Genomic DNA, 57,671 nt, shown 5'->3' with positions numbered 1-57,671 from the left:
GTTAGTGAGTCTTCTGAATCTCGTGTTCTTTCATTTTCCATTTTTTGGCTTTGTATTAAACAACGCTGATTATAAAAGTTTTATCGGCATTGTTCTTATTATTAGCTTGATAATTGCGGTATTGCTTGTCAATGCTTTTGTTTTCTATCTGATGCTTTTTCTTTCCCGTTATCTTGGAAAATTTTTACTGGTACTATCCTTTCTTATCAGTGCGGCTGCAGTCTACTTTATCAATACTTACCATGTCATCATAGATGAAAACGTAGTTGGTAGTGTATTCAATACCACTTATGAAGAGACCAGCGTTTTTCTCTCTTTTACACTGATATTGTATATCTTCCTGCTCGGGGTCATCCCCTCCATTTACATCATTAGAACGAAAATAAAAAAAGATACATGGAAGCATTTTTTAGTCACTTCTTCGCTTACCTTATTGTTTATCGGTTTGCTGGTCATTGCCAACGCGAACAGTTTGCCCTGGTTCCACAAAAATTATAAGCAATTACAAGGTCTTATGGCGCCATGGTCTTATACCATAAGTACATGCCAATTTTACAGTCACAAGCACCGAAGCGATAAAAAAGAAATCCTATTGCCGGATGCTACTATAAAAGACGATGAAAAAGCGGTTGTAGTCCTGGTGATAGGTGAATCTGCAAGAAAGCAGAATTTCTCCCTGTATGGTTACGGAAAAAACACCAATCCGTTGCTGTCGCAAGTACCGAATCTGTCCCATTTTCCCGCGACTTCCTGTAATACTTATACCACTGCAACCCTGAAATGTATTTTAAGGCATGACGATACCGATGATTTATATGAAATCTTACCTAATTACTTGTACAGGAACAATGTGGAAGTTGTTTGGAGAACCACCAATACTGGAGAACCACCCATTCATATTGAAAAGTATCAGACCCGGAATTCTCTAATGAAATATTGCAAAGGAGGGGGATGCAATTACGATGAAATTCTTTTGACCGGATTAAAAGAGCAGATATTGGCGAGTAAAAGGAATAAAGTATTGATCATATTACACACCAGTATTAGTCATGGCCCTATCTATAGTAAGAAGTATCCGCCCCGGTTTGAAATATTTAAACCTGTCTGCAATAGAGTAGAACCGGCAGAGTGTTCCAGGGAAGAACTGTTCAATGCGTATGACAACACGATTGTATATACTGATTATATCCTGTACAATATAATTGAAGATTTGAAACAGTTAAGTGAGTATAAAAGTGCGATGATTTATATTTCCGACCACGGCGAATCGTTAGGTGAAAAGGATATTTATATGCATGGGTTACCGATGAGCATTGCGCCCAAGGAGCAATATGAAATTCCGTTCATCGTTTGGGTGTCCGAGGGCTCAAAAGAACTCAAAACCGATGAGATATTGTGTCAGAACTATGTGTTTCATAGTGTCTTGAATTTCTTACATATTGAAAGCCCTGTCTATAATGAGAAGATGAATATCTTTAAATAAGGGAGGTATCACTCTTTCATCCTTACTTATTTTATTTCCATCCAAAAAGTTGGGGACCTAATGCCGGATTGAGCGTGATCTGCTGAATGGGTATGGGTCGATAATAGAACTGGGGCTCTACAAAAATTCCCATATCTTTTGCCGCAACAATATTTCCCGAAGTACTATTTGCGAGATATACCGTTGCATTACTGTCATCAATACCTCCCGTTCTATAATAAACGAGTTTCACGCCTTTGCTGTTTACCTCCTTATCTGCATCTGCTGGAATAGATTGAGATGAGGGAATCAGATATGCATCTTCCACCCCATCGCCATTTAAATCGAACTTGCCAAGCGAAGGGAAATATAATCCTTCCGGCACTTTTTCCAGTACTTTTCCGGCATGCCACCGCATGAGGTCGTCAAAGCGGAATCCCTCAAAAGCCAGTTCAACACGTCGTTCTCTCCTTATTTCGTGCAAAAGGGCGGAGATATTTCCGAATTTTGCAGCCGATAAAGGATCAACCGTAGGATTCATATTAAAATCCGGCATCGCAACTCTTCTGCGGAGCAGATTGAGTGAGATCTCAACATCCGACTGTGTAAATTCGTTCAGTTCGGCTTTTGCCTCGGCGTAATTCAGAAGCACTTCGGCATAGCGTAGCACGGGATAATCCAGATCGTTATAGACATCCGCTTCTCTATTGTTTGCAAATCCTTTTATCAAGTGGTATCCTGTGAAATTTTTATTGAACTGCTGCACATAGATACCTGCACCGGAAACGTAAGTAGCAGTTTGGACAAGTTCCCATCCGGGATAAGCATATGTTTGGCTGAGTCGTGGATCTCTGTTCTTAAATTCTTCCACAAACTGCCGGGTTTGATAACCTTGTTGCGCGGAATAAAAGGTGGCATCGTTCATTAGATAGTTTTGCACAAGGTCTTTGGCCGGAGATGGTTCGTAATTCCCGAAGTTCCACTCGCTGGTTCCGGCTTTCACTTCCTTCGGATCGTAGAATGTGGCCAAAATAATTTCGGGATTCGAACTTAAATCACCACTTCTGAACAGGGACAGATAATCTTTGTCTGGATTGCCGGTGGAGTAGATTGAGAACTGGCCATTGTCCATCACACGCTTTGCCGCATCGCGTGCCATTTGTAGATAGATGTTGGCGGATGATGCGAGATTCAATTCCGGGTGATATTTGCGATAAGTCCCTTCGTACAAGGCATCGCGAGAAAAGAAAGCGAGGACACCCCATTTATCGATGGCACCCGAAGGTTGACCGGTTTTCACATTTTCAGCAGCAAATTGATAATCTTCGAAAATTTTCCCGATTACGAAATCACGCGAATCGCATCCCTTGAAAAGCGCTTCCTGATCATTTGTTTCTATGACTTTATCGTACCATGGCACATCGGAATATCTTTTTACCTTGTCCATATAGAATCGGGCACGGAAGAATCGGGCAATACCCTCGTAATGTGCTTTCACGTCAGGCGATACTTGTGCTCTTTCCACGTTTGCCAGAAAAAGATTGATATCCCTCAACCTTCCCCAGCTCCACCCCGAGGTAATGGTTGTGGAGCTGGGATTATTGGCTGTCATTATGTTTTTTATTTCCACGCTACCTGACGTTGTGGCCTGGTTGTCCGTACCTCCATCGGCAGCATACATTCCATGTCCGGAGAAATTGTATAATCCGTAAATATACATTTTAAGGTCTTCTTCGGTATTGAAGAAACGTTCTACTCCAATTTCTGTTTTTGGCTGCCGATCCATAAAATCGTCATTACATGTACTAAGTAACAGGATGATACTGAATAGATATATTATTTTTTTCATTTTGATTTCTTTTTTAAAATGTGACATTTACTCCGAAAATATACTGGCGGTTAAACGGGTATGCATAGCCATTTTGTGTGTCTTCCGTAATAGCTTCTGGATCGAAATACTTGCGTACTTCGCTCCACTCGAACAAGTTATCAGCGCTTACAAAAAACCGCACCCTATTCAGATTAATACGATCGGTGACTGTTTGTGGGAGCGTGTAGCCCAATGTGATATTTTTAATTCTTAAATAAGCACCGTTTAATAAGTGTCCGGTCTGTGGGATTGCCATCCCCATTGATTGGTCGATACGTGTACCTAGGTTTCTGTCGGCCAGCCATGATTGAAGAATCGGGAACCGGGCGTTCAGATTTTGATGGGCGAGGCCGGCGGCGATATAAGCCTTCGAGTGTTTGGCCATATCTACATCACTATCCGTTTGGGGACGATAATAATCGAAAATATGAGTTTGTCCGCCGGCGTATGGCTGCTGATAGAAACTCCAGTAAAGGTAGTGCAGCGGATAATAGTCTTTTTTTCCGATTCCTTGGAGGAAGACCAAAAAATCGATGTTATTCCAGTCTCCGATTATATTAATTCCGTATCTGTATCTCGGACTGTTATTCCCGATGATTGACAAGTCTTTGGGATCATCTACAGTAAGGCCTTTTGTGATCCTTCCGTCGCTGTTCAGATCTTTATACTTTGGCCAACCCGCAATAATGTCTAATGCACCCCATGGGATAATTTCCGATTGGTCGAGTTTGGCGATCTCTTCTTTGTTGGTGAAAAGTCCGTCGCTTTGCAGTCCCCATATCTCGCCTAATTCCTGTCCGACATAATATTGTGTCAGCAAATTAGTGGGATTATCGAATTTTGTAATCCATGAGCGTGTGTCGGAGAGTAATAAACGGGTTGTTAGATTGAATGGCTTGTCTGCCACCAGAAAGCTATTATTGTAGGAAAGCGTGATTTCCCATCCGCTGGTTTTCATATCCGCCGCATTTTCCCGAGGGGCAGAAGCTCCCAGCACTCCCGGCAACTCTTTTCCTGGAACAAGCATCCCTTTGGTATCGCGACGGTAGAGATCGGCGACAAGTGAGAGTCTGTTATTCAAAAAACCAAGATCAATACCGATATTCTGCGTAGTCACTGTTTCCCAGGTGTAGTTGGCAGAAACAAGTGGGGGAGAGGATACCGTGAGTTGGCGTTGACCGTCGATCAGATAACCGCCCAACCCCGAACTCATCGATGGGATGTAACCGTAGGCGCTTACCAACTGGTTACCCAAAGAGCCATAGGATGCTCTCAATTTGAAATTGGCGACTTTTTCGTGGAGTGGCTCAAAAAACGGTTCGGAGTCAATTCTCCATGCAAGTGAGACTGAAGGGAAAAAGCCGAACCGTTTTTCTTTTGGAAATCTTGACGTACCATCATAGCGGCCGTTAAATTCGACGATGTATTTACTGTCGTAGATGTAATTCAACCGATAAAACAGCCCTCTGATAGCCCAATCCGTATAACTCTCGTCTACGTTCATTTGCCCGGTCGACAGGCCGATGGAGGGCAATTGCGTGGAGATCAAACCCTCTCTCTCGGCCAATATCTGGTTATACTTGCTGTATTCCTGATTGAATCCCAGGATTGTCGTAAACTGATGTTTGTTCTTCAACCAGTTCAATGTCCCGAAAACATCCACCACACTGTAAAAATCAGTGGAAAAGGTCCTGTATGCACTGCTATTGCCTTCTTCACGTACGTCTTGCGGCCCATAACCGATTTGATATTTGGTCTCGTTGTAACTATAATCCTCGCTTCCTTTTACGAACGAGTAGTTAGCGTTTACTTTCAGTAAATTATTGAGGAAGCTGAACTCCCCGCCAAATGTGTTTTGTAAACGATCGTAAGTACGATTATCCTTACCTCCGTTCTTCAATTGGGCCATCAACCGACCCGCAGCATTGTTTGCCCATGTTCCGTCGGGGTTGAGATCGTGATCCTGCGGAGCCAGATTGTAGAAGATCGACATATCGGAGTTCCAGAAATATCCCGGTTTTATTCTCTCTGTGGATACATAGGATGTGTTATTGGATAGTGTGAACCAGTCGGTTATATTGTAACTACCTTTTATCCGCATGTTATATCTTGTATGGGAATCATTATCAACGATCTTTGATAGGATCCCATTCTCCTGGTCGAATCCGCCAGATAGATAGAACGTCGTTTTCTCGGTTTTGCCAGAAACGGATACCTGATGCGAATTTGAAAATGTCATTTTATCGATGAAATATTTCGTCCAATCTTTGTTACCCATATATTCCCATTGAGTCTGGTCTAAGGGATTTAAGCGTACCGGGTCGATAGAGGGATCATCCGATTTTTGTCGTGCCCATTCCAATCTCTCGTCGCTTGCCACGTGTCCTCCGCTCCAGGGTGTATTCAGTACGGCTATATTTTTTGTTTTCAGATAAATATATGGATCTGATGATTTTTCCGGGAGTATGGATGGACGTTTGCCAGTGAAACTATTGTTGTAATCGATCTGAATCTTATCGGACCGGCCACTTTTCGTCGTAATCAGAATTACTCCAAAAGCTGCTCTGGCACCGTAGATGGCTGCCGACGCCGCATCTTTCAATACGGATATGCTTTGGATATCTTCCGGTAAGATCCGATTCAATTCGTTTGCATCCGAAGCAATGCCGTCGATAAGTATAAGCGGGCTACCTCCATTGATGGAGGTTAATCCGCGAACATTTATTCTGGCTGCCTGTCCCGGCTCACCGCTGGTAAAATCGATATTAAGGTTCGGTATCATTCCTTGTAAACCTTGCGAAATATTGGTGATGGGTTTTGCTTCCAGTTCTTTTATCCCAATTTGATCCACGGCTCCCGATAGATTTACTTTTCGTTGTGTTCCATATCCAACTACTACAACTTCACTTAATACTTCAAAATCTTCCTTCAGAATAATATCGAATGGAATTTCTCCATTCCACTCTACTTCCTGCGATGAAAAACCGATGTAGGAAAAGACAATTATTGCACCCTGCGGAACCTGTACGGTATAGTTACCGTCCAAATCCGTCATGGTACCCTTTGTTGTGCCCTTTTGCACCACGTTTACACCGATGAGCGTCGTTCCGCTCTCATCTTTCACTGTACCTTTAACCATGTTATTCTGTGCCGTAAGCGTATTGGCAAAGAAAAACCAACCAAGTCCGGTCAGCAAAAGCATGAGAAGTTTAATCTTTTTTCTTTTCATAATAATTGTAACTGATGATAACCTTAAAAAAATCGCTGCAAAGGACTTCATTTTATATTACAAAGCAGTTACTCTTTTATGAAGAAAAAATTAATTAACAGATATCAATGATATGAAATTCTGAAAATTCAACGAATTCAAATGAAAAAAATTGGATCTTATGGTTTTTTCTAAAATGTCTTTGAACCGCAGTCTTAATAATGAATTTCTTCAGATACAAGAAATTATATCTCAAACTCCGATTTTTCCGGTAATATAGTCTCAAATGCTTTTTCGATCTCCTGCATCACTTGTGTATAGTTTCTGATATGGGCGTTGTCATTGAGGCAGATTAGCTTGTATGTCTGATCGTAGATCGATTTTATGGCTTCGTTCGATTGGAGTATGAGGGGGAACATTTTCGTATTTTTATAGGTGTTGTATGGGTTGAAATTTGAACGGCATATCTGCCATGTGCGGAACAACTCCTGGGTGTATTCATTGGGACTGCGGAATCGGTTGATGGATACCGCGGTGAACTTGTCCCCGGCATAATTCCATACTTCCTCGAAAGTCGATTTCAAATAAGGCTGGGCGTTGTGAGGCGTGACAAGTGTGATGAATTCCCCGTAAGGTTTTAGTAATCGTGTAAGTCTCGACTTTTTGCCATATGAAGGATGAAACCATTTATCGTGATCACGTTTCAGTACTTCTCGCTTGTCAAACTTCTGGCTGATAATCTTTATGTTATTCTTCAAACATTTTGTCCATAGTCCCGTACCGAAATTATGCCGGAAAGCGGCAATATCATTCGGCAATCCGTCAGTGAAAAAGCGATCCTTTTCAGTATGATTCGTAATGAAAGAGTCGTCGTTGAAATAGACAAAATGATCTGCCAAGTTGGGGATCTTGTGCAGATAGATCTCTATCAGAGAAGAGTTGAATACGGGTAAGAACTCGTTTGGAATGTAGTCGCTGTGACTGACCAATGCCAATTTTGGATGATTGGCATCCAACCATGCCGGTTTTTGGCCACAAGTAACGAAATGTATTTTCCTGACCCACGGTGCAAATTTTTCTACTCCTCTGAACCAATACTTCAAAAAGCCATAATCGCGGAAACGGGCTTCTGAGACTTCATTTCTCGTGTTGTCAATTTTGCCCGAATATTTTACAAAATCGACTTTCCATTTAGGGTCGTCCATATCGACCCAAGTGATCACAAAATCAATATCTATTGCTAAAGTTGTAAAGCGTCTGAAAACTAATTGGTTTTATTAAATTGTAATACTAATAGACAGGGCATGCCCTGTCTATTAGTATGGTCAAATTTCTGTATTCTAAAGTCTTACTTACTTTTAGAAATCAGGTTCCCGTCAGCATCAAAAATGTAATCGGAACCATCAATTTCGGCTTCGTAAGTTTTTACGTCGTTTGAATCGGTTATCTTGGTGATTTCCTTGATTTTCTTGCCGGGGAAAGTCTGTGTTATATAATCCAACGCTGCCTGAGGAAAATCGGCGGTGGTAATTTCTTCTTCAATCTCTTTCAGCATACCCTCCGCAGAAAAAGTTACGCTTGTTTGTTTGCCGTTATTTTTGAATCCGGCTTCCCATGAACCATCTTTTTCATGATCCCAATCGATTTTTTTGATGGCAGGATACATCTTGCCCATTGCCGATAGAACCGGCTGCGGGACATTTTTGCTCTCATTACAGCTTGTAAAGGCAAGGAATGCCACCAATCCTAGAATACTTAAGAATGTTGTTTTCATCATTAATCTGTTTTTAAGTTGACATAAATCAGTATATTATTAATACTTATCATAGTTTTGAACTAAACGGGATTGGAGTTGAGAATTATGTTACAACTGGTCGATAATCTGCAGCATAATACTTTTCCAATAGTTGGGTTGATAGCTATACCCGCTTTTGCCAAATCTGACTATAATCACATTGTGTGCCGGATATAGATATATAAATTGACCATACAATCCGACAGAAAAGAAACTGCCATACTTTACAGGACCGATCCCCATATTATAACCATAGGTCATTTTGCCACCATTTTTGATGGATGGTGTTGTGGCTTCGTGGATAAATTCTTCGGGAATAACTTGTTTCCCGTTCCAGCTGCCCTTGTTAAGTAATAATCTGCCAAATTTGGCAAAATCCATTGTCCTTGCATTCAGGCAGCAGAAAGCTTTTTCGATAGCCAGGGTGTCATTCCGGTCGGTATTCCACGTGGCGGGGGCCGTAGTGCCAATTTGTGTCCATATCTTCTGTTCAAGATACTGGCTGATACTCATTTCGGTTGTGCGTTCAAGAATAAGGGCAAGCAGCATTGTGTTCTCGCTTTGATAATCGTAATGTTGTCCCGGTGGTTCCTTCACGTTCAGATTCAATGAACGTTTACGAAGGTTTTCCGTATAATAGAATTCTGCATTGTCGGACCACGGGTTGAACATTTCTTTTGAGAATTTGATGCCTGATGTATGTTGTAACAGGTTTTGTATGGTAATTGGGCGAATATCGGGTTTGTCAGATAGTTCAGGAAAAAAGTCGGCAATGGATTGGTGGACACTTTTTATTTTTTCTTCATGGATGGCAATGCCTATCAGCATTGTTACGAATGATTTGGCAATCGAAAAACTGGTTACATTGGTCTGGTTGGTAACATCGGGAGCGTAATATTCGTATAGTACCGTATCGTTCCTGATAATGGCAAAGGAGAGGGTTTTATGTAATTTTACAAATTCATCCAGAGGTACTGCGGTAGCATCAATCATTTTATCATCGATAAGCACGTTAATAGCATTTTCAGCCTGATCTTCATTGATGAAGTGAAAGGGTGGCACAATAGAGTCATTATGAATGGTTCTGAAACTGCTTTTTACTGCATCACTTTCCTTGGGAATACCTCTTGATATTGGGCGCATATAGTCTCGAAAAGATGAACAGGAGGTTGCCGACATTGCCAGTATGATAATACTGAAAAAAGTGGGTGAGGATTTCAACACTGTTATAATATTTGACATGGGATGTAATATTATTAAAACGAATATGCCAATCCTATTCCGTAATTATCCATACCGATTGAGGGTACTAAAATCAGATTATTAGAATTGTCTTTTATCCTGAACAGTTTATGGAAAACCGGAAGCAGTAGATATCCGGCTTCGGCGCTTAACATGCCAACGCCCGCCCCGGCAACGACATCACTTAGCCAATGCCTCTTGTTCAAAACCCGCATGACTCCTGTTCCGGTAGCGACTGCATAACCGGCGACTCCTATCCACGGGGAAACATCTTTATACTCCTTATAAAGGATATGCGCTCCGACGAAGGCGGAGGCGGTATGGCCGGAAGGAAAGGCTCTCTTGTTCGACCCGTCCGGACGTTCAACACCGAAAGCCTTTTTCATGTTACCTACTGTTTGGCCCATGATAATATAGGATGTCGCTACTATGAATGTCCTGTCCCTGAAGTTGTGCGCTGCTTTTATTCCTACCAGATCAAGCGTATATAACGGCACAAACTGTGTAAATTGAGTGTAATCGTCAATATGAGTCTTACCAGGAAAATTTTTACTTACTGTTTCATGTACACTATGATCTAATTGTTGTAACGGTTTGCTAATCCTTGTTATGAGTCCGTATGATACCAGAATAGAGGGGATAATGAATTTTGAGTAGGATGCATCTTTCAACCTGGTCACGTTTTTCACGGGTAGCTTTATGCCTGTTGTATCTGCCTCTTGCGCAATAACACCCGGGATGAGAACAATCGTGAGAATAAGAACTGCAAGTGTCCGTTTCATTATTTCCTGAATTAATCTCCTGCAAAAAAAGAGATTGATTTCGCAGAAATTTTGAATTTTCCCGGCAGTTAAAATAATGAGTGGTCAGCGACACCGTGTGCAGTAGAAACGAATCATAATAATGTTTTCGCATATCTCAAATATTCAAAATTTCTACAAAATTGAATGCAATATTTGCATCCTAAAAAAGTATAATGAACACCCATGTTATTCAGAACTATGCAAGACTTAAACCTGGTCTGTTTTTTTTACCTCTCTTTCTGATAATGGCCATTGTTTTCTTTCTGTATAGCAGACATGCCCTGAATGTTGATGAATATATACGGATTCAAGAGGAGAGTTTCTTCTCTATCAACCATTATCTTGGGCAGTATACTTATCTTGAATCCAATCTTACCCAATTCGGGGATGGATTGGTTTTTCTTGCATTGTTAAGTATGCTTGTATTGTATGCCCCCAAATTATGGGAGTCACTGGCATCGAGCATGCTGGTTTCGGTCATTTTTTCTGCTTCATTGAAAAAGATATTTGCAGTACCACGTCCAGCAGCGGTATTGGACAATGATAGTTTTTTCATTATAGGGCGAAGATTGGCAGGGTACAGCAGTTTACCTTCGGGACATGCAATCACCATCTTTTTAGTGCTTACGGTACTACTGTTTGCCTTTATGCCCAGGGGATTGAACTATAAGATATTATGGTCATCCTTCATTGTTATTACGGGACTGATCCTGGCCTCTTCCAGAGTAGGAGTAGGTGCACATTATCCGTTGGATGTCGTTTCCGGAAGTATTATCGGGTATATTTCCGGACTTTTGGGCATTTTCATCAGCCGGAAATATAAAATCTGGGGTTGGTTTGACGATAAAAAATATTATCCGTTTTTTATCGTGTTGTTTCTGGTGGGTTGTGTCATTCTGGTTTTCAAGATAATGAATGCAAATCTGGTCGTATATTATTTGTCATTCATCAGCCTGATTATTTCGCTATATAAAATCATTCAAATATATGTTAGAAGTTTTAAAAAAAGTCCTAAGGAAACTATTCAATAATAACATGCAGGTAGTCCGTTTTGCCTTGTTGATGAGTTTTCTGAATTTTGTATTCTTTCATTACCCATTCTTTAAATTTATCTTTGAAAACGTCGATTATAAGAGTCTTAACGGCATAATTCTTGTTATTAGCCTGATCATTGCGGTGCTGGTCGTAAATGCCTTTGTTTTCTATCTGGTACTTTATCTCTCGCGGATTGTCGGGAAATCCCTCTTGATTCTGTTCTTTATTCTCAATGCTGTTTCAGTGTATTTTATCAATACTTACAGTACCATCATAGATGAAAGCATGATCGGTAATGTGTTCAATACCAATTACGAAGAGGCAAGCGGATTTTTCTCTTTTACACTGATATTGTATGTCATCCTGCTCGGTATCATTCCTGCCATTTATATCATTAAGACGAAAATAGTAAAAGCTCCATTCAAGAAATTCATAGCTACCTCTTCGCTTGCCTTATTGTTTATCATCCTTCTGGTAGCTGCCAATGCGAACAATTTACTCTGGGTCGACAAGAATGCAAAACAACTGGGGGGACTTGTGATGCCGTGGTCTTATACCGTAAACACTTCCCGTTTTTATGTCCATAAATACCGGAGTAATAAGAAAGAAATCATGTTACCGGATGCCACTATAAAAGACAATGAAAAAGCGGTCGTAGTGCTGGTCATCGGTGAATCAGCGAGGATGCAGAATTTCTCACTGTATGGCTACGGGAAAAACACCAACCCGTTCCTTTCGCAAACATCGAATGTGTTCCATTTTCCCGCGACTTCCTACGCTACTTATACCACCGCCACCGTAAAATGTATTTTGGAACACGCCAATACCAATGATCTGTATGAAATCTTACCCAATTACCTGTACAGGAACAATGTTGAGGTTGTCTGGAGAACGACCAATTGGGGAGAACCTCCCGTCCATATTGAAAAGTATCAAACCATGGATTCATTGAGACAGCATTGCGAAGGAGAAGGATGTGATTACGATGAAATTCTCCTGGCGGGACTAAAGGAACAGGTATTGGCGAGCAATAAAAATAAGGTATTGATCATTCTGCACACAAGTACAAGTCATGGCCCTACCTATAGCAAGAAATATCCTCCCCGGTTTGAAGTCTTCAGACCTGTTTGCAATAGTGTTGAACTGGGAGAATGTTTTCCGGAAGAACTGATCAACGCGTATGATAACACGATTGTTTATACCGATTATATTCTGCACAGGATCATTGAAGAATTGGAACAGTTAAGCGAGTATAAAAGCACGATGATGTATGTTTCCGATCATGGGGAGTCGTTGGGGGAAAAGAATTTGTATATGCACGGTGTACCGATGAGTATTGCACCTAAAGAACAATATGAAATTCCGTTCATCGTTTGGGTGTCCGATGGTTCAAAGGAGCTCAAGCCAAATGAAATATTGTCACAACACCACGTATTCCATAGTGTATTGAACTTTTTAAACATTGAAAGTCCAGTTTATAACGAAGAAATGAACATCTTTAAATAATCGACATTCAAATTTTCTACAGAATCGAGTTCCATATTTGCACTCAAAAAAGGAGATGAGCAGATTTTTAATTGTGATTTTAGTAGTATTTGCATCCATTCACTGTGTAGCACAACAATCGGTTGTTTCGGGTCAAATCATCGATGAAAAGAGCAAAGAAATCATTCCATATGCGACAATAGTAGTCTCCAAGAAAAGTACGGGAGATATGGTGACAGGCGCCATGAACGATGAAGAGGGGCGGTTTTCCTTTACCGGATTACCTATCGGTGAATATGACGTACAAGTCTCCTTTGTAGGGTACGAAAGTAAAAAAGTCGGATTGGTGGTTGGAGAGTTGAACAGTGTGTATAACCTGGGAAAGATCGCGCTTGCCCAATCGACCATCATGCTCGATGAAGTGCAGGTAACGGAGGAACGACAATCAATCAGCAAGAGTCTGGACAAAAAAAGTTTTGATTTGGCCGACAATATTTCCCAGTCCGGAGGTTCCCTCCTGGACGCGATGGCCAACCTGCCCGGTATATCTATCGACCAGGAGGGAAAAGTGTTATTGAGGGGTAGTGACAAAGTGGCCGTGTTGATTGACGGGAACCAGTTTGCCATCACCGGTTTCGGGAATCAGAAAGGATTGGATAATATCCCGGCTTCCAATATCGAAAGGATTGAGATCATCAACAATCCTTCGGCCAAACACGATGCTTCAGGAATGGCAGGTGTGATCAATATCATTTATAAGAAGGAACGGCAGACCGGATTTAATGGTGATGTCGGATTAAGCGCAGGTTTGGGTGCATTGACTAAACGCAAGAGAGACCTTCCATCCACTCTCGGGAGCTATAACATAAATCCAAAGGTTATCCCCTCGCTGAACCTTAACTATAAGACATCCAATGTAAATTTATTTTTGCAAACGGAAGTGATGCGCCAGCGGAACTTACCTAACAATGAATTTACCACCCGACACTATACAGATGGTGGGTCTATCCTCTCACAGATACCGGAAAATAGGATGCAAACCCATTATCTTGTAAAAGGAGGTCTCGACTGGCAGATTAACGAACGTAACAGCTTCTTAGTCTCGGGTGTGTATGACTTCGAAAACCATGTGGACAAAGCCGACGTCGGCTTTTTCAATCAAGAGAATATAGAACGCAACCGTAGATGGCAATGGTATGAGCACGAAACTACGGGATTGGCCAATGTCACCGGTGCATTTACTCATCAGTTTGTCAACCCGGGACAGGAATTGAAAGCAACCTTACAATATATCCGTGGCTGGGAGAATGAGAAATACTTCCTGAATGAAACCTCATCCTACCGTGTAGGAGGGGATACCACTCATGTGATTGCAAAGGAGCATGTCATCCAGCTGACGATAGATTATATTCAGCCAACATCCAACGGTCGTATTGAAGCCGGAGCAAAAGGACAGGTACGGCGTCTACCCGTGACGTACGATGTTTATAAAGGAGATAAGTCCGTTATCTATCCCGGGTTGGGTGACTGGTCGGACTGGGGCGAAGATATCACAGCCCTCTATGCGAACTGGGTGATGGAGACTTCGAAAATAGATCTCGAACTTGGGTTGAGGGGTGAATATACCCGTATCTTTTATGATATTTCGCCGGATAACATTTATTATCCCTCCAATGACAAATATGAGTATTGGAAATTGTACCCGAACGTCCGCCTGACATGGAGGATCAATGAGCTGAACCGGCTCTCCGCCTTTTACAATCGCCGTATTGACCGGCCGGGCGAAGCGGAATTGAGGATATTCCCGAAATATGACGATCCCGAATTGCTGAAGGTGGGGAATCCCTACCTGCGTCCCCAATTTACACATAATTTTGAACTGGCTTACAAGTATTTCTGGAAAACCGGTTCTATATTCCTTTCGGCATATTATAAGATTACTCTCGATCCCTATTTCCGGATATATGCGATTGATGAACAGAGTAAGGAGTATGATATCATCAACAAGGTCTATGAGAATACCGGTAAGAACAGGAATATCGGAATGGAATTGATTGCGGAGCAGAAAATCAATGATTCCTGGAAGATGTCCGGAAGTTTCAACTTCTTCCATAATCATATAGCCGCCTACGATGGAATTCTTTATTTTCCCTACGAACGTCCCTTCTCCCTGCCTGAAAATGATGACAACACCTGGTATGCAAAAATGAATCATCAATATAATATCGGAAAAAGTTGCCAGATTCAACTTTCCGGCGTATATTTCGCCCTGATGAATATACCTCAGGGAAGACGTGCAGCCCGAGGAGGCATCGATATGGGGTTCAGGAAGAACTTCCGTGGAGACAAGATTGAATTACTAATCTCGATGAGGGATATCTTCAATACGATGGGAATTAAGGAAACGGTGTATAATACCGGCTTTGAAGCTATTTATGAAAACTTTTATGAGACACAGGTAGTGACGGCTGGAGTGAAGGTGAAGTTTTAGACGAGACGAACTCAAGTAATCGTAATGGAAAAGAGTATGTGGAAATATTATGCTATATTATCGGCCGTATTTGCGGCCCTTACGGCCATTTTTGCCAAGATAGGACTCAAGGATATAGATTCCAATCTGGCTACTGCCATCAGGACTGTGGTGATACTCCTTATCACGTGGGGAATTGTCTATTTCAGCCATACTATTCACGGAATAAAGGAGTTGAGCGGGATGAATTGGCTGTTTCTAATCCTTTCAGGAGCAGCGACAGGCCTTTCATGGTTGTTTTATTTCAAGGCCCTACAGTTGGGTGATGCCTCGAAAGTGGTGCCCATCGACAAGTTGAGTGTAATCTTCGCCATCATGCTGTCTTTCCTGATTTTGAAAGAACCCGTTAGTTGGAAAGTGCTTCTGGGAGGTTTGCTGATTACGGGTGGAGCACTTGTCATCCTGATGGATAAACAGTAATCCTGTTATTTCGATGAAGATACTGGTGATAGAAGATGAACGGGAGCTCTCGCAAAATATCGTGGATTACCTCTCAGCAGATGATTACTTGTGTGAGCAAGCTTATAATTTTGCCGAAGCCGAAGAAAAAATTGCCTTGTATGATTATGATTGCATCCTGCTTGATTTGAATCTACCCGGCGGCGAAGGTCTTGCAATTTTGGAAGAGGTAAAACAGCGAAATGTGGATAGCGGAATTATTATTATTTCGGCAAGGGGAGCACTGGATGATAAAATTACCGGATTGAAAATCGGTGCCGATGATTATCTGGCAAAACCCTTTCCGCTTTCTGAATTGAGTATCAGGATATATGCCCTGATGAGAAGGCGACATTTTTCCAGTAACAATGTACTCCGGACAAATGAGTTGGAGATAGATCTTCTTTTAAAGTCGGTCAAGTCAAAAGGGATACCGGTAATTCTGACAAAATCGGAGTACGACCTGCTGTTATACCTTATCGGAAATAAGAACCGGGTAGTATCGAAGAATGCTATTGCGGAGCATCTTTCCGGTGATATGGCAGATATGCTGGACAATCATAACTTTGTGTATGCTCATATCAAGAACTTGAAATCAAAGTTAGCAGAAGCGGGATGCACCAATTGTATTAAAACCATTTATGCGACAGGATACCAATGGCTCGATTAAAATCACTCACTACTAAAAGCCTTTTCAGGTTTTTCATATTCACGGTAATTATCCTGCTGTGTTGCTTTCCCTTATTGTATATCCTTATGGAAAACAAGTATGCGGAGGATCTGGATGATCTGATAAGATTTCGCTCCAAAGAATTTATAAAACAAAAACTCCCTTCGTTTACTGTCCATGATATTGCGCAATGGAACAAGTACAATGAAGACCTTTATATACTTGCGTTTGACGAAGATCAACCACTGGGAATAGTCCGTCAGGAAGAATATTTTAATCAATCGGAAGGCCATGATATCGACTATCGTATATTGTATTCAGAAATCATAATTGAAGGGAACAAATATATTCTGGCATCGAGGGTACCGATGATTGAACCCGGAGATTTATATAGTATGCTCCTTACCCAATATGGAATATTATTTGCTATATTGCTCATCTCTTTGTCTATTGTTTATATCATTGTTTCCAGGCGGATGTGGAAGCCTTTTTATCATACACTTCAGAAGATGGAACAGTTTAACCTGGCATCGGGAAAAGAGCCCGAATTCGGATCTACCGATGTGAAAGAGTTCGTCAACTTGAATGAACAACTAAGCAAATTAATCCGTGAAAATTTAAAAATATACAGGCAACAGAAAGAATTTGTAGAGAATGCTTCCCATGAATTACAAACGCCATTGTCGGTTTTCCAGTCACAGATCGACATGCTTCTTCAACAGCCGGATTTGACGGAGACAGAGACCAATATCATTCAATCCCTTTATTCCTCTTCATCCCGGATGGCCAGATTGAATAAGAACCTGTTGTTATTGGCTAAAATAGATAACGAACAATTTCAACAGCGGGAAACGGTCGATTTGGCTGCAGTCTTGTTCGAGCAGCTAGCCCCTTTGAAAGAAAGGGCCGATAGTGAAGGTATTGTACTTGTAGTTGAGGAGATAAATCCATTGATAATCAGTGCCAATTTAATTCTTCTGGAGAGCCTTATCAATAACCTGATCGTAAATGCAATCAGGCATAATGTAAAAGATGTAGGAATTATTATAATAATCTTGAAAGACAATGTTCTCTCTGTTTCGAATACAGGGCAATTTGAACCTTTAAATCCGGATAAGATTTTCAGAAGGTTTAGCCGTACTTCAGAAGAGAAGAAAGGGAACGGATTGGGGTTGTCGATAGTACGACAGATTTGTCTGCTTCACCAATGGAAGATAAGATATGAATATAGAGGGAACAAACACTGTTTTAGTGTGGTATTTAGTGATGCCAATTGAAGCTATTTCCCGGTCTCATTCAGGAGACGGGTGTATTTCTTTAGGTATTTTAATATCAGGTACATGAGCCCTGTTAAGAGAGTCAATGCCAAAATCCAGTAATCGAAGTCTGTATCCCTGTCTATCAGTTCTCCCGTTACATTGAAAAAGGTGAAAATCAACAAGATGGCTGCCAGTCCGTTCTTTTCCTTTTTCAAGACTTTTTTCCAACTAAACCGATACTTTGGTTTGATAAATTTTTTGCGATTGAATGAGGGGATAAACGCTGGTGTTTTCTCTGCCCATTCTATGTAGGCAGTTCCAAATTTCTTTCTCAGGAATTGTTCTTCGGCAAACATAATCCTTTCATAATAGACCCAATAGGCAAGAATAAAAGCTATTGCAAACCAGAAATTTCCGGTCGTTAGTATAGCACCAAACCACATGAAAAAGTTTCCGATATAGAGCGGATGGCGTACAAGAGAGTAAATCCCTGTTGTGTTCAGGCTATCCGCTAACTGCCCTTTGGTATTTCTTCCTGATGTGTTTGAGGGTGTATACCCAACCGTATAAATCCTGATGACTAATCCGGACAGGCTTACCAACAGGCAGAGCCTTTCATAATAAATTTCGTAAGGTGTCTCTTCTAAGATGAATGTCTCGTAGAGTTCAGATCTTAAATGCAAAATCGTACCAATCAACAGAATAATTAACGGTAAGTAGCTCCTGTGCTTGAAAAGCCAGTTGCCTTGTCTTTCTAATTCTTCCTGGAGTGCCATGTATATAACTTTTTGTCACGTAATTTTGCGGCTGAATTTTGAAGAAATTCTGAAATAACGGGAAAAAATCAACCGAAACCACCGAGCGATTAGAGTAAACTCTCATTTATAGATTAAAAAAATGGATGTATACCTGGATTATAATGCAACTAGTCCTGTCAACCCGAGTGTTTATCAGGAAATAGTCCCTTATTTGACGATAGAGTACGGCAATCCCTCAAACACCTATGCCCTCGAGTTCATGCAAACGGAAAAATCGCAATCTATACTTGTACTCTTACTTCCGACAACTTAATGGTGAATAAAATTTCAGATGAGATTGCGATTGTAGGAACTGTTGTAGTATCTAATCTGGGAATTGAGCGAATTATCTTAAAAAGAACCTTTCGAATGAGTTGCAATACAACGATCTCCTACGTTCATTGATAAAAAAGTGCTGTTAATTGATTTCTTTACTGTAAAAAAAGCGTTGTTACTATATTTGCGATGAAACTAATTATAAATAATAACGCATTATGAAAAAGAATTTATTGATTATATGCTTGAGTCTTACCGTACTGATGATGTACGCTTGCAGTAAGGATGATTTTGGAGAACTTGATCTGGAAGAAACGGAACAGACTGACCCGGATACTGATACTGATCCCGAGGAAGACCCCGAAATACCTGAGGATCCCGGTAGTACGGACGACGATGATCTCAATCCGAATTCCCAAAGTATTAGTTTTGAAAATGCTGTTTCAATTGCATTCACTTTGAGTGGTGCAACAATCTCCAATCCGTTTGAAAATAAGGGTGTAGTCGTAGAAAACGATAATGGAAATATTGTCATTACTTCTACTGTTTCTGGAACAATACTGAACTATGTGCTTTCAGGGATAATTGCCGACGGATCGGTGAAGATCTATGGCAATGAGAAATTCGGACTGGTATTGAACGGCGTCGGAATAACCAAGCCGGATGGTGCTGCGATAAATATTCAAAGCAAAAAAAAATGTACCGTAACTATTATTGATAAGACCAATAACAGACTTATTGATGGAGCTAAATACACCCTCACCGACGGAGAAGATATGAAAGCAACCTTCTTCAGCGAAGGAGATCTCGAATTCAACGGGAATGGCAACCTTGAGATTAGAGGGAAATATAAACATGGACTTGCGTCGGATGGTGAACTGGCAATCACGGGAGGATCCATCCATATTAAAGAAGCAGCGAGTGATGGGATCCATACCAATGACGCTGTCTCTATTTCAGGAGGTGTCCTGACAATACGTTCCACCAGTGATGGAATAGACAGCGAAAGTAGCAAAGCGCCTATTTCAATTACCGGCGGGGATATAACTATCGTGACGACCGGTGACAAAGGCCATGGTGTCAAGACAAAACAAAATGTAGAGATTGAGTCGACCGGAAAGGTAGATATTACCACTTATGGTGCAGCATCAAAAGGAATTAAACCATCAGGAGATATCTTGATCCGTAAAGGGAATATTGGACTGAATACTGCCGGGCATGCCATTTGGGATACAGACGATAACGATATCTCTTCAGCGGCAGGCATTAAATGCGACGGCAATTTCCTGATGGAAGAGGGAACTCTTACGGTGCTAAGTACAGGTAAGGGTGGCAAAGGGATCAGTGCCGACGGTACGCTGGTCATTAACGGAGGAACTGTATCGGTGACTACCACCGGCGACCAGTATATTTATGATACCAATAACGATACGGCAGCCAAGGGGATAAAAAGCGACGGAAACCTGACGATTAACGGAGGTTCCATCAAAATACGTACTTCCAGGACCGAGGCTGAAGGATTGGAAAGTAAGGCCACTCTTACTATAACCGGGGGAGAAGTGGATATAGAAGCCTACGACGATGGTATCAACGCAACCACCCATATACAAATAGACGGAGGGAATATATATTGCAACAGCACCACCAACGATGCAATTGACTCGAACGGTACACTTACGGTCAGCGGAGGTGTCGTCATTGCAGCAGGAGCTACCCGACCGGAAGCAGGATTTGATTGTGATAACAACCGTTTCTCCATTACCGGCGGTACCCTGATAGGTCTTGGAGGATCGACAAGTAGCCCCACTGCCAATTCCAGTACCCAGCGGTCATTGATCTTTAACGCCTCCACGACTGGTATTCAGGTCATACGCATAGAAGCCACGTCGGGCGGAAAAGAAGTCTTGACTTTCAAGTTACCCAAAACATATTCATCGCAGATGACCATGCTTTTCAGCAGTCCGGCCCTCACGGCAAATACGGGATACACCATCTACACCGGTGGATCTATATTGGGTGGATCTAATTTTCATGGTTTCTATACCGGAGCAACCTATACCAAAGGTACCGCTGCCGGAACATTCACGACCGGATCAGCTGCTGGTGCAGTTAGTACAGTAGGTACCGCTCAAGGTCCTGGAGGAGGATGGCGTCTATAGAGAATTTTGTTAATACTTCACACTCATAAACTGATAATACCGCTATTGTCTTATCTTTGCGTAGCAGCGGTATCTTTGCTCAAACAGAAACACAACAATAGATGGTTAATCGAAAACAATATGTACTCGAAAACCTGATATATGCCTTTATATGGCTTGTCTTGTTTATCATACCTTTGGCTGGTTACAGCTTTGAAGGGAGTATCCATTGGAATGACGTAAAAAGGTATTGGATAGGATTATTTCCTTTTGCATTACTTTTTTTGTTGAATAACTACCTGTTGATCCCTCTATTCCTTTTCCGAAAGAAACATCTGTTGTATATAGGTTTATTGCTCCTATCGGTCTTTTTTCTTTTTATTGCCAGACCATTGATAGCAGACGGTATAAATCCCTACCCACATCCAAAAAAAGAACAGATCTTCAAAAAAAGTAATGAAGATCATCTCTATGAGGAGAGAATAAAGCCATCTCCTTTTAAGGGACCTCCGCCCGGTGATAAGAAAAAAGGTCCGCCATCAATGCAATTTCCCAAGAAATGGGGGCCATACCTGAACGGATTGTTGATGGCGATGCTGGTAGCGGGATTTAATATAGCTATACGTCTTCTCTTTAAGTCCATCAACGATAATAAGCAACTCGATGAGTTGGAGAGACGGAATCTCCGCAATGAACTGAACTATCTGAAAGCACAGATAAACCCTCATTTTTTCATGAATACGCTCAATAACATTCATGCTTTGATCGATATTGATGGGAGAAAAGCAAAACGGGCGGTGGTCGAATTGTCTAAACTGATGCGATATGTGCTGTACGAGGCAGAAAAATCTTTTATTACACTGGAAAAAGAGATAGAATTCATTGAAAATTATATAGGGCTTATGCGGATACGATATACAGACGATGTGGAGATAATGTCTGTGTATCCACCGGAAATGCTTCATGCCCAGATACCTCCTTTGCTGCTGATCACATTAATAGAGAATGCTTTCAAGCATGGAATTAGCATAAGCGGTAAATCACATATCCATTCACGGATGTCGATTGAGAATGGTCATCTTCTTTATTCCGTAGTCAATACATCGTCCACAGAATCCCTCGATTCTGTTCCTGCAAGCGGGATGGGATTGGATAACCTGCGAAAGCGCCTGGAGTTGCTTTTCGGGAAGGATAACTATAATCTGGAAACATATAGCGGCAACGGAGTATTTATAGCAAACCTCGACATACCCATCAAAACATGAAAGTTAGATGTATAGCGATAGATGATGAACCCCTGGCACTCCAGCAATTGTCAAGATATATCCTTGAGACTGATTTTCTCGAGTTGACAGGGTCATTCCGTAATGGGCTGGTTGCGCAGAAGTGGCTTTCAGTGAATAGTACAGATGCCATATTCGTGGATATAGAGATGCCGGGACTTAACGGGTTGGACTTCATCCGGAGTATGAATCGAAAACCGTTGGTCGTATTTACTACCGCCCACTCCGAATATGCGTTGGAGGGCTTCAAAGTAGAAGCGACCGATTATCTTCTTAAACCGATCGATTATCAGGATTTTGTGCGTTCAGCGGAGAGGTTGTACAGACAGTATCTGTTAATGCAGGGGATAAAAGAGGGACAAGGAGGTAAGCACACCATCTTTGTCCGTTCGGAATATAAGACGATGGCTATCGATATTGCAGGGATTTTCTTTATCGAAAGTCAAAGTGAATATGTTCGTATATTTCTGGAAGACAAAAAGCCGATTATGAGCCTTGGTAGCCTAAAATCGTATCAGGAAACATTACCACCCGATCTGTTTTTTCGTGTACATCGATCTTACATTGTGAATATTTCTTTTATAAAATGTATTGAAAGGAAGCAGATAATTCTCCACAACGGGATGAGTTTACCTGTAGGTAAACTATACGAGAAAGAACTCAAAAAATATATCAATGAGAATATTCATAGGAAATAAACTTTAAAAACCTTACTTTTGCAAATCAAAAGCAAGGAGATGTCGCGAAGAAACAGGCAGATAATTAACTGGATCCTATTCTCAGTATTCACATTCTATTATGTGAATGTTTGTTTCTTTACCCATACCCATATCGTCAATGGTACCACCATTGTCCATTCCCACATACACAATAAAGCCCATACACAAACAGAGACACACACCGAGAGTGAGTTAACGCTGATCTCGGCGTTGTCTTCTTTTCATACTCTTTCGGCGAATGTAGGTGTAGTGGGTTTTGCTGTCTTCTTGTTATTGCAGGTCTTCCTACTGCCTCTCCTTGAGGAAAGAGTTATCTCTAATTTAACCACTTCTATCTCCCTACGGGCACCTCCTGCCTTGGTATAATGCATTGTTTTTCTTTCAGGTTGTATTTTCTCTCTATGGTTGTATTGCGACAATTTTATTGTACACCATAAGAGGTTAATATATTTATTATCAGTTAAATATACCACTGACTAACAGGGTGTATTCCATCATTTTATTTCAACATCATTATACCACATGAATAGAATAATCATATTTGCGGGGCTGTGCATGCTGCTGGCTTCGTGCAAACAGAATAACACAGCACAGGAGAGTGCTGAAGTGCAATATAAAGGCGATACCATCGTCGTGAAAGAAGATTCTCCCATTCTGGGGCAAATCGTGATCGAGAAAGTGCAATTGAGGGATTTCTCTGCCGGATTCAGGACAGTCGGAACTATTCGCCCCGTATCGGGTAAATATGCCGAGATCGCGCCTCCTTTTGCCGGACGCATCACAAAATCATTTGTCGAACTGGGAAGAAAGGTGAGTGCCGGTTCGCCGGTTTTCGAACTAAGCTCTTCCGAATTTTTTGAAGCTGTCAAAGTTTATTTTGCCGCCCAGTCGGCTAACGAAGTGGCACAAACCAATTATAATCGCCAGAGGGAATTAGAAGCCAATGGTGTGGCTTCGAAAAAAGAGTTGGAACTGGCGCGGAACGAAGCCAATATTGCCGCCAAGGAATGGGAACAGGCAAAGGCAACCCTACAGATTTTCAATATAGATGCCAGTTCACTGCAAATGGGGCAGGCCCTGAGAGTGGTGTCGCCCATCGCCGGTGAGGTAGTGAGATATGATATCACCATCGGAAGTTATGTAAAGGAGGATGCTGAGCCGCTGGCTGTCATTGCTGACTTGTCGACGGTATGGATTACCGCTTTGGTAAAAGAGAGAAATTTCGGTACCATTAAAAAGGGGGAAAAGGTAGAGGTATTCACCGACGCACATCCCGGGACAGCTATTCCGGGTACGATCTACCATGTAGGTGAGATGCTGGATGTGGAGACCCGATCGCTGGAGGTGATCATTGCTTGTGATAATGCCGACAGGCAATTGAAACCGGGTATGTTCTGCAAGGTGCACTTCCTGAGTTCTCCGGCAAAATCCATTGTCCTGCCTGCCACCGCCATCATGCAGGAGCAGGAGAATGATTATGTGCTAGTCGAGGCTTCGAAAGGCCAATATCTCCGTCGTAAGGTGCAGACCGAAACGGTCAGTATGGATGAGGTACTTGTCTTGAGTGGTATCGAAGAGGGTGAAAATGTGGTAGCCAAGGGTGGAATTTTTCTAAATATGTAGATCGATGGAAAAACTGATGAATACCCTTATTCAACGTCGCTGGTTGATGCTGACGATATTTATTATCCTGTCGGCTATCGGAATCTATGCCTGGCGGCAACTTGCCATTGATGCTTATCCTGACATCGCCGATGTGTCAGTGGGTGTGGCCACCCAGGTGCCGGGATTGGCCGTTACCGAGATAGAACAACAGATCACCATTCCGCTCGAACGGGAACTCAATGGCATTCCCCGTCTGAAGATCATGCGGAGCAAGAACTTTTTCGGACTCTCTAAAATTACGCTTGTCTTTGAAGACGGCACAGACGATTACTGGGCACGGCAAAGGGTACTGGAACGGATCAATGATATCGACCTACCTTTCGATGCGCAGCCGGGGCTCGATCCGCTGACATCACCCACGGGAGAGATTTACCGGTATGTGGTCAAAGGGAACAAGAGCCTGCGTGAATTGACCGAACTCAATCACTGGGTGATTATCCCCCGCCTGAAACAGATCCACGGTATTGCCGACGTGTCCAACTTTGGTGGCATCACAACCCAGTTTCAGATAGAGATTGATCCCAATATGCTGACGAAATACAACCTCTCGCTCAGCGAAGTGACGGAATCAATTGAACGTAATAATTCCAATGCCGGAGGAAGCACCTTCAGTCGTGGCGACCTGAGTTACGTAGTGCGTGGTGTGGGGCTTGTACAGGACTTGCAGGATATGGGTAATATCGTGGTGAAGACTGTCTCCGGAGCGCCTGTCTATTTAAAAGACCTGGGCGAATTGAAGTACGGGAACCTTGAACGGAAAGGGATCATGGGTTATGTCGATAAAGAGATAGACTATGAGGACGGAGTGCAGGGCATGGTGCAACTGCTGCGCTATCAGAATCCTTCGTGGGTGCTGGAAGAGATACAGCAGGCGGTGGATGACCTGAACGAGAATATTCTGCCCAAAGATGTGCAGATCCATACCTTTTATGACCGTACTGAGTTAGTGGACGCCACCCTGCATACCATTTCCCATACCCTTTCGTTCGGGATCTTACTGGTGATAGGGGTATTGATTATTTTCCTGGGAAGTCCCAAAGGAGCATTACTGGCGACCATTACTATCCCCGTTTCGCTGCTGTTCGCTTTTATCCTGATGTGGCTGACCGATATTCCGGCCAACCTGCTTTCTCTGGGAGCCATCGACTTTGGTATTATCGTGGATGGTACCATTGTGATGATGGAGACGATCCTCAAGAAGCGGGAGGATAATCCGGGTGTGGAACTACAGGAGTCGAGCATTGCCAAACGGGCTGCTGAGGTGGCAAAGCCAATCTTGTTTGCAACCCTGATTATCATTGTGGCCTACCTGCCGCTATTCGCCTTCGACCGTGTGGAACGGAAACTCTTCACACCCATGGCATTCACACTTTGTTTTGCCCTGTTGGGTGCCCTTGCCTCGGCAATGATACTGATACCGGGGCTCGCCTTTGCGGTCTACAGAAAGCCACAAAAGGTATATCACAACCGTTGGCTCGAAAAGCTGACAGAAACATACAAGCGGCAGACGACAAAGATTATTGCGGCTCCGAAGAAGCTGATCGCTCCTATCACAGCGGTATTGACAGTAGTGATCGGACTATCCTTTTTTGTGGGAAAAGACTTTATGCCCGCGCTTGATGAAGGGAGTATCTGGATACAGGTGCAACTTCCTCCCGGTATGTCGCTTGAGAAATCTTCCGAGATGGCTACAGACCTCAGGGATAAACTCAAACACTTTGATGAAGTAACTTATGTGATGACCCAGACCGGTCGTGACGACGAAGGAGTATGTCCGTTCTCCTTTTCGCATATCGAAGTGATGATCGGGTTGAAACCCTATAAAACATGGAAAGATGGTCGTAAGAAATCAGACCTGGTCGATGATATGGCTGCGGTGATTGCTACGATGCCGGGCTATAGTGCAGGTTTCTCACAGCCGATTATTGATATGGTGATGGATCAGATCGCAGGGGCTCATAGCGACTTGGCGATCAAGATCTACGGAGAAAACCTGGCCGAAAGCCGCCGTATAGCCGAGCATTTGGTGAAAGTCATCGGTGAGGTGGATGGTGTGGCCGATGTAGGGATTATGGAAGAACCTTTCCTGCCGCAATTACAGATTGTAGCCGATCGTGATAAGATTGCCCAATACGGTTTGAATGTCTCGGATGTGGCTGAATTGATCGAGGTGGCTATTGGCGGAAAAGCCATTTCCCAGGTGTTTATCGGTAGCCGGGTATACGATGTGATCTGCCGTTATAATGAAGCGTCACGCGACACCCCCGAGAATATAGGAGCATTAATGCTTACTTCTGCCTCAGGCGCGAGGGTCCCTCTCTCCGCGGTAGCAGAGGTGAAGACGACAACAGGTCCCAGTATGATTTCCCGTGAGATGAACCAGCGTTTCACTACTGTGCGGATGAACCTGCGCGGCAGGGATCTCACTTCGTTTGTCAAAGAAGCGCGATCGACCATAGAAAGGGAGGTGAAGTATGATCACACCCAATTTCAACTTCACTGGGCAGGACAATTGGAAAACCAGCACCGGGCATTCGGCCGTCTGGCCGTTATCATGCCTATCACATTGGCGGTGATGTTCCTTCTGCTGTTTTTTACTTTCGGAAAGTTCCGCCAGGCCGGTCTGTTGATAGGGATGTTACCGCTGGCAGTTTTTGGGGGGATGTTGGCTTTGGTAGTCCGTGGGATGAGTTTCAATGTATCATCGGCAGTAGGATTTATCGCTCTGTTCGGGGTGTTTATCCAGAACGGTGTGATTATGATCTCCCATATTAATATCCTTCGGAAGAGGGGAGTCGAACTGAAAGAGGCTGTGATATCGGGTGCATCCCACCGGTTACGTCCGGTACTGATGACTGCTACTGTGGCGGTGTTGGGACTATTGCCGGCATCATTATCGACCGGTATCGGTTCCGACGTGCAGCGCCCGTTGGCGACGGTGATTGTATATGGATTGTTATTTGGAACCATCCTGATCCTCTATATTCTGCCGGCGTTCTATTACATGATGGAAAAAGGAAAACCCACTCAAACAACGAACCAATGACAAATAAGATATATTTTCTGAAATTATTCCTGGCAGTCATGTTATGCCTGTTGGCCGTCGTTGCACATGCGCAGGAGAAACCTACAGAGGACAAAAAGGTACTGACATTCACTCAATATCTGGAGAATGTGAAAAACTCCAATATCAGCTATCTGGCTGAAAAATATAATGTAAGTATTGCCGAGGCAGCGGTAAAAGCCGCAAAGGTGTTTCCCGACCCGGAATTGTCCGTTAGCTATGGAAATAACCAGAACTGGGATCTGCAAATGGGATATGGCGTGGATGCTGAGTTGAGTTACACCCTTGAATTGGGTGGTAAGCGGAAAGCCCGTATCCGGTTGGCACAAAGTGAGAAGGAGATGACCGAAGCGTTATTGGAAGATTATTTCCGCAACTTGCGGGCTGACGCGACCATCGCCTACTTCGAAGCATTGAAACAGAAGTCGCTATTGGAAATCCAACAATCCTCCTACCTGCAAATGGCCGGTTTGGCCCGTGCAGACAGTATCCGCTTCAAGTTGGGAGATATCACCGAAGTCGATGCACTGCAGTCCAAATTGGAAGCGGCGACCATGTTGAATGACTTGTATGAGAGTGTGGGAGAATTACACGATGCCTTGGTACAGTTGGCCTTGTTACAAGGAAGTGTGGATGCGGAATTGCCCCTTTCTGTTGTCGGCAATCTGGGTTACTACCAACGAGATTTTGATCTACCTGCATTGATCGTCGAGGCGCAAAACAACCGTGCCGACCTGCAGGCTGCCCTGAAGAGCAATGAAGTCTCACAAAATAACCTGCGACTGGCCAAAGCCAATCGTGCCATTGATCTGGGTATCAGTATAGGGGGTACCTACTCTTCTATTGTCAAGAATGAAATCGCACCGGCACCCGCTTTTAAAGGTGTTATGGCGGGGATCAGCATTCCTTTGAAATTCTCCAATGCCAACAAGGGAGAGTTGCGGGCTGCCCAGTTCGCTGCCCAACAACAGGAAAAGCAGTACGAAGCAGTGCAGCAACAGATCAGAGCTGAGGTAGTGCAAGCGTATCATCAATATATGACTGCCCGTCGCCAAGTGGAACAATTCAATACAGGATTGCTACAAGAAGCGGAGACCATCTTCCAGAAGAAGAAATACAGCTATGAACGGGGAGAAACCAGTATCCTTGAAGTGCTGAATGCGCAGCGAACCCATAACGAGGTGCAAGTAAGTTATAACGAAACCCTTTTCGGATGTGCTGCCGCCTTGGTTGAATTGGAACGAGCCTGCGGGATATGGGATATTGAGATGGATTGATAGAAATCCCATAAACGGTAATCCATTTATTTTTTACATATTATACTGTGAGTTACCTTTCAGTCTTTTATAACGTATTTATCTGAATTTAAGGGAATAATTTCTATATTTGCAGCAACAACAAAGGCAAATGCAATAATCGACATGGTAGTGATAAGCTTTTTCGGAACAGTATAATATCTTCTATAAAATGAATAAGACTTACAATTTTTATTGTGATGAAAGTACCCACATAGAGAATGATCATTTTCCATATATGATTTTATCTTTTGTAAGTACAGCCTATCATCAATTGAAAATACACAATGAAAAGATAAGGGGCATTAAGCGAAAACATTATCTAAAAGGAGAACTGAAATGGAGTAAGATTTCAAAGTCTCAATATGAATGTTATAAAGAAATTGTGGAATATTTTTTTGCAACAGATTTAAAATTCAGAGCTATAATTATTGATAAATCTAAATTGAAACACGGAGAGTTTGATCAGACTCATGGTGATTTTTATGATAAAATGTATTTTCAACTACTAAATAAAAGGTTAACTCCCACAGATACCTTTAATATTTATATCGATATTAAGGATACCTACTCTTATTTAAAAGCAAGGAATCTCAAAAAATACTTGGAAAGAGACTACATGAATGTCAGAACGTTACAGGTAATAAAATCGTATGAAAGTGAACTGATGCAACTCACGGATGTGCTAATGGGTGCTATTAACTATAAATTAAGAGGTTTGAATAAAGTCACGGCAAAGAATAAAATAATAGAGTTAATCGAAAAGAATTGTAATAAGTCGATTACACTACCTACTCCTCCGTATGAACAGAAATTTAATTTGTTTTTTATTGATTTAAAGTAATAATCTATGCCGTTGAATTTATTGAAAAAGTATAATCAACTGTTGGAATTGGCACACTTTAATGAGAGACAACGGGATATATCATTAAGAGGTGTTTTTGATCGGGATATTGCAGATAATCCTCATTTTAAATTTCAGGAAAAAACAATTCGCCCTATAAAAATTGATGGAGAGCCTGCATTGGATACCCTATTCAGTCATTTAACAAGAAGGACGGAGGAAAATGAAGATGGAATAAAGTCAAGGACAATATATGATCCAAAAAGATCTGAAAGATTACATTGGATTTGGCATCTCGTCCAGGAAAAAGAAGCTATTAAAATCTTTAGTTATAAAGATAGGTTTAACGGTCGTGATGTGATAAGGACGTATTTGTTTGATGAAAAAGAAAATTATGTGATTGTTTTAGAGCCATATAGGAGTACTAAAGATTATTATTTATTGTCCGCTTATTATTTGGAAGAGAAATACGGGGGGCCTAAAATTATTGCAAAGAAATATCAGAGAAGATTAGATGAAGTATATTAAAAACGCAAAGTTCGATAAGCTTCTTGGCGTATCGAACTTCGAAACTCAATTCTCCTATATTGGTAGAATGAGCACCGCAAAGATACAACTTTTATCTATAAAATCCAAATTTGATATAAATTATTTTGATATATCAAAGAAAATACCTGAAAACTTATAAACAATCTATTTACAATCCTCCAAACCGGGAGGTATCGACCTCTTTGTGTTCTTTTTCCTTGTAACCTCCAAAGCGGTAAATAAAAGAGAGGATGACGGCTCGTGTGTCACGGAAAGCTTTCAATGTACTTTTCTGCCCTTTGTAGTCGACGGATGCTGCGGGTGTTCTCGTACTAAAAATATCATCAGCCCTCAGTATCAATCGTGCACGTTCTTTTTGGAATGTCCATGTCAATGCCCCGGAGAGATTGCCCGAAGCACCCAGATCGTAGATTCCCTGTATGGCGCCGGGAGTGGAGATGTATCCCGAGATATTCATCTTCAGATTGGGTTTGAAGGCGAGAGTAATATCGTGGTTCATCTGTAATATCCCGACAAGGGCTCTTCTGTCGAAGGGAATATCAAAAAAATCATCGTCTTTCTCGTGCCAATACATTGCGTTGGCAATCACTCTCGATGAAATACGTTTGCCGATTTCGAACGGAATTACCCCCATGAGTCCTATATTTTTGCGATAGGTGTAGTTTTGCTCCATAAATTCCTGTCGGAGTTCATGGGGAGACTGATAGGGTAATTGTACAAAATAATCGGGAATATAATTGAAAAAGGGACGGATCACATATTTCTGCCGGAAGATATAGGTTAGTCCCATATTGTAATTTCTCATTGGTAGCAGATGAGGGTTTCCGTAGGTTACCCCGTAAGCGCTGAAATAGAATATATTGGGATTCAGGCTCCAATAAGAAGGGTAATTTTTATCGGAAGAGATACCAAATTGGAAGATATGTTCTTTCGTTGGACGGTAACTTAAATTTACCGTAGGAAACCACGCTACATCATTCCAGAGTTCTTTTTCAATGCCCTTGGATATCTCTTTGGCATTATAATACTCCGCTGCAATAGATGCCTGTGCTGATAACTTTTCAGTGAAGGTTTTGGAGAAGCCGGCAAAAAAGTTCCAGATATGTTCCTGTTGTTTCGTGTTGAAGGTCGCTTCGTTATATTCAACCCCATCTTTTAGTGCATCAGAGCGGTTCTTTGCTTGCACTCCCGAGTAATTGAAGCCATAATCGATGCTCCACCTGTTTTTGAGTGAATGTGACCGGTTGGCATAAAACATGATGCGATCGATTTGCTGTCGTGACCGATAAGTCAGTCGTTCTGCCAACGCTAAAGAGTTTCGAACGCTATTTTGCAGATAATAGTCAGATTGATCGTTAAAGGAGGTGTAATCCGCGCCGACGTTTAACCCAAAATGGGCCGTGTAGTCGACTTTTATATTGTGGGTAGAGGAAGGTCCATCGAGACCTGTTTTCGTGTCGATCGTCTTTCCGGAAATATCGGTGGATGCTATATGGTCGGACTTCGTATCATGAAAGATACCCGTATAAGCCATATCGAATTTATCCTTGTTGCTTAAAGTATGTTGTAAAGCCAGTCGGGTATTATGATTTGTCCCCTTTCCGCTTCTTCTACTATATTGGGAAATATGGTGTGTTACCCCGTCCAGGATATGTGCTGCAGTGAGCTCTTCCGAATTGAAACTTTTGCCGTTCTTATAGGAATAGGATGCATCTACTGATGTCCGTTTTCCCAGGTAGAGCAGGTTGGTTCTTCCATTGCCAATGGCATAGTGACGTTGGGTATATTCGGCAGTGACTTCTCCTTGCCATGTCTCATCCTCTTTGTTCTCTTCCGAAGTCTGTTTCAGGACTACGTTGATTGCTGCTCCACGCACATTGTACTGCGGTGGAGCACTGTACATCACCTCGATATTTTCCACACGTGAGACCGGAATACCGCGTAAAGTCTCCATTAATTGCTCATAGGGCATGGAGCTTTTTTGTCCGTTCAACAGGATGGTCATTCCATTTGTACCGATGAGCGTTAAGATACCTTGTTGTTCCATTATTCCCGGGATTTCCCGTATAGCCTCATAAGCATTCGTTACCGATTTGTTTTTCAGCAATGAGGGAACGTGATAAATAATTTTCTCCCGGTCTACTTTCATCACCGGATGATCTGCTTCCACTACCAGTTCCTGCAGGAGGGTGATGTCTTTTTCTAGTTTGAAATTGCAAATAAAAGGCTCACGGCTATCGGCAGGGATAAACAAATTAGTATAGGCTGTTTTGTAACCCATAAACGAAATTCGCAAATGGTAATCACCCGGTTTTACACCTGATAATTTGTAGTAACCCTCGTAATCGGTTACGGCACCATACCGAAATTGGACGGTATCCTTCCCGAGGAATAGAACTACGTTGGCATATGGTACCGGTTTATCATTTTCATCGATAACCGTACCGAATATCTCCTGTTCATCCTGTATATATTTTGATTTCGTGATGATGATCAATTCATCCGACGACATGACGAAAGTCAATCCGTTATTTTGTAGCAAGACTTCAAGTACTTCTTTCACTGGTTTGTTTTCGGCTTGAATGGTGGCCCGCAACTCGTCCGACACAATCTCATCGTTATAGAGGATTCTGTAGCCACTCTTTTGTTGTAGTTCAACGAACACATCCTTCACGGATGCATTCGTTGCTGAGATACTGATCGTACCGGTTTGAGCATGCAGCCCGATAGTCAGAAAAAGTAGAGTAATTAAAAGTAGAGTAATCTTTAAAGAGTGCATATTAGTCTGTTGCGTGCGTCCTGTTTTAAGTCTCACTTGCGTTATGAGTAGCCGGAGATATTGTTCCGATTCAACGGATAATCACTTCTTTGTCGTTTATTTCGTAGGTGAACGGATAGGATTGTTTTAGTGCATCGAGCATCTGCTGCAGTGTTTCGCTCTTGATACTCCCCGTGAAACGTTGTTCGGCCAATGCCGCATTTTCTATCCGTATGGTTACCTTATAACGTTCTTCCATCAGTTTGGCCAGATCGGAGAATCGCTGCTTTTGGAATATCAGCGCATCTTTTAACCATCGTGTTTCGGGAATAATCGTATCATTTTCCTGTATCAAATCCTGGACGACGAAATTGCTGTCACTTGAGAGGAAGTATCCGTTGCGCATGATGATTTTCTGGTGGGGCTGCAACAGTATCTCTTTGCTGTTTTTCTTCCGGTTGTCTTTTACTGCTACTGATCCGCGTATCAGCGCTACTTCAATATTGTTTGAGGCGGCATCGACATTGAAAGCAGTTCCTTTTACCGTCACATCTATTTCACGGGCTGTTACGGTGAGAGATACTTCGGGGTGGTATGCTACATCGAAAAAGGCTTTGCCTGTAAGGTTTATTTTCCGCTGTTTCTCACCGAAATGGTCATTATAGGTGATCTTGGAGTGTTTGTTAAGCCATACTTGGGTACCATCGTCAAGCACGGCATAGAGGTTTTCATTGCCTGACTCTATCATTTGGCTATACAGATCCTTTTTGGATGGAGAATAGTAGTAAGCCATCCATCCTAATCCGATCAGGATGGCTATCGTCGCGGCAACTTGGCCCCATACCGGGATCATACGTTTCCTCGGTTTTGATATGCGGGATAACTCTTTCGGATGCCAAACAACGGTGGATGGTGTTCCGGCGATTTTACCCCATACCTCATCCAGTCTGGCATTGATATCTACTTCTGTCAGTGATTCTTTTTCCCGCATAAAGGCATGTATCTCCTCGTATACCTCTTTCACTCGGCTGTCACCCTTCAGCGTCTGTCGTAACTTTTCACGTTCTTTTTCTGATATATTGCCGCCGATCTCTTTGGAAACCAAAGCGGCGAATGTCTTTTTTGTCATTGCTGCTGAGTTTGTCGTTTATTACAAGACACAGCAAAGACGTGAAATACGTAGTGAGAAGAAGGAAATTACCACATTGCCGACATTGTTTTTTTGATTTGTTTTTTGCGGGGAGAATAGCCTAAATAGAGAGTGATTTCTTCTTCGAGCCTTTTCACTGCTTTATAGAGATGTGTCTCGACGGTTCGTTGTGATAGTTGGAGGATTTCAGCGGTCTGCCGGGCAGACAGACCACTTTCTTTTATCATTTTGAAGATCTGTTGCTGTTGGGGCGGTAGATTTTTTACGAGTGCATGGAGTCTTTCCGATAATTCCTGATGCTCCATTTGAGAGAAGGGTGTGTGGTCGGTCGATGGTTGTACAGGCAATGGTTGCTCATCGATTGAGACCACCTTGCCATTACACCTCAGTGCGTTCAGGCAACGGTTTTTCGCGCTCTTGAAAAGATATATCTCCGGTGAGTCAATCCCGGAGATATCTGCGCGGTTCAGCCAGAGCCAGACAAACAGATCGGAAATGATCTCCCCTGCTTTCCCCGTCTCACCCAGGTAGCTTTTCGCAAAACACAAAAGCGGTTCATATTTCAATCGGAACAAACGATTGAAAGCCTCTTTGTCCCCTTCTTTTATGCGGACGAACAATAGTCGTATGTCGGGTTCGGATCGTTGCATACAACGGTTTTAACAAGAAGACACATCCAAAGGCGACAATACGTATTTGCAGGCTTAAAAAAGATGTAGTGGAGGAACTGTGGAAATTTTCCCCGGATGGGGAAATAGTTGCTAAGAGGTTTCTGCCGGTTGGTAATAATAGCCTATCTTTGCTACCGATTCATTGAAAAATAGAATTACGCGCATTGATTTTTTAATCCAACCAAAATCTTAACTATGTTTTTATTTTTTCGTAGTGATTACGCGATTTTAAAAACATAGTTATTCTTTTTATCCCGCTCATTCAACTACCGTTATCCACCCATATTTATCCGGTTCGTCGCCATATTGGATTGCACGTAGTTTATGGTATAGCTTTTCGCAGATCGGACCCGGTTTACCGTCTTTAGACAATTGATAACTCTTGTTTTCACTCAGGTCGTCGATCCGTAGAATGGGGCTGATTACGGCGGCTGTGCCACAGGCCCCTGCTTCCTCGAAAGTGGCTAATTCATCTTCCAAAACCGGGCGACGTTCCACTTTCATTCCCATCTCTTCTGCCAGTTGCATCAGGCTTTTGTTGGTGATGGAAGGCAAAATCGATGTCGATTTTGGCGTGATATAGGTGTTCTCCTTGATTCCGAAGAAGTTGGCAGGTCCACACTCGTCGATATATTTCTTTTCTTTGGCGTCTAAATAAAGTACAGCGGAGTATCCCATTTCATGGGCTTTCTCTCCGGCAACCAGACTGGCGGCATAATTTCCACCCACCTTGTAGATTCCGGTTCCGAGTGGTGCGGCACGGTCGTACTCACGCATAATAACCATGGGAGTCGGTTTGAATCCCTCCTTGAAATAGGGACCTACCGGTGTAACAAAAATAAGGAAAGTATATTCTTTGGCCGGTTTCACGCCTACTTGGGCGCTGGTACCGATCAACAGTGGTCGGATGTATAATGAAGCTCCACTTTCATAGGGAGGTACAAAACGTTCGTTCTTCTTTACGGCCAACAATACCATCTCTTCAAAAAGTTCCACCGGTAGCTCCGCCATCATTATTCCATGGCAGGAGGATTGCAGGCGCAGTGCATTCTCCCTCATCCGGAAAATACGTATTTTCCCGTCTTTCCCACGAAAAGCTTTTAATCCTTCAAAAACTTCCTGTCCGTAGTGCAGGCAGGTAGCTGCCATATGCAGGTTGATTTGTTCCGATGTTTCCAGTTCGGGATCACTCCATCTGCCGTCGCGGTAATAACTGCGTACGTTGTAGTCGGTTTTCATGTAGCCGAATGATAAATTCGACCAGTCGATAGCATCCATTTTTGTAAATATTTATAGTACTTGAGTTAGACTAAATACTCTACAAATATAGGGCTTTATTTTTGTATTTAGGATTCTTTTACAGGAAAAATCATTAATTTCGTGCAGCCAAATGATCGCTCAGATAACTCTAGGACGTATTCAGGATGCGGCACAGATTGTGGATGTTGTGTCCGACTTTGTCACGCTCCGTCGACGGGGAGTGAACTACGTGGGTTTGTGCCCTTTTCATGACGATCGTACCCCCTCCTTCTATGTCTCTCCCTCCAAGAATATCTGTAAGTGTTTTGCCTGTAACGAAGGAGGATCACCTATTCACTTCGTGATGAAGCATGAGCAGCTCTCCTATTACGAAGCGCTGAAGTACCTTGCCAAGAAGTACAATATCGAGGTGGTGGAGAAGGAGTTTACCGATGAGGAGAAGCAGGCGCAGAGTGATCGCGATAGCATGTTCATCCTTAACGAGTATGCCCGCGATTATTTTGTAAAAATATTGCACGCCAATCCTGAAGGGAAAGCGGTTGGACTCAGTTATTTCCGTGAGAGGGGATTCCGGGACGATATCGTGAAGAAGTTCCAACTCGGTTATAGTCTGGAGCAACGTGACGCCTTTTCAGTCGAAGCGCAGAAAGCGGGATACAAGCGGGATTACCTGTTGAAAACGGGATTATCCACCGGTAATGAAGGTCAGGCGCTCTACGATCGTTTCCGGGGAAGGGTGATTTTCCCTGTCCATACACTCTCCGGCAAGGTGGTCGCTTTCGGAGGCCGTATCCTCAAAAAAGTAGAGAATACGGGGAAGTATGTGAATTCCCCCGAAAGCGAAATCTATTCCAAAAGTAAGGAACTCTACGGAATCTATTTTGCCAAAAACGCCATCGTAAAACAGGATAAGTGCTTTCTGGTGGAAGGATATACCGATGTGATCTCGATGCACCAGGCGGGTATCGAGAACGTGGTGGCCTCGTCGGGTACGGCACTCACTTACGGTCAGATCCGTATGATCCACCGCTTCTCCGAAAACATTACCGTACTTTATGATGGTGATGCGGCGGGGATAAAAGCGGCATTGAGGGGGATCGATTTGTTGTTGGAAGATGGAATGAATGTGAAGGTTGTACTGCTCCCCGAAGGGGAAGATCCCGATTCGTTTTCCAGAAAGCAGAATGCAGAAGGCTTTCACCATTATATTGCACAAAACGAGGTCGATTTTATACGGTTTAAAACGCAACTTCTGCTGAAAGAGGTGGGGGATGATCCAGTCAAACGGGCAGGGCTGATATCCAATGTGGTGGAAAGCATTGCGTTGATTCCCAATACAATTACACGATCGGTTTATATTCAGGAGTGTTCACAGCTATTGGATATGCAGGAGCAGATACTGATTTCGGAGATCAATAAGATACGCCGCCGCAATTACGAAAGAAAAAAAGAACAGAAAGAAAAAGAGCCGGTTTCGTTTCCAGACCGCGAATTGGAGCTGATGCCAATACCGGGAGTAGTCCTTACGGAAAGTAAAGCCTCTTTAAAAACTCCTTACGAAAAATATGAAAAGGAGATAGTGCGTTATATAGTCCGCTACGGGAATATGCCTATATATCGGAAATTCGAAAAGCGTAAACGTAAGGAGGGGCGAGAGGTTATCGAAGAGGATGTGTTGGTAGAAGAGGGCCCGGGAGTTATTGAATTTGTGAATGAAGATCTTAACCGGGACAGTATCATCTTTACTATCAGCCTGTACCGGCGGATTTTTGATGAGGCAGCGACCTATATCGAGGATCCCGATTTTGATGCCAGTCGTTACTTTCTCTCACATCCCGATCCCCAAATCAGCAGGCTGGCATCGGAGTTGATAAGCGACCGGTACCAACTGAGTAAAATTCATGCAAAAATATTAGGAGAAGAGCAGGGAGACAAAAACTCCCGCTTGTTGGAGCAAAATCTGCTGAATTCCCTTGTGCCCCGTGCAACTACAGAACTAAAAAACGCTTATATCATGCAACGGATCAAGGAGATAAAAGAGGCGATGAAACAGAGTGACCCGGAAGAATCCCTCTCCCTTATCGCTCAATTGAAAGAGTTACAGGAGATAAAGAAAGTGCTTGCGAAGGAGTTTTTGGGAGAAAGGATAATATTGAAATATTAGGCTTCGCCGATATTCAGTAGTTATTCGCTCGCTTCGCTCACGTTATTCAGTAGTTATTCCCCGCTTTGCGGGATGATTCGGTAGTTATTCATTCACTTCGTTCATGTTATTTTCCGTCTTGCGGGATAAATACAACCGAACAACAACCGAACAACAATTGAATAACAACTGAACAACAATTGAATAACAATCGCATAACAATTGAAATAAATGTATTTAGAAACCAGTGACGTAGTAAAACAATATGCCAGCCATCTGGCGTTGAATAAGGTGAGTATTCAGGTACCCCGTGGCACTGTCTTCGGGTTGTTGGGGCCGAACGGAGCGGGGAAGACTACACTCATCCGTATCATTACCCGTATTACCGCACCCGATAGTGGTGAAGTGATGATCGATGGTCGTTCCTCGAAAGCCGAAGATGTCTACAGGATAGGCTATTTGCCCGAAGAGCGTGGGTTATACAAGAAGATGAAAGTAGGGGAGCAAGCGATGTACCTGGCTCAACTAAGAGGATTATCCAAAAAACAAGCTCATCACGAGTTGATGATATGGTTCAAGCGGTTCGATATTATGGATTGGTATAACCGTAAGGTGGAAGAGTTATCTAAGGGTATGCAACAGAAAGTGCAGTTCATTTCCACGGTGATCCATAATCCTGAACTGCTGATTTTTGATGAACCTTTCAGCGGTTTCGATCCGGTGAATGCAGATATCGTAAAGCGGGAGATGCTCCGGCTCAAGGATGAAGGAAAAACCATTATTCTTTCCACCCATAATATGGAATCGGTAGAAGAGTTGTGTGATAATATAGCCCTTATCCATAAATCGCAGGTGGTATTGCAGGGAAAAGTGTTTGATATCCGTAAACAACATCGTCCTAATATTTTCCGGTTCCGGCTGATGGGTAATGATTTTGACATGGAACACCCTTCCTTTATTCTGTTGTCGAAAGAACCCTACCATGAATTTGTCGATCTGCGCATCCAGAAGCAGGATGATATCAACAGCAATGATTTGGTGAGATTGATCCTCGACAGGTATGAGGTAGTGAGTTATGATGAAGAACTGCCTACCATGAACGATGTATTCATCCGCACCGTAACAAAATAATTTATGCTTCGCCGTTATTCAGTAGTTATTCATTCACTTCGTTCATGTTATTTCCCGTCTTGCGGGATAAATACAACCGGACAACAACCGAATCACAACCGAACAACAACTGAACATCAATCGAGCAACAACCGAATAACAACTGAAAATCAACAGAAAATGAACAGATTAGGTTTAGTAATCCAAAGAGAATATACTACAAGGGTAAGAAAAAAATCATTTATTATTCTTACTCTCCTTATGCCGGTGCTGATGGTGGCTTTGTCATTAGTTCCTCTGTGGCTTTCCACTCTCAATGAGGGAAGCGTGAAGAATGTGGCCGTAATCGATAATACAGGTATCTATGCCCCTTTGTTGAAATCTACCAACGCTTATCAGTTTCAGGTGATAGGCAAATCGGAGCAACAGGAATCGGAATCAAGATTGGGGAAGGATTTATTTGCAATTTTACAGATTACCGGTGACCTGAATGAGGATCCGCGTGCAGTTTCCCTTACATCCCATAAACAGGCGCCGCAGGAATTGCAGTCGATGATCGTGAATACGTTGAGCGAGAAGGTGACACAACAAAAACTGGATGATCTTTCATCGTCCGGTAGTGTGGACACGGAAGCCATCACACAGGTACGATCCATCGTGGAGGATGGGTCAAGGGTCTCCTTGCGTACATTGCGCCTCGATAGCGAGGGGGGAGTATCGGAATCGTCTACTGAACTGGCTACAATCATCGGAATGCTCTTCACCATTCTTATCTATATGTTTATACTGATGTATGGCAATATGGTGATGCAGGCGGTGCTCGAAGAGAAGAAGAGCCGTATCGTTGAGGTGATGGTCTCTTCCGTGAAGCCGGTCAACCTGTTGATAGGTAAAATAGTAGGCATCGGCCTGGTCGGAATTACACAGTTGGCTATCTGGGGTATATTGATGGGACTATTCTCCAGCGGATTGTCTTTCTTTATAGCCTCTCATGGACAGGTGGAAGCGACTGCCGTGTCGCCCCAAATGGCCAATTTCGATATGGAAGGAATTATGAATACGGTGATGTCTGTCAACTGGTTAGAAATCGGTTTCTATTTTATCCTCTTTTTTATCGGGGGATATATCCTCTATGCATCCATCTTCGCCATGTTTGCTTCGGCAGTAGATAGCGAAGAGGATACAGGTCAGTTCCTGACCCCTGTCACACTTATTATCGCCTTCGCTTTCTTTGCAGGATTCTATAGCGTGAATAATCCCGATGGACCGTTGGCATTCTGGACGTCGCTGATCCCGTTCAGTTCACCAATTGTGATGATGGTACGTATACCGTTCGGAATACCCCTGTGGGAGAAGTTATTGTCGGTTGCCCTACTCTATGGTACATTTATACTTATCTCCATCCTTGCCGCCAAAATTTACCGTGTAGGTATTCTGATGTACGGTAAAAAACCATCAATCAAGGAAATGATAAAATGGATAAAGTACAAATAAAAAATTTGTTTCTTTTTTGTATGAAAAACAAACAAAAAGTTGTATTTTTGTCGAATAATAAACAATTGTCTATGTAAATTGGTTATTTAAAGCGAAATCGTTTAAATATAAACTAGGTAATTTTTGAATTTTGCCTCATTTGTGATGGCGTACTCCAAGGGATAATAATCCGGATACACTCATTGCATATAATCTTAAAACACTTGCCTGATTCTGTGGAATCACGCAGGTGTTTTTTTATGATAAAGTTTGGGTTCGGTATGAATACCGGTCTTGATAGAAAATGAAATAATTTCAATCGTATGAAGTTTGAAAAAATGCAGGCCGCAGGCAATGACTATATCTATGTCAACCTGTTCGAAGAGCGGGTGGATGATCCGAAACGGTTATCCCGCCGGGTGAGCGATCGCCATTTCGGGGTAGGGAGTGACGGGCTTGTTCTTATCGGGCCTGACGAAGAGGGTGATTTCTCCATGAAGATGTTCAATGCCGATGGCAGTGAAGGTGCGATGTGTGGGAATGCGGCGCGATGTGTGGGTAAATATCTTTATGAAAGAGGACTAACCACTAAAAAAGAGATCGCCCTCAATACGAAATCGGGTATGAAATATCTTGCATTGACGGTGAATCCGCAAAGCAATGAAGTGGAACGTGTACAGGTAAATATGGGGAAAGCGGCGTTTGCCGACTCGAACCTGGTCACTATTCCCGGAATGGTCAACTATCCCCTGCAGGTGAACGGCCAGGAGTACCTCATCACTTTTGTCTCCATGGGTAATCCGCATGTGGCTATCTTTATGGAGGGTATAGATGCACTGGAAATAGAGAAGATCGGACCGCAGATCGAGAACCACCCTCTATTTCCGCAACGCACCAATGTGGAATTTATCGAGGTGGTCGACCCGACCCATCTCAGGATGCGGGTATGGGAAAGAGGAAGTGGCGAGACGCTTGCCTGTGGGAGTGGTGCCTGTGCTACGTTAGTTGCAGCAGTGATTACTAACCAGTCCAATCTCAAAGCATCGGTCCAACTCAGAGGGGGTACCCTCGAGGTTGAGTGGGAGAGAGACAATAACCAGGTCTTCCTTACCGGTGATGCCCATTTCGTGTTTAAAGGAGAGCTTTAATTGATGTGATAATTAGTTGATGTACTGATTATCAAAATCATCAAATCCGTAAATCATCAAATCAGTTATATGTTTGAAATCAACGAAAACTATTTGCAACTGAATGAGAGTTATCTGTTCAGTACCATAGCCAGAAGAGTAGAGATATTCAGTGCGGCACACCCTGAGGCGGATGTGATCCGGCTGGGGATTGGCGACGTAACACTCCCCCTCCCTCCCTCTGTCATCAGTGCCATGCACAGTGCGGTGGATGAGATGGCGGATAAGGCTACTTTTCGTGGTTACGGACCGGAGCAGGGCTATAGTTTTCTGCGGGATAAAATAGCGGAGATCGATTTCAGGCAGAGAGGTGTGAAAATTTCTCCGGATGAAATTTTTGTGGGTGATGGGTCAAAAAGCGATACGGGAAATATTGGCGATATCCTGGGAGAAGACAATGTGGTAGCCATTACCGATCCTGTCTATCCTGTCTATCTCGACACCAATATCATGCGGCTGGGCAAGTCTTCGAAGATCGTAATGCTTTCCTGTGGCGAGGAGAACGGATTTCTGCCTGAGATACCTTCGCAGCGGATGGATGTGATCTATCTCTGTTATCCCAACAACCCTACAGGTACGGTGATGAATCGGCAGCAACTCAAACAGTGGGTGGATTACGCGCTGAGAAACAAGAGTCTTATCCTGTTTGACGCGGCTTACGAAGCTTTTATCCGGGATGAAGAGATACCTCGTACTATTTATGAAATTGAGGGAGCCACGACCTGTGCCATTGAATTCCGTTCTTTCTCCAAGAATGCCGGATTCACCGGTCTGCGCTGTAGCTATACCGTAGTCCCGAAAACATTGATAACAGAATCTGTCAACGGCAAAGAGATTTCAATCAATGCTTTATGGAATCGCCGCCAATCCACCAAATTCAATGGTACCCCCTATATTGTTCAAAAAGCGGCGGAAGCAGTCTATTCGCCTGGGGGGCAGCATGAAGTTGGAGAGATGGTCGCATATTACATGCGCAACGCAGAGATCATCAGGAAAGGCTTGGCGGAAAAGGGATGGACCATTTTCGGGGGTGAAAATTCACCCTATATCTGGCTGAAATGCCCGAATGGTATGGATTCATGGACCTTCTTCGACCGTCTGCTCGAAGAGTGTCATATAGTGGGTACACCCGGCATTGGATTTGGTACCCAGGGTGAAGGCTATTTCCGGTTGACCGCCTTCAACAGCTATGAGCGGACCGCCGAAGCGGTGAAAAGGATCAAAGAGTGGGAATAGCTATCATCTTTTTCTTAGTGTTTCCCCTCTTAATATCGTAAATTTATTTTTTTCGGATAATTGTCTTCTTCGGACTAAAAAGCTTTGTCGTTTGGTTTATCTCCTGCTTCAAGTATAAGAGTTCCACCCTTGACAATGTCGGAGAAAAGGATTTCTGGCCTTTTGAGCCTCTTGCCGTTTAAGTAGGCAGCCTGGATATATTTGTTCTCCCCGCTATAGTTCTTTGTCTCGATAGTGAATTTATTTCCCGGATAGTAATCGCCATCCAGTGAGATAGTGATTTTTTCAAATAGTGGAGTAGTAATGTCAAACTCAGAGTTGGCGGTCACTCCTCCATTCATCTCAAATAATCCGATAGCTGTCATTACAAACCACGCTCCCATCTGGCCTTCATCTTCATCGCCTTCCCAGCCATGATAGGGTGTTGCTCCATAGTATCGATCCAGTATTTCGCGGGTATATTGCTGGCACAAAGCCGGTTCTCCCAAATAGTTGAAGATGTATGCGGCACTCATGTTCACCTCGTTCCCGTGATTGATATAAAATTCCGCCGATTGGCCCATGGTACGATCGAAGATATGAGCTGCAAAATTATGCTCTTCCGATTTCCTGAAACCATCTTTCAACCGTTGCTTTGCCTTGTCGCGCCCAATCAGGTCCAACAAACCGGGGACATCATGAGGAACATACCACGAATATTGCCACGAATTTCCCTCGATAAATCCCTGATTTGAAAAGATATCAAACTCCGGATCCCAGTTTCCCAACGAGTCCCTTCGACAGACATATTTCTGGTCGGGATGAAATACATTCCTGTAGTTCATGGCCCTCTTTTCAAGCACTGCCGCATCCTTCTTCCTGTGCAGCGCTTTTGCCAATTGGGCCACACAATAATCGTCATAAGCATAATCCAAGGTCTTGGAGACGACGTCTACCTCTCTTGGCATATATCCCAGTTTAGTATAATAGCCCAGATTCAGTTGGCCATAATTTCCACCACAAGGATGAGATCCACCAGGATTGAAGACCATTTTTCGGACAGCTTCATAAATAGCCTCGCCGTCTTTTCTAATCCCTTTCTGGTATGCGGCCACCATCAATGCTATCTCGTGCGATCCTTCCATGATGCCGGAATATTCTATGCCTGCCGGACCTTTACTTGTCCATCCTGTATGCCTGTACATTTCCAGTTGGGTGGTTACCCAATTGTCCATGATTTTCGGAGTAATCAGTGACCACAGTCCGTTTAGATTCCAGTAGGAATTCCAGAAAGCATCTCCTCCATATACCGATTGGCCTTCTGCTAATTGCTGTATCTCTTCACAGGCATCCCTATACCTGCCATCGACATCATTCCATGTCTGTTTCCCCGAGAATGAACGGTAAAGATTGGTGTAGAACTTTGTCTTGTTGATTTCCGTACCCCCTTCCACTTTTACTTTGCCGAGTAAATCATTCCACACCTTACGTGCATTGGTCACAGCAGCATCAAAGTTCCATCCGAAGGGGATTTCGATCTCTTCATTGAGATTCTTTCTGGCACCTTCGATGCTCACAAGGGAGAGTCCCGTTTGGATAAGGACTTCCTCTCCTTCGGCTGTAGTGAACGTCACAAATGCGCCGATATCGTTATTCCCTTTTATATCCTTTATGTTTTCGCTGATATGGCCATTATGCCAACCGTTGAATGTTTCAATAGGCTTGTCCAGCTTGATCACAAAAAAGAGTGTCCAGTCATTCCAACTGCTCCAGGCACCTGATTTGCATTTCGCATAACCTTCAATCTCCTTGTCGTTGACCATACTTATCACAGCATCTTCTACCGTAAAACCGTAATCCCACTCGGTCGGGAAATGGAGGTCGATCATGATCCTCGATTCGGATGCTTTGGGGTAGACGTACCTTTGGAAGCTGCATCGGGTGGAGGCTGTCATGCTTGCCTTCACCTTGTGATCGTAGAGTTCTACCTCGTAATAACCGGGGAATGCCTTTTCGGTTTCTTTCAGGATTCTGGAGTGATAACCTGCGTTGGCACCTTTATAGGGGGCATCGGGACCGGGATTGGAGATGGCCAGGTCGGCGGTGGTGGGCATCATCATCAGTCCCCCCATTGTCCAGGCATGGATATGGCTGAAACCGGAGATACTGTTGATGGCATATTCATATCCTCCCATCCATCTATTTCCTTGATTATCCGGTCCGATTTGTACCATGCCGAAGGGCAACTGGGCATAAGGACCCAGCATCCACCTGGAGTTTGAAGTGCCTATAAAGCAGTCGACGTAATCCACAGGTTCTTTTTGTGTTGATACGGCTTGACCGGAAGAGGATATACTGGAAATCAACGAGATAAGAAGTAGTAAAGATATTTTCTTCATTTTTTGATAAGGATGTGATAGGATGTAAACTGAGTATTAAGGAGGAGTATCTCCCATTTTTAGTTTCAGGACTCCTCCCTCCACGATATTGGAGAATGGGATCTGAAAATCATTTATAGTCTTGTCATTATACGCTGCAGATATTATATAATTGTTTTCAGTAGCGTTATTTTCTGCAATAATAATAAATTTATCGCCTTTATAATAATCATTGTTTAATTTTATTTCTATCCTGTCAAATAGAGGTCCGGCTATCTGCATCTGCGGATTATTTTCGGTCAAAGCCTTTACATCAAACAATCCCATTGTGGCCATGACGTACCATGCACCCAACTGTCCCTGATCCTCATCCTGTCCGTAGCCATAGCCATGGGTCCCATCTACCCCGTAGAATTCATTACAGATCGCCCTGACCCATTTTTGAGTCAGGTATGGTTTTCCTGAGAAGTTAAACAGCCATGACGCGTGTAGGTTAGGCTGGTTGCCATGGTTGTAGACTGAGTGTATCCCGGAGAAAGCATCCACCTCTTTACCCCCACCAAACAGAGTGTGTTGGGAGAGGGTGAAGATACTATCCAGCCTGTTGTTAAATTCTTCTTTCCCGACACGCTCAATAAGTGCTTCTATATGGTGAGGTACATAAAAGGTATATTGCACTGCATTTCCTTCCTGAAAACCGATCCATGGGGCCAGTTCATCGAAAGGTTCCAGGAACTCACCGTTTTTGAGTCGGGGTCTCATCAGTTTTGTCTCGTCATCGAAAACCAGTTGCCACCCTTTTGAAAGCTTTTGAAGTAATAAGCTCTCCTCTTCTTTCCCGAGTGCTTTGGCAAATCCGGACACGGCAAAACAACTGAAAGCATATTCCAGCGTATGTGATGTGCCGAACATCGATCCTTCGGGTGTGGATAACCAGGCGAGCTCGGGTACATAGGGAGCATACCCCATGTCGACAAACAATCCTACATCCATTTTGCCGGCGCCCTCTATACGGTCTTTGCTCTCAATTTCATTCTTGAGTGCCGCTTCATAACCCAGATTCACATTAAAATCGCGGATGCCACAGTTGTAGGCGGCAGCAATGGCGAGGCCGGTAAAATTGGTACCAACGCCGGAGACATATTTGCTGTTGGCAATGCCATCGCCAAGCCAGCCGGTCTCCTGATAGACCAATAACTGGCTTTTGATCCAGTCTGAAAAGTATTCGGGGTAGACCAATGTCCATAGTTGGGTGAGATTCCAGAAAGCACCCCAGACTGCATCGGTATTGTAATGGTTATGAACGGGCTGTCCCTGCTGGTCGATCTCGATTTGTCCGATTCCTCCGTCGTTCCGGGGATAGGCGCCGTTCACATCGTTTGCCAATCCCCTTCCAAGGATGGCATGATAGAGGCCGGTATAGAACTTGGTTTTATCCTCATTACTCCCTCCACTAACCTTTATTCTTCCGAGTTTCTCTTTCCAGATGGCGTGGGTATCAGATTTTATTTCATCAAATGTTTTGGAAGCAGCTTCAGCCTCATAGTTTAACCGGGCATTCTCGACAGAGGTGTAGGATAGTCCGATCTTTACAGTGATATCCCCATTTTTAGCAGTATTGAACCTGACGGCCATTGTGCTGCCAATACCGCTTATTTCGTCTCCCTCAACGGCTTTCTCTCCACGATGGAATACCAGACTTTCTTCGATCGGCCGATCCAGTTTAGCGTGGAAATACATTGTGATATTGGCTCCGCTCTGGTATTTTTTGGTATATTCGGGAGTGGTGGTTACGGATCCTTCAATGGTCTGGTGGTCGATTAACCGGATATATGCATCTTTCACCGCACCGCTTTCTCCCAGCCGGTTCCCTATGTCGAAGATAATGTATGCGCTATCGCTTTCGGGAAAGGTATATCGTTGCAAGCCGACCCTTTCGGTGGCGGTGAGTTCCACTTTGGTATTGTAATCCTTGAGTATGACGCTGTAATACCCCGGAGTCGCGGTTTCGGTATCTTTGTCGAAACCGGAACGGTACCCCTCTTCAGGGTTTTCGAGACGTCCCGGCTGCGTCCTTACCTCACCTACTACCGGCATAAGCATAATTCCACCAATCTGGAACTCATGAAAACAGGCGAATCCTTCAATAGAGGTATGACCATCCTCATATCCGACCGCTTGCCACCCATCCTTATTGCCGTAAGATCCGTTTGTGGAGGGTGCCAGTTTTGCCATTCCGAAAGGAACAGCGGCCGGCGTGTAAAAGAACCATCGGCTGTGTACCGTACCTATATTGGGATTGACGTATCGCGTAAAATCATCTTCCATGACGCCACTTTTGTCAGACACACAATCTGCAAAAATGATGCAGCATAGAGTAATGAATGGTAAGTATTTCATTTTTAGTTTGTTGATATTGGGTTGCATACAGTCTCAAATGAATGATTCAGTTATGCAATCATGTAGTACTCCTTATTCCAACGATTGCTCAAACAGTTCAATCGCTTTCCACAATACCCCGGCCGACCCTCTGAAATTGCCGTTATGGGGAGTTCCGTCGGGTGTCCACCATTCGTAAAAGTTGTTATGCTTGATCGTTCTGTCCAATATCGGGGAGATGGCTTCGTATGCTTCTTCATAAAACCCGTTGGCGATCAGCTGTTGCACCATCCTACCGCCGAACCAGGTCCAGTCGCCTCCATTCTGGTACGAATATTCACCCATTCCCCTGTTCTTAAAAAATCCATTGGGATAGACGGGATAAAGCGTCAATCCTATCGACTGGGCGTTGGCGGCTTTTACATTCTCTTTCATTTTATTGTAGGATACCAGTATCTCTTCTTTTGACAATAATCCCGCTTCAATGGCAATGGCTGTCCCTCCATGATAGTAAATAGCACTCTCGTCGAAATCGTCGGGAAAAGGTGAGCCGTCGAGATAGATATGGGGGATGAACTTCTGGTTTTTGCTGTCCCATAGATATTTTCTTACATTAGAGGAAACCTGTTGGCAAATATTACTCCATTGTTCTTTGTCGCCACTTTGGGTTATTTCCAGATAATCCTTTATGGCGATGATATACATGGCATTGTCATAGATGTCGATGCAGAGATGGGATGAGTCATCTATATTCACTCCCCAGTCATGTTCGGGTTGCACATCTCCCCAGTCGGCAGTGGTCGCCCCCCAGAGTAGGCCATACTTTTCATTGAATTTATCTTTTGCCAGAAAATGCAAGGCATCTTCCATCCGCTGGTCAACGCTGCGCCCTCCAATCTCTTCCTGCAGGATAGAGTTGTCCCCGGTCACCCGTATATATTTCGCTACCGCCTGAATCAGCGATGCCTCCTGATCGGTCTCCACCGTATTTTTATGGGCTGCAAACTCGGGTGCTAAATCGCTATAAGAGTAATTGTAGGATACGCGTGCATCCGTTCTTTTTACATAACCGTCCACAATATTTCCGTCGCTGCCCTGGAGTTTAAAGAAAGTAAGCAGCGATTCCCTGATCTTATTTACATCTCCGGCTTTGCAAGCCAGCTCAATAAAGGTATTCAGGTCGCGGATCCATATTTCATTATAGGCATCACCCGCATTCAGTCCATTCTCCAGCAGCTCTTCGGCCATGGTCTTTACCTGCCCGATGCGCTCATCCTGACGAATTTGTTGAACCAGTTCCGGGTTGATCTTTTTCTCAGCCATACCGCCCTTGCATCCCAATAAGAAGAGGAGGGCAGATGCATAGATAAAAACTTGTTTCATACTATTTTTTACATTTTTGATATATACTTGTTGTTTGATCTGCGATCAGTTCAGACTCGGTTGCTGCTGGTTCCGGTTTTTACCCAGAATGAGCAGCCGAAGAGGTAGATAACACAAATCCCGATAATCAGCAGTGAGCCGGTCTGGTTCCCCAGATAATCAGCACTAATCCCCATTAAGGGTGGAATTACAGCTCCTCCTGCCACGCCGGTGATCATAAGCCCTGAGATCTCGTTTGCCTTCTGTGGATAGAGTTGCAGCGCTATTCCGTAAATAACGGCAAAAATGCTGGAAGCTGCAAATGCGATGATGGACACCATCGCCAGGATCCACAGTTGGGTGGAAACAATAAATAATGCGCCCATGGCAATCAGCACAACCAGCATGTTTATCCTGAAATAGCCCTTCGCCGATACTCTTGCCAATAGGAATGCGCCGATGAATGTACCCAGTGTCCGGGCTGCGAAATACCAGCTTGTACCATATCCTGCCGCTTCTTTTTCTATCCCTGTCCGTTCGATCAGTAATTTGGGTGTAACGGTATTCATTCCCACATCCAATCCCACGATGCAAAGAATACCCAGGAAGAGTAGCAGGATCTTGCCGTCTCCCAATAAGCCGATTATCCGGCCGAAAGAGAGTGATTTCTCCTCGTTTGGCGTCTCTTCTATCCGGGTAAAATATAACCAGGCAGATGAAATAAGCGTGACAATGGCGTAAAGAGAGAACATCTTTTCCCAGCTACCCAGGTGTAGGGAGCAATATCCGGCTACGATAGGCCCCAGGAACGAGGATATCGCTTTAATGAATTGTCCGGCAGTAAGACTGCTTGTCAACTTGTCTTCGTATACCACATTGGTCAATAACGGGTTCAACGATACCTGCAATATGGTATTGCCTATTCCCAGAAAACCAAAAGCAAGGTAACAGGTGATTTCGTTGAAGATGAAAAACGGGATCACCATGCCGATAAAGGTGAAAAACATGCTGATCATCACCGTGTGCTTACGGCCGATTTTGTTCGCCAGCATCGCTGTAGGAATAGACAAGATCAGAAACCATATGAATACCATGGACGGTAGGAAACCGGCTTCGGTCTCCGACCATCCGAACATATCTTTTGCGTAGGTTACGGATACACCCACAAGGTCACAGAAACCCATAATGAAAAAACCAAACAATACAGGCAGTACCTTTCCTTTTGAAACCGGATACGAATTCGTCATTTCCTCTTTTTTTACTTGTTATTGTATTCCCCAATCTTTTTTTGGTGCAGATCCCATTTGTAATTCCAATTTACCTCCGTTGAGCAGTTCTTTTGCCGGGAAATGAAATGAATCGAGTGTTTTCCCGTTCAGAGTAGCCGACTGGACATATTTGTTTATTCGGGAAGCATTGTGGGCAATGATTTCGAATTGATTGCCCCTGCCAAATCTTCCTCCCAGGTCGATCACTGTCCGTTCAAACAGGGGGCTCCCAATCTCATACACCGGTTCGGTGCGGCATCCTCCATCAGTCTGAAATAGTCCTAATGCAGCCATAATGAACCATGCGGACATCTGCCCCTGGTCTTCGTCGCCCAGATAGGCATTCGCCAGCTCATGTCCATAATAACGGTCGATAATGGAGCGGCTCCATTTCTGCGTCTGCCACGGTTGTCCTACCCAGTTGAACAGGAAGGCGAAGTGCATGGACTGCTGGTTTCCCTGTACTACGGGATAGTCCCAATACCGATCACCCGGTGCATTATAGCGCAACGGCTCACTGGCTTCAAAACCCCATGTCAGGCGGTCTATGAACTTCTCCTTGCCGATCGCTTTAGCCAATGCCGGTACATCCTGGGGAACGAAGAATGTCAATTGCCACGCATTCCCTTCCACGTAATGGTGGTTTGCTCCCGATTTGAAGGGATCGAAATCTTTTTCCCACTCTCCATTGCTGTTACGCATCCGGGCAAAACCGGTCTCCGGATCAATGGCATTCCGCCACCAACTGCCTCTCTCCGAAAAAATCTCATACTCCTTTTCTTTGCCGAGGGTCTTTGCCAATTGGGATACTGTCCAGTCATCGTATGCATATTCCAGCGAATTGGAAAAACGCCCTTTGTCGGCCGGTACATATTGGTATTTCAGGTAAGCAGCCAAATCCCGGTTTCCGGCAAGACCGTTTCCTACACGTTGAGGTAAGGTCGTCTGCATTTTCCTGGCAGCTTCAAACACTTTTTCAATATCAAAGTTCCGGATACCCATCTGCCAGGCACTCACAAGTAACGGGATCTCATGCTCGGCAACCATTACCGGGATATACTCCATCCCGGCAGGACCTTTGGCCAACCATCCGTTGGCATCGTACATGCCCAACTGGGATTTTACCCAACGTGACGACCATTCCGGCGTCGCCAGATTCCATAATTGGTTCAGGTTCCAGAATGTATTCCAGAAGGCGTCGCATCCTAATGCTACTGCATCGGGGTCTTCGAATTTCTGTATCTTCTCGGTAGCATCCACCCAGCGCCCATCGATATCGCTGAACATGTTACGGCAGTATGAACGGTACATATTGGTATAGAACCGTTTCTTTTCCCTCTGGTCGTTACTCTGTATGTATATGCGGGAAAGGATGTCGTTCCATGCCTGACGGTGACTATCACGGACGGCTTCAAAGTCCCAGTTGAATGGTTCCTTTATCTCTTCTTCAAGATTCTTTGACGCTCCCTCCATATCTACATAGGAGATTCCTGAACGTACCTGGACGATTTGGTCTTGTCGGGTATCAAATTCTGCGAAACAACCTATTTTCTCCGGATTTCCGGCATATATTTCCTCTTCATGAACGATCCCGCTATTGACCCATCCCCCGAAATGAGTGATATTCCGGTCGAATTCTATCACGAAATAGAGGGTATAATCCTGATCGACATCGGATGACCAGACTGCTTTGGATTGCTGCTTGCTGTAACCTTCAATCCGGCGGGCGCTTACTCTCTCTATCTTTGCCTCCAATATGTCGTAATTGTATTCTGTAGGAATTTTCAGGTCGATCATTACGCGTGAATCGGTACCTGAAGGGTAGCTGTACCGTTGAAAACCGCAACGGGTGGTGGAAGTGAGTTCGGCTTTGATATTGTAATCGGTCAGGTTGGCTTTGTAATAACCTACTTTTGCTTCTTCACCCTGTTTGTCGAAGGAAGAACGATACGACAATGTATCTTTCTTGAAGATGGACTGGTCTCCTATGTTTGTTTTCAACGGCCCGTTTACCGGCATTATCCCCAATCCTGCCATCGTCCATTCATGGATGTGGCTGAAGGTGCCGATACTTTCGAAACTCGGGTCATATCCGGCTTGCCATCCCGAATTCTGGTTGTCAGGACTGAGTTTCACCATGCTGAAAGGCATCCAGGGGCCGGGTGCTATCATCCAGCGTGAATGGGCAGTACCCATACGGGTATCTATGTAGTCGGCTGCGGTTATATCTCTTTGGGGTGAACGGGTTACCTTGCCCTTCTCAATAACCTTGCCATCTATCGCTACACTATACCTGCTTTCCTGTCGTGAAGAGGCAGCAGGCATCGGAGCTTCCAGCACATATCGTCCCTGCTCTAATACCTGTTCCAATATCTTATTGCCATCGACAGTCACCTCTACCTTCGGTGTTCCGGAGAGATGTTCCAGATCCACCAAAAGGGGCTGGCTTCCTGTTTCTGCTATCTGATAGTCTGCTGCTTCCACACTCCTTACATAAGCCGTTCCGGTGGATTCATCGAGGACTGCATTGGCAGGACCTTCGAGCCTTATATCATCGAATATGAGCCACGACCCTTCAAGGTTGGTGAGGTTTATTTCATTGCCTCCTTTTCTTATCAAACCAGCATCCAGCGGTATCTCGATGGTATGCTTCCTGGATTTACTGTAATTGCCTGAGAGCGACTCATCCCCTCCCCCCTTGGGTAAAATATATTTCCATGATTTACCGTTCACGGTCACTTTGAAGTAAGGAGGGCGATCCTTATGTGTATCCAATAGATCGATGATCAACTTCCAGTCTCCATGATCGGGAGCCGACTTCATTCTGAAGAGCATGTTCAGGACATGGGTCCTGATACCTGCGGTATGGCTGGTGCCACCCCATGCATCGTCAGGGCCTGGAAGGATATAGGGAAAATCTTCTTTCGGGTCCGATTTTCCAACCAGGAAGAAGCGGTCTTCCCATCCGAAATCACGATTCAGAAACTCATCATAATCTCCGGATGACAATGCAAATTCTTGAGCACTGCTGTCCTCTTCTCCAATTTGCCATACTACCCCCGATCCCTGACTCTTTCCACATCCTTGTAGACAAGAGAGGAAACCAATAATAATATAGAGTATAAGATCATTTTTCATCGTGACAATTTTACTTTAATAAATTTATTCTCGAAAGGAGCGAAAGAATGGGATGCAACAATATCCGACAAAGGTTCTTCAATGGCGTTCACCACCTGGAAATCGTAGGTTTTGCCACTTCTATCCCTGATGATAAGTGCTGTATCCTTACCATCAGTTTCCCTTACATTGAGGAGCAGGAAGCCATGATCACCGGAGGGGCTACAGGATGTCATCAACAGGTTGGGTGGGTCGATCTCGAATACTGAAAACTCCGTGGGTTTGTTATTCTCTTTTCCCACAGGCATGACCCGGGTGTAAAGGGGTATCCTGCTATTTCTTGTGAAGTCGATAGCAATGCTGTTGGAGAGGTCTTCGGTGGAGGTGATACAATAATTCCATCTGAATTCACCCTCCTGGGATGCGCGGAAATTGGTAACCCAGTAGTTGTTCATTACCCATGAAAAAACATGGGGCTTGTCATACTTCTTTTCATATTGGAAGGGACCGTCCAGCAGATCGCCCAACTGTACCAGCGGAACCACATCCGACCCCATGATCAACTGAATCTTGCTGTTTCTTGCAGCGACAAAATTTTGTACGGTGTTCCAGTCGCTTGCGGTTCCTTTGAGTTGATTCTCCCCGGGATATACCACTCCGCCTTGTACATCAAAAGCCAGCTTGGAGTCATTGAGCTTAAATGGGAACGCTACATATATGCCGGTCGGATCCAATTCCGGCAGACGCTTCACAGCGTAGGATAACTCTATTCTTTTCTCATGGTTGAATAGCTTTATCTCCACTCTTACACCATAGCTATTTTCGACCCCGGGCGCTTTTCCGCGGACATATACGCTTTGGTAGATATCGCCGTTGGCTCCCGGGAGCAGTTGCACTTCCGACAAACCGATCCGTTCATATTCATTGGTCCTGTATTGTTCCATCTGGTGCCGGTTGCCGAGCTTCTCATAGATAAATGCACCCATATCCCACGGCGACTCCTCGTCTACCAACTCTATATCCAGTTCCTTGTCGATCAGGCTCCGGATACCGCCCGTCACAGGATTCAAGGTAAGACGATAATACTTATTCTCAATGACATTGTCGGAGAGAAGAGTCTGGCGGGAGGGAGGTAAAACTTTATCTTCGATAATTATATCGAAGGTTTTATATCCCATGGCAGGAATATCTTCCGCTTCGATTGCGTAAAATCTGCCCTCCCTGCGGGAGTGGAGTTGTTGTACCTTCAGACTGTGTCCCTCGGCGTCCCTGATGCTGAAAACCTTGTCTTGCGGTATGACCTCGAAATCGATATACGTGATCACCAGATTAGAACGACGCTGGGCGTTGGGATTAAAGAAGGTGATTGTCGGATGGTCTCCTCTCTTCAATTCTCCCTGCAGAAGCCCACCGGCTGTCTCATAGAGTAGTTGTGCCCTTTTCAACCCTTCCCATACAAATGATGATTTCTGGCTCCACTGCGTCTGGCTGTTCTCCGCCAAAGGATCACGCAGGCTCTCTGCCGCACCGAAGGTATGTTCGTCGTAAAAAAGCAAATTCTCATGGATGTGGGAGATGTCATCACTGATATGGGCGGGAATAGTCTCTCCTTTGACGGCAGCCATCGATAACAGGCTTTCGATGGTGACCATGTCGGCATGTGATGTCCTGGAAGCACCTGTCTCCCTTGCCGCAGACCCGAATCCGTCGGTCCACCAGTCGGGGTAGGCAGCACGATAACTCTCTATTTTTTCCTTATCATGGGAAACCACATAATCCATGAACTCATGCGGCAATCCATTCCTTAATTTGGGAAATGCGTAGGTTTTGTTCCACTCTTCCACCAATTGGCTGCTGCTGAAGGAGGGAGGTGAGTTGTCGGTATTATAACCGGAGAACTGGATCGCAATGGCGTCGAAAGGATACTCCTTCTTGTCGAGATTAGCCAGGTAATTGAAGAGTCGGGGTTCCAGGGAAGTGACATTCCCGTTATCTATGCCTAAGAAATTACCGGTATGATAATGATCGGAACGGAAGGCAACCATCTGCTTGCCGGAGGGAGATTCCCATCTGAATACGGTCGGTTTGTCAAACGGTATCAATGCGCGATGTCCATGTTCTCCCATCCAGAGATACTTCACTCCCAGGTCGGGGAAATAATCGGCAAGACACCATGCTATCCCGTTCACATCGTTCTGCATGGCTGTATAGACCGGGATATCATTCTTCTTAAACAGGGCGAGGGGCTGAAGGAATGTCTTGAATGAGTTTTCATCCACAATCTCAGCCATGTTGAAAAACATACCTGTGATCTCGATCTGCCCGTTGTCGATATACTTTTTTAATTTCTCAATCTGTGCCTTCGGCCTGTTCTTCAGGTATTCGTTCACTGTCCAGGAAGCCTCGCAGGTCCACCTGAATTTCGCATCGTCAGGCAGGTTCTCGGTCAGCTCACAGTACTCGATGGCGTAGTCGATGTATCTTATATGCTCACGGAGTATTTCGGTCTGCGGTCTTGTATACCCGATATCTGTATGGGTGTGTTGTATCAGGTAGACCATCCATTTCTTTATGGGAGAGAGTTTCACCCTCTTCCTTCCAATAACCGATGAGTTGTAAATCAGCCGGAGATCGGTGTTCTTGTCGGTTGTCGCTTCCGGGAGAAGTATCTCTATCGACTGGATACCGGGATTCACAGCAATAGCCTGGGTGATGTTGTCCGCTTTTACCTCTGCATGTATTGTTTCATCGCTCCAGTTGGCAACCTGTACCTTTACCGGATTCATCAACTTCCCATCTTTTCCATATTTCAATGCAGGCACAACATGCACATTAAAAAAATCAATTGTATGGGTTGATTTGCCCATGGTTATCGGCTTATCCGATAAAAATTCGATGTTGTCGAAAGCCAGCCAGCTTCCCTTCCTGTTCTCAATAATAATGACATTATCCCCTTTCTTCAGGTTGCGTACGGGCAGTTCCACTTCCACCGATAGATTTTCTGAGTTGGTCTTCTTGGTATCCAGAAAATCCCTGTTATCGCCTGACGGTGTTTTTTTCTCAACCGTAAAATCATTCATTGATATGGCGAGCAAAGGGCTTGACATGGGATGTGTCTCCACAAAGTGGATCCTTAGTTTCAGCGTGGCATCGGACCGGAATTGATCGATCCCGAACCGGACGACCAGCTTTCCCTGTATATTGCCGGCCCAGGCATCATCACTGCCGGGAATGAAATAAGGTATCTCTTTTTCCTTGCTTTCCCCTATTTTAAATATGGCCACCCCTTCCCCGAATTTCCGGGAATAGGAAGAGTAAGGTTCCTGGTAAAGTGCGAATTCTCCTGCACTATTATCTTTTTTACCTATTTCCCATACCGGGGTAAAAGTGTGGGATTGTCCTTTTACCAAAGGGATTGATAAAAGGAACAGTGAAAAACACAATAAAAAAATCTTCCTATTCATCTTCATGTAGCATTTTACTATCCTCCGGCATAGTGAATACGCCGGAGGATATGGGAAATAATTATGTCTTATTCGGCCGGGAGAATGCTATCCGCAAAGAGGGTCACTTCCCGCAGGATAACGTATGCTCCGCTGCCGGATGAAGGAGGTCCGTATACCTCGGTCGTCCTGAGAATGATATACCTGACCTTTTGCGGATTGGTAATGGTCAGCTTGTTACTGATCGGGTCATTACATGTATTTTCTGTCAGTAATTTCCACCCTTTTGCCCTTGCTTCATCTTCCCATCCTGGGTCCATACTCGATAAC

40 protein-coding genes (2 of these 40 cut by a window edge) are annotated in these 57,671 nt (G+C 43.8%); 22 read left to right on the top strand and 18 right to left on the bottom strand.

Going from position 1 to position 57,671, the window contains the following annotated elements:
* A protein-coding gene (gene eptA / locus VB073_RS05145) for a phosphoethanolamine--lipid A transferase EptA (protein ID WP_323403072.1) crosses the window boundary here: on the top strand, positions 1 to 1,483 show its 3' portion. It extends 71 nt beyond the left edge of the window; the window shows 1,483 of its 1,554 coding nt (coding positions 72-1,554); the start codon falls outside the window, past its left edge; its stop codon occupies positions 1,481 to 1,483.
* Between the two features lie 31 nt (positions 1,484 to 1,514).
* Here the strand turns inward: eptA (VB073_RS05145) and VB073_RS05140 are convergent, their stop codons facing one another.
* The 6 genes from VB073_RS05140 to VB073_RS05115 form a co-directional block, all read right to left on the bottom strand.
* Positions 1,515 to 3,311 (bottom strand): RagB/SusD family nutrient uptake outer membrane protein, encoded by a 1,797-nt coding sequence (locus tag VB073_RS05140; RefSeq protein ID WP_323403071.1) that lies wholly within the window; start codon positions 3,309 to 3,311, stop codon positions 1,515 to 1,517.
* A 13-nt stretch (positions 3,312 to 3,324) separates the two neighbouring features.
* Positions 3,325 to 6,561 (bottom strand): TonB-dependent receptor, encoded by a 3,237-nt coding sequence (locus tag VB073_RS05135; RefSeq protein ID WP_323403070.1) that lies wholly within the window; start codon positions 6,559 to 6,561, stop codon positions 3,325 to 3,327.
* A gap of 224 nt (positions 6,562 to 6,785) precedes the next feature.
* Positions 6,786 to 7,763, bottom strand: coding sequence for a hypothetical protein (locus VB073_RS05130; RefSeq protein WP_323403069.1), 978 nt, complete (start codon positions 7,761 to 7,763; stop codon positions 6,786 to 6,788).
* 125 nt (positions 7,764 to 7,888) lie between these two features.
* Positions 7,889 to 8,317 (bottom strand): PepSY-like domain-containing protein, encoded by a 429-nt coding sequence (locus VB073_RS05125; protein WP_323403068.1) that lies wholly within the window; start codon positions 8,315 to 8,317, stop codon positions 7,889 to 7,891.
* Positions 8,318 to 8,404: 87 nt separating this feature from the next.
* Entirely contained in the window at positions 8,405 to 9,577 is a 1,173-nt protein-coding gene (locus VB073_RS05120) for a serine hydrolase (protein ID WP_323403067.1), read from the bottom strand.
* 14 nt (positions 9,578 to 9,591) lie between these two features.
* Entirely contained in the window at positions 9,592 to 10,359 is a 768-nt protein-coding gene (locus VB073_RS05115) for a phosphatase PAP2 family protein (protein WP_323403066.1), read from the bottom strand.
* A 194-nt stretch (positions 10,360 to 10,553) separates the two neighbouring features.
* Here VB073_RS05115 and VB073_RS05110 point away from each other — a divergent pair, with 194 nt between their 5' ends.
* From VB073_RS05110 to VB073_RS05085, 6 genes are read left to right on the top strand one after another with little or no spacing between them, the layout of a single operon-like run.
* A complete protein-coding gene (locus VB073_RS05110) occupies positions 10,554 to 11,411 on the top strand; it encodes a phosphatase PAP2 family protein (RefSeq protein WP_323403065.1) in 858 nt (285 codons plus the stop codon).
* Positions 11,368 to 12,921: a phosphoethanolamine--lipid A transferase EptA gene (eptA, locus tag VB073_RS05105; protein ID WP_323403064.1), complete on the top strand. Its 1,554-nt coding sequence runs from the start codon at positions 11,368 to 11,370 to the stop codon at positions 12,919 to 12,921. The genes VB073_RS05110 and eptA (VB073_RS05105) overlap by 44 nt, the downstream gene beginning before the upstream one ends.
* A 55-nt stretch (positions 12,922 to 12,976) precedes the next feature.
* Complete coding sequence (locus VB073_RS05100) at positions 12,977 to 15,391, top strand: TonB-dependent receptor domain-containing protein (protein ID WP_323403063.1); 2,415 nt, start codon at positions 12,977 to 12,979, stop codon at positions 15,389 to 15,391.
* A 36-nt stretch (positions 15,392 to 15,427) separates the two neighbouring features.
* Entirely contained in the window at positions 15,428 to 15,850 is a 423-nt protein-coding gene (locus VB073_RS05095) for an EamA family transporter (RefSeq protein WP_323403062.1), read from the top strand.
* A gap of 13 nt (positions 15,851 to 15,863) precedes the next feature.
* Positions 15,864 to 16,538 carry a response regulator transcription factor gene (locus VB073_RS05090; protein ID WP_323403061.1) on the top strand — a complete coding sequence of 225 codons (675 nt, stop codon included), beginning with the start codon at positions 15,864 to 15,866 and terminating at the stop codon, positions 16,536 to 16,538.
* Positions 16,526 to 17,815, top strand: coding sequence for a HAMP domain-containing sensor histidine kinase (locus tag VB073_RS05085; protein WP_323403060.1), 1,290 nt, complete (start codon positions 16,526 to 16,528; stop codon positions 17,813 to 17,815). Before VB073_RS05090 ends, VB073_RS05085 begins: the two co-directional genes overlap by 13 nt.
* Before the next feature lie 2 nt (positions 17,816 to 17,817).
* On the opposite strand, the gene VB073_RS05080 is transcribed toward VB073_RS05085, so the two are convergent.
* A complete protein-coding gene (locus VB073_RS05080; protein WP_323403059.1) occupies positions 17,818 to 18,573 on the bottom strand; it encodes an isoprenylcysteine carboxylmethyltransferase family protein in 756 nt (251 codons plus the stop codon).
* 121 nt (positions 18,574 to 18,694) lie between these two features.
* Here VB073_RS05080 and VB073_RS05075 point away from each other — a divergent pair, with 121 nt between their 5' ends.
* The 10 genes from VB073_RS05075 to VB073_RS05030 all read left to right on the top strand — a co-directional run bounded on the left by VB073_RS05075 (position 18,695) and on the right by VB073_RS05030 (position 30,406).
* Positions 18,695 to 18,868 (top strand): hypothetical protein, encoded by a 174-nt coding sequence (locus VB073_RS05075; RefSeq protein ID WP_323403058.1) that lies wholly within the window; start codon positions 18,695 to 18,697, stop codon positions 18,866 to 18,868.
* 220 nt (positions 18,869 to 19,088) lie between these two features.
* Positions 19,089 to 21,029: a carbohydrate-binding domain-containing protein gene (locus VB073_RS05070; protein ID WP_323403057.1), complete on the top strand. Its 1,941-nt coding sequence runs from the start codon at positions 19,089 to 19,091 to the stop codon at positions 21,027 to 21,029.
* 101 nt (positions 21,030 to 21,130) lie between these two features.
* Positions 21,131 to 22,273 (top strand): sensor histidine kinase, encoded by a 1,143-nt coding sequence (locus VB073_RS05065; RefSeq protein WP_323403056.1) that lies wholly within the window; start codon positions 21,131 to 21,133, stop codon positions 22,271 to 22,273.
* Positions 22,270 to 22,989, top strand: coding sequence for a LytTR family DNA-binding domain-containing protein (locus VB073_RS05060; protein ID WP_323403055.1), 720 nt, complete (start codon positions 22,270 to 22,272; stop codon positions 22,987 to 22,989). Before VB073_RS05065 ends, VB073_RS05060 begins: the two co-directional genes overlap by 4 nt.
* Before the next feature lie 39 nt (positions 22,990 to 23,028).
* Positions 23,029 to 23,376, top strand: coding sequence for a hypothetical protein (locus VB073_RS05055; RefSeq protein ID WP_323403054.1), 348 nt, complete (start codon positions 23,029 to 23,031; stop codon positions 23,374 to 23,376).
* Between the two features lie 156 nt (positions 23,377 to 23,532).
* Positions 23,533 to 24,633, top strand: a complete 1,101-nt coding sequence (locus tag VB073_RS05050) for an efflux RND transporter periplasmic adaptor subunit (RefSeq protein WP_323403053.1) — start codon at positions 23,533 to 23,535, stop codon at positions 24,631 to 24,633.
* A gap of 4 nt (positions 24,634 to 24,637) precedes the next feature.
* A complete protein-coding gene (locus VB073_RS05045) occupies positions 24,638 to 27,721 on the top strand; it encodes a CusA/CzcA family heavy metal efflux RND transporter (RefSeq protein ID WP_323403052.1) in 3,084 nt (1,027 codons plus the stop codon).
* Positions 27,718 to 29,016: a TolC family protein gene (locus tag VB073_RS05040; protein WP_323403051.1), complete on the top strand. Its 1,299-nt coding sequence runs from the start codon at positions 27,718 to 27,720 to the stop codon at positions 29,014 to 29,016. The genes VB073_RS05045 and VB073_RS05040 overlap by 4 nt, the downstream gene beginning before the upstream one ends.
* 190 nt (positions 29,017 to 29,206) lie before the next feature.
* A complete protein-coding gene (locus VB073_RS05035; RefSeq protein ID WP_323403050.1) occupies positions 29,207 to 29,878 on the top strand; it encodes a DUF3800 domain-containing protein in 672 nt (223 codons plus the stop codon).
* Between the two features lie 48 nt (positions 29,879 to 29,926).
* Positions 29,927 to 30,406 carry a hypothetical protein gene (locus tag VB073_RS05030; RefSeq protein ID WP_323403049.1) on the top strand — a complete coding sequence of 160 codons (480 nt, stop codon included), beginning with the start codon at positions 29,927 to 29,929 and terminating at the stop codon, positions 30,404 to 30,406.
* A gap of 169 nt (positions 30,407 to 30,575) precedes the next feature.
* On the opposite strand, the gene VB073_RS05025 is transcribed toward VB073_RS05030, so the two are convergent.
* From VB073_RS05025 to VB073_RS05010, 4 genes are all read right to left on the bottom strand, one after another.
* Positions 30,576 to 33,206: an outer membrane beta-barrel protein gene (locus VB073_RS05025; RefSeq protein ID WP_323403048.1), complete on the bottom strand. Its 2,631-nt coding sequence runs from the start codon at positions 33,204 to 33,206 to the stop codon at positions 30,576 to 30,578.
* Positions 33,207 to 33,276: 70 nt separating this feature from the next.
* On the bottom strand, positions 33,277 to 34,314 hold the full coding sequence (locus VB073_RS05020) for a FecR family protein (protein WP_323403047.1): 1,038 nt from the start codon (positions 34,312 to 34,314) through the stop codon (positions 33,277 to 33,279).
* A gap of 68 nt (positions 34,315 to 34,382) precedes the next feature.
* Entirely contained in the window at positions 34,383 to 34,985 is a 603-nt protein-coding gene (locus VB073_RS05015) for a sigma-70 family RNA polymerase sigma factor (RefSeq protein WP_323403046.1), read from the bottom strand.
* 279 nt (positions 34,986 to 35,264) lie between these two features.
* Complete coding sequence (locus VB073_RS05010) at positions 35,265 to 36,284, bottom strand: branched-chain amino acid aminotransferase (protein ID WP_323403045.1); 1,020 nt, start codon at positions 36,282 to 36,284, stop codon at positions 35,265 to 35,267.
* 112 nt (positions 36,285 to 36,396) lie between these two features.
* Here VB073_RS05010 and dnaG point away from each other — a divergent pair, with 112 nt between their 5' ends.
* The 5 genes from dnaG to VB073_RS04985 all read left to right on the top strand — a co-directional run bounded on the left by dnaG (position 36,397) and on the right by VB073_RS04985 (position 43,415).
* Entirely contained in the window at positions 36,397 to 38,430 is a 2,034-nt protein-coding gene (gene dnaG, locus VB073_RS05005) for a DNA primase (protein ID WP_323403044.1), read from the top strand.
* A 210-nt stretch (positions 38,431 to 38,640) separates the two neighbouring features.
* Positions 38,641 to 39,540, top strand: coding sequence for an ABC transporter ATP-binding protein (locus VB073_RS05000; protein ID WP_323403043.1), 900 nt, complete (start codon positions 38,641 to 38,643; stop codon positions 39,538 to 39,540).
* Positions 39,541 to 39,699: 159 nt separating this feature from the next.
* Positions 39,700 to 41,013, top strand: coding sequence for an ABC transporter permease (locus tag VB073_RS04995; protein WP_323403042.1), 1,314 nt, complete (start codon positions 39,700 to 39,702; stop codon positions 41,011 to 41,013).
* A gap of 302 nt (positions 41,014 to 41,315) precedes the next feature.
* On the top strand, positions 41,316 to 42,140 hold the full coding sequence (gene dapF, locus VB073_RS04990) for a diaminopimelate epimerase (protein WP_323403041.1): 825 nt from the start codon (positions 41,316 to 41,318) through the stop codon (positions 42,138 to 42,140).
* Between the two features lie 69 nt (positions 42,141 to 42,209).
* Complete coding sequence (locus tag VB073_RS04985) at positions 42,210 to 43,415, top strand: LL-diaminopimelate aminotransferase (RefSeq protein WP_323403040.1); 1,206 nt, start codon at positions 42,210 to 42,212, stop codon at positions 43,413 to 43,415.
* 74 nt (positions 43,416 to 43,489) lie between these two features.
* On the opposite strand, the gene VB073_RS04980 is transcribed toward VB073_RS04985, so the two are convergent.
* The 7 genes from VB073_RS04980 to VB073_RS04950 form a co-directional block, all read right to left on the bottom strand.
* Positions 43,490 to 45,793, bottom strand: a complete 2,304-nt coding sequence (locus VB073_RS04980) for a GH92 family glycosyl hydrolase (RefSeq protein WP_323403039.1) — start codon at positions 45,791 to 45,793, stop codon at positions 43,490 to 43,492.
* 36 nt (positions 45,794 to 45,829) lie between these two features.
* Positions 45,830 to 48,172, bottom strand: a complete 2,343-nt coding sequence (locus tag VB073_RS04975; protein ID WP_323403038.1) for a GH92 family glycosyl hydrolase — start codon at positions 48,170 to 48,172, stop codon at positions 45,830 to 45,832.
* A gap of 72 nt (positions 48,173 to 48,244) precedes the next feature.
* Positions 48,245 to 49,534 carry a hypothetical protein gene (locus VB073_RS04970; protein ID WP_323403037.1) on the bottom strand — a complete coding sequence of 430 codons (1,290 nt, stop codon included), beginning with the start codon at positions 49,532 to 49,534 and terminating at the stop codon, positions 48,245 to 48,247.
* A gap of 50 nt (positions 49,535 to 49,584) precedes the next feature.
* Positions 49,585 to 50,760: an MFS transporter gene (locus tag VB073_RS04965; RefSeq protein WP_323403036.1), complete on the bottom strand. Its 1,176-nt coding sequence runs from the start codon at positions 50,758 to 50,760 to the stop codon at positions 49,585 to 49,587.
* Positions 50,761 to 50,778: 18 nt separating this feature from the next.
* Entirely contained in the window at positions 50,779 to 53,919 is a 3,141-nt protein-coding gene (locus VB073_RS04960) for a GH92 family glycosyl hydrolase (protein WP_323403035.1), read from the bottom strand.
* On the bottom strand, positions 53,916 to 57,362 hold the full coding sequence (locus VB073_RS04955; RefSeq protein ID WP_323403034.1) for a polysaccharide lyase family protein: 3,447 nt from the start codon (positions 57,360 to 57,362) through the stop codon (positions 53,916 to 53,918). The genes VB073_RS04960 and VB073_RS04955 overlap by 4 nt, the downstream gene beginning before the upstream one ends.
* 68 nt (positions 57,363 to 57,430) lie before the next feature.
* A protein-coding gene (locus tag VB073_RS04950; RefSeq protein ID WP_323403033.1) for a DUF4998 domain-containing protein crosses the window boundary here: on the bottom strand, positions 57,431 to 57,671 show its final stretch. Its footprint extends 974 nt past the window's final position; only the last 241 of its 1,215 coding nucleotides appear in the window; its start codon lies off the right edge, out of view; its stop codon occupies positions 57,431 to 57,433.

The organism is Proteiniphilum sp. (assembly GCF_034927365.1).
Classification (GTDB): Bacteria; Bacteroidota; Bacteroidia; order Bacteroidales; family Dysgonomonadaceae; genus Proteiniphilum.
Note: the sequence above shows the minus strand (reverse complement) of the source record. Positions and strands in the feature narration are given on the sequence as shown.

Bases quoted from the DNA above. Each gene is read 5' to 3' on its own strand.
- VB073_RS05140 (WP_323403071.1), bottom strand. From the start codon at position 3,311: ATGAAAAAAATAATATATCTATTCAGTATCATCCTGTTACTTAGTACA.
- VB073_RS05135 (WP_323403070.1), bottom strand. From the start codon at position 6,561: ATGAAAAGAAAAAAGATTAAACTTCTCATGCTTTTGCTGACCGGACTT.
- VB073_RS05125 (WP_323403068.1), bottom strand. From the start codon at position 8,317: ATGATGAAAACAACATTCTTAAGTATTCTAGGATTGGTGGCATTCCTT.
- VB073_RS05120 (WP_323403067.1), bottom strand. From the start codon at position 9,577: ATGTCAAATATTATAACAGTGTTGAAATCCTCACCCACTTTTTTCAGT.
- VB073_RS05115 (WP_323403066.1), bottom strand. From the start codon at position 10,359: ATGAAACGGACACTTGCAGTTCTTATTCTCACGATTGTTCTCATCCCG.
- VB073_RS05110 (WP_323403065.1), top strand. From the start codon at position 10,554: ATGAACACCCATGTTATTCAGAACTATGCAAGACTTAAACCTGGTCTG.
- eptA (WP_323403064.1), top strand. From the start codon at position 11,368: ATGTTAGAAGTTTTAAAAAAAGTCCTAAGGAAACTATTCAATAATAAC.
- VB073_RS05100 (WP_323403063.1), top strand. From the start codon at position 12,977: ATGAGCAGATTTTTAATTGTGATTTTAGTAGTATTTGCATCCATTCAC.
- VB073_RS05095 (WP_323403062.1), top strand. From the start codon at position 15,428: ATGTGGAAATATTATGCTATATTATCGGCCGTATTTGCGGCCCTTACG.
- VB073_RS05090 (WP_323403061.1), top strand. From the start codon at position 15,864: ATGAAGATACTGGTGATAGAAGATGAACGGGAGCTCTCGCAAAATATC.
- VB073_RS05085 (WP_323403060.1), top strand. From the start codon at position 16,526: ATGGCTCGATTAAAATCACTCACTACTAAAAGCCTTTTCAGGTTTTTC.
- VB073_RS05080 (WP_323403059.1), bottom strand. From the start codon at position 18,573: ATGGCACTCCAGGAAGAATTAGAAAGACAAGGCAACTGGCTTTTCAAG.
- VB073_RS05075 (WP_323403058.1), top strand. From the start codon at position 18,695: ATGGATGTATACCTGGATTATAATGCAACTAGTCCTGTCAACCCGAGT.
- VB073_RS05070 (WP_323403057.1), top strand. From the start codon at position 19,089: ATGAAAAAGAATTTATTGATTATATGCTTGAGTCTTACCGTACTGATG.
- VB073_RS05065 (WP_323403056.1), top strand. From the start codon at position 21,131: ATGGTTAATCGAAAACAATATGTACTCGAAAACCTGATATATGCCTTT.
- VB073_RS05060 (WP_323403055.1), top strand. From the start codon at position 22,270: ATGAAAGTTAGATGTATAGCGATAGATGATGAACCCCTGGCACTCCAG.
- VB073_RS05055 (WP_323403054.1), top strand. From the start codon at position 23,029: ATGTCGCGAAGAAACAGGCAGATAATTAACTGGATCCTATTCTCAGTA.
- VB073_RS05050 (WP_323403053.1), top strand. From the start codon at position 23,533: ATGAATAGAATAATCATATTTGCGGGGCTGTGCATGCTGCTGGCTTCG.
- VB073_RS05045 (WP_323403052.1), top strand. From the start codon at position 24,638: ATGGAAAAACTGATGAATACCCTTATTCAACGTCGCTGGTTGATGCTG.
- VB073_RS05040 (WP_323403051.1), top strand. From the start codon at position 27,718: ATGACAAATAAGATATATTTTCTGAAATTATTCCTGGCAGTCATGTTA.
- VB073_RS05035 (WP_323403050.1), top strand. From the start codon at position 29,207: ATGAATAAGACTTACAATTTTTATTGTGATGAAAGTACCCACATAGAG.
- VB073_RS05025 (WP_323403048.1), bottom strand. From the start codon at position 33,206: ATGCACTCTTTAAAGATTACTCTACTTTTAATTACTCTACTTTTTCTG.
- VB073_RS05020 (WP_323403047.1), bottom strand. From the start codon at position 34,314: ATGACAAAAAAGACATTCGCCGCTTTGGTTTCCAAAGAGATCGGCGGC.
- VB073_RS05015 (WP_323403046.1), bottom strand. From the start codon at position 34,985: ATGCAACGATCCGAACCCGACATACGACTATTGTTCGTCCGCATAAAA.
- VB073_RS05010 (WP_323403045.1), bottom strand. From the start codon at position 36,284: ATGGATGCTATCGACTGGTCGAATTTATCATTCGGCTACATGAAAACC.
- dnaG (WP_323403044.1), top strand. From the start codon at position 36,397: ATGATCGCTCAGATAACTCTAGGACGTATTCAGGATGCGGCACAGATT.
- VB073_RS05000 (WP_323403043.1), top strand. From the start codon at position 38,641: ATGTATTTAGAAACCAGTGACGTAGTAAAACAATATGCCAGCCATCTG.
- VB073_RS04995 (WP_323403042.1), top strand. From the start codon at position 39,700: ATGAACAGATTAGGTTTAGTAATCCAAAGAGAATATACTACAAGGGTA.
- dapF (WP_323403041.1), top strand. From the start codon at position 41,316: ATGAAGTTTGAAAAAATGCAGGCCGCAGGCAATGACTATATCTATGTC.
- VB073_RS04985 (WP_323403040.1), top strand. From the start codon at position 42,210: ATGTTTGAAATCAACGAAAACTATTTGCAACTGAATGAGAGTTATCTG.
- VB073_RS04980 (WP_323403039.1), bottom strand. From the start codon at position 45,793: ATGAAGAAAATATCTTTACTACTTCTTATCTCGTTGATTTCCAGTATA.
- VB073_RS04975 (WP_323403038.1), bottom strand. From the start codon at position 48,172: ATGAAATACTTACCATTCATTACTCTATGCTGCATCATTTTTGCAGAT.
- VB073_RS04970 (WP_323403037.1), bottom strand. From the start codon at position 49,534: ATGAAACAAGTTTTTATCTATGCATCTGCCCTCCTCTTCTTATTGGGA.
- VB073_RS04965 (WP_323403036.1), bottom strand. From the start codon at position 50,760: ATGACGAATTCGTATCCGGTTTCAAAAGGAAAGGTACTGCCTGTATTG.
- VB073_RS04960 (WP_323403035.1), bottom strand. From the start codon at position 53,919: ATGAAAAATGATCTTATACTCTATATTATTATTGGTTTCCTCTCTTGT.
- VB073_RS04955 (WP_323403034.1), bottom strand. From the start codon at position 57,362: ATGAATAGGAAGATTTTTTTATTGTGTTTTTCACTGTTCCTTTTATCA.